At 68.3% G+C, this 41,571-nt stretch carries 55 protein-coding genes (1 of these 55 only partly in view); 40 read left to right on the forward strand and 15 right to left on the reverse strand.

Annotation, left to right across the window (positions count from 1 at the left end):
• From ACFWHU_RS34690 to ACFWHU_RS34700, 3 genes are all read right to left on the reverse strand, one after another.
• Nucleotides 1-257: the start of a hypothetical protein gene (locus tag ACFWHU_RS34690; RefSeq protein ID WP_387229953.1), read on the reverse strand. The gene continues 409 nt to the left of window position 1, outside the view; 257 of the gene's 666 nt are visible here — the first part of the coding sequence; the start codon lies at nucleotides 255-257; its stop codon lies off the left edge, out of view.
• A 197-nt stretch (nucleotides 258-454) separates the two neighbouring features.
• Complete coding sequence (locus ACFWHU_RS34695) at nucleotides 455-733, reverse strand: hypothetical protein (protein WP_387229955.1); 279 nt, start codon at nucleotides 731-733, stop codon at nucleotides 455-457.
• Between the two features lie 228 nt (nucleotides 734-961).
• On the reverse strand, nucleotides 962-1,357 hold the full coding sequence (locus tag ACFWHU_RS34700; protein ID WP_387229957.1) for a hypothetical protein: 396 nt from the start codon (nucleotides 1,355-1,357) through the stop codon (nucleotides 962-964).
• A gap of 118 nt (nucleotides 1,358-1,475) precedes the next feature.
• Here ACFWHU_RS34700 and ACFWHU_RS34705 point away from each other — a divergent pair, with 118 nt between their 5' ends.
• Entirely contained in the window at nucleotides 1,476-2,009 is a 534-nt protein-coding gene (locus ACFWHU_RS34705) for a hypothetical protein (protein ID WP_387229959.1), read from the forward strand.
• A gap of 60 nt (nucleotides 2,010-2,069) precedes the next feature.
• On the opposite strand, the gene ACFWHU_RS34710 is transcribed toward ACFWHU_RS34705, so the two are convergent.
• Together ACFWHU_RS34710 and ACFWHU_RS34715 are read right to left on the reverse strand one after the other, a co-directional pair.
• On the reverse strand, nucleotides 2,070-2,699 hold the full coding sequence (locus tag ACFWHU_RS34710; protein WP_387229961.1) for a hypothetical protein: 630 nt from the start codon (nucleotides 2,697-2,699) through the stop codon (nucleotides 2,070-2,072).
• Nucleotides 2,700-2,768: 69 nt separating this feature from the next.
• A complete protein-coding gene (locus ACFWHU_RS34715) occupies nucleotides 2,769-3,314 on the reverse strand; it encodes a hypothetical protein (protein WP_387229963.1) in 546 nt (181 codons plus the stop codon).
• 415 nt (nucleotides 3,315-3,729) lie between these two features.
• On the opposite strand from ACFWHU_RS34715, the gene ACFWHU_RS34720 reads away from it, so the two are divergent.
• On the forward strand, nucleotides 3,730-3,990 hold the full coding sequence (locus ACFWHU_RS34720) for a hypothetical protein (protein ID WP_387229965.1): 261 nt from the start codon (nucleotides 3,730-3,732) through the stop codon (nucleotides 3,988-3,990).
• Nucleotides 3,991-4,007: 17 nt separating this feature from the next.
• On the opposite strand, the gene ACFWHU_RS34725 is transcribed toward ACFWHU_RS34720, so the two are convergent.
• Nucleotides 4,008-4,241, reverse strand: coding sequence for a hypothetical protein (locus ACFWHU_RS34725; RefSeq protein ID WP_387229967.1), 234 nt, complete (start codon nucleotides 4,239-4,241; stop codon nucleotides 4,008-4,010).
• 195 nt (nucleotides 4,242-4,436) lie between these two features.
• On the opposite strand from ACFWHU_RS34725, the gene ACFWHU_RS34730 reads away from it, so the two are divergent.
• Complete coding sequence (locus ACFWHU_RS34730; protein WP_387229969.1) at nucleotides 4,437-4,658, forward strand: hypothetical protein; 222 nt, start codon at nucleotides 4,437-4,439, stop codon at nucleotides 4,656-4,658.
• A gap of 39 nt (nucleotides 4,659-4,697) precedes the next feature.
• On the opposite strand, the gene ACFWHU_RS34735 is transcribed toward ACFWHU_RS34730, so the two are convergent.
• The 3 genes from ACFWHU_RS34735 to ACFWHU_RS34745 form a co-directional block, all read right to left on the reverse strand.
• A complete protein-coding gene (locus ACFWHU_RS34735) occupies nucleotides 4,698-5,153 on the reverse strand; it encodes a GntR family transcriptional regulator (RefSeq protein ID WP_387229971.1) in 456 nt (151 codons plus the stop codon).
• A 70-nt stretch (nucleotides 5,154-5,223) separates the two neighbouring features.
• Complete coding sequence (locus ACFWHU_RS34740; protein WP_387229973.1) at nucleotides 5,224-5,370, reverse strand: hypothetical protein; 147 nt, start codon at nucleotides 5,368-5,370, stop codon at nucleotides 5,224-5,226.
• Nucleotides 5,371-5,505: 135 nt separating this feature from the next.
• Complete coding sequence (locus tag ACFWHU_RS34745) at nucleotides 5,506-5,709, reverse strand: hypothetical protein (RefSeq protein WP_387229975.1); 204 nt, start codon at nucleotides 5,707-5,709, stop codon at nucleotides 5,506-5,508.
• 174 nt (nucleotides 5,710-5,883) lie between these two features.
• Here ACFWHU_RS34745 and ACFWHU_RS34750 point away from each other — a divergent pair, with 174 nt between their 5' ends.
• Both ACFWHU_RS34750 and ACFWHU_RS34755 read left to right on the forward strand, forming a co-directional pair.
• On the forward strand, nucleotides 5,884-6,084 hold the full coding sequence (locus ACFWHU_RS34750; protein ID WP_387229977.1) for a hypothetical protein: 201 nt from the start codon (nucleotides 5,884-5,886) through the stop codon (nucleotides 6,082-6,084).
• A 142-nt stretch (nucleotides 6,085-6,226) separates the two neighbouring features.
• Complete coding sequence (locus ACFWHU_RS34755; protein WP_387229979.1) at nucleotides 6,227-6,631, forward strand: hypothetical protein; 405 nt, start codon at nucleotides 6,227-6,229, stop codon at nucleotides 6,629-6,631.
• Between the two features lie 141 nt (nucleotides 6,632-6,772).
• On the opposite strand, the gene ACFWHU_RS34760 is transcribed toward ACFWHU_RS34755, so the two are convergent.
• The 6 genes from ACFWHU_RS34760 to ACFWHU_RS34785 form a co-directional block, all read right to left on the reverse strand.
• Nucleotides 6,773-7,150 carry a hypothetical protein gene (locus tag ACFWHU_RS34760; protein ID WP_387229981.1) on the reverse strand — a complete coding sequence of 126 codons (378 nt, stop codon included), beginning with the start codon at nucleotides 7,148-7,150 and terminating at the stop codon, nucleotides 6,773-6,775.
• A 41-nt stretch (nucleotides 7,151-7,191) separates the two neighbouring features.
• Entirely contained in the window at nucleotides 7,192-7,377 is a 186-nt protein-coding gene (locus ACFWHU_RS34765) for a hypothetical protein (protein WP_387229983.1), read from the reverse strand.
• Between the two features lie 18 nt (nucleotides 7,378-7,395).
• Nucleotides 7,396-7,563, reverse strand: coding sequence for a hypothetical protein (locus ACFWHU_RS34770; protein WP_387229985.1), 168 nt, complete (start codon nucleotides 7,561-7,563; stop codon nucleotides 7,396-7,398).
• Between the two features lie 563 nt (nucleotides 7,564-8,126).
• A complete protein-coding gene (locus tag ACFWHU_RS34775; protein ID WP_387229987.1) occupies nucleotides 8,127-9,647 on the reverse strand; it encodes a hypothetical protein in 1,521 nt (506 codons plus the stop codon).
• 239 nt (nucleotides 9,648-9,886) lie between these two features.
• A complete protein-coding gene (locus tag ACFWHU_RS34780; RefSeq protein WP_387229989.1) occupies nucleotides 9,887-10,105 on the reverse strand; it encodes a hypothetical protein in 219 nt (72 codons plus the stop codon).
• A 277-nt stretch (nucleotides 10,106-10,382) separates the two neighbouring features.
• On the reverse strand, nucleotides 10,383-11,135 hold the full coding sequence (locus ACFWHU_RS34785) for a GntR family transcriptional regulator (protein ID WP_387229991.1): 753 nt from the start codon (nucleotides 11,133-11,135) through the stop codon (nucleotides 10,383-10,385).
• Between the two features lie 260 nt (nucleotides 11,136-11,395).
• Here ACFWHU_RS34785 and ACFWHU_RS34790 point away from each other — a divergent pair, with 260 nt between their 5' ends.
• From ACFWHU_RS34790 to ACFWHU_RS34960, 35 genes are all read left to right on the forward strand, one after another.
• Entirely contained in the window at nucleotides 11,396-11,899 is a 504-nt protein-coding gene (locus ACFWHU_RS34790; RefSeq protein WP_387229993.1) for a hypothetical protein, read from the forward strand.
• Nucleotides 11,900-11,901: 2 nt separating this feature from the next.
• Nucleotides 11,902-12,117 (forward strand): hypothetical protein, encoded by a 216-nt coding sequence (locus ACFWHU_RS34795; protein WP_387229995.1) that lies wholly within the window; start codon nucleotides 11,902-11,904, stop codon nucleotides 12,115-12,117.
• Nucleotides 12,118-12,122: 5 nt separating this feature from the next.
• Entirely contained in the window at nucleotides 12,123-12,698 is a 576-nt protein-coding gene (locus ACFWHU_RS34800; RefSeq protein ID WP_387229997.1) for a hypothetical protein, read from the forward strand.
• Nucleotides 12,698-13,309 carry a hypothetical protein gene (locus ACFWHU_RS34805; RefSeq protein WP_387229999.1) on the forward strand — a complete coding sequence of 204 codons (612 nt, stop codon included), beginning with the start codon at nucleotides 12,698-12,700 and terminating at the stop codon, nucleotides 13,307-13,309. The genes ACFWHU_RS34800 and ACFWHU_RS34805 overlap by 1 nt, the downstream gene beginning before the upstream one ends.
• Before the next feature lie 77 nt (nucleotides 13,310-13,386).
• Nucleotides 13,387-13,566, forward strand: a complete 180-nt coding sequence (locus ACFWHU_RS34810; protein ID WP_387230001.1) for a hypothetical protein — start codon at nucleotides 13,387-13,389, stop codon at nucleotides 13,564-13,566.
• 17 nt (nucleotides 13,567-13,583) lie between these two features.
• Nucleotides 13,584-13,799 carry a hypothetical protein gene (locus ACFWHU_RS34815; RefSeq protein WP_387230002.1) on the forward strand — a complete coding sequence of 72 codons (216 nt, stop codon included), beginning with the start codon at nucleotides 13,584-13,586 and terminating at the stop codon, nucleotides 13,797-13,799.
• A gap of 37 nt (nucleotides 13,800-13,836) precedes the next feature.
• On the forward strand, nucleotides 13,837-15,030 hold the full coding sequence (locus ACFWHU_RS34820; protein WP_387230004.1) for a hypothetical protein: 1,194 nt from the start codon (nucleotides 13,837-13,839) through the stop codon (nucleotides 15,028-15,030).
• Nucleotides 15,030-15,548: a hypothetical protein gene (locus ACFWHU_RS34825; RefSeq protein WP_387230006.1), complete on the forward strand. Its 519-nt coding sequence runs from the start codon at nucleotides 15,030-15,032 to the stop codon at nucleotides 15,546-15,548. The genes ACFWHU_RS34820 and ACFWHU_RS34825 overlap by 1 nt, the downstream gene beginning before the upstream one ends.
• A 2-nt stretch (nucleotides 15,549-15,550) precedes the next feature.
• On the forward strand, nucleotides 15,551-16,159 hold the full coding sequence (locus tag ACFWHU_RS34830) for a hypothetical protein (protein ID WP_387230008.1): 609 nt from the start codon (nucleotides 15,551-15,553) through the stop codon (nucleotides 16,157-16,159).
• 117 nt (nucleotides 16,160-16,276) lie between these two features.
• Nucleotides 16,277-18,088 carry a hypothetical protein gene (locus ACFWHU_RS34835; protein ID WP_387230010.1) on the forward strand — a complete coding sequence of 604 codons (1,812 nt, stop codon included), beginning with the start codon at nucleotides 16,277-16,279 and terminating at the stop codon, nucleotides 18,086-18,088.
• A 4-nt stretch (nucleotides 18,089-18,092) separates the two neighbouring features.
• Nucleotides 18,093-18,470 (forward strand): hypothetical protein, encoded by a 378-nt coding sequence (locus tag ACFWHU_RS34840; RefSeq protein ID WP_387230012.1) that lies wholly within the window; start codon nucleotides 18,093-18,095, stop codon nucleotides 18,468-18,470.
• Between the two features lie 86 nt (nucleotides 18,471-18,556).
• Entirely contained in the window at nucleotides 18,557-20,827 is a 2,271-nt protein-coding gene (locus ACFWHU_RS34845) for a type IV secretory system conjugative DNA transfer family protein (RefSeq protein WP_387230014.1), read from the forward strand.
• A gap of 136 nt (nucleotides 20,828-20,963) precedes the next feature.
• Complete coding sequence (locus ACFWHU_RS34850; RefSeq protein ID WP_387230015.1) at nucleotides 20,964-21,119, forward strand: hypothetical protein; 156 nt, start codon at nucleotides 20,964-20,966, stop codon at nucleotides 21,117-21,119.
• A gap of 168 nt (nucleotides 21,120-21,287) precedes the next feature.
• Nucleotides 21,288-21,818, forward strand: coding sequence for a hypothetical protein (locus ACFWHU_RS34855; RefSeq protein WP_387230017.1), 531 nt, complete (start codon nucleotides 21,288-21,290; stop codon nucleotides 21,816-21,818).
• Nucleotides 21,799-23,403: a terminase large subunit domain-containing protein gene (locus ACFWHU_RS34860; protein WP_387230019.1), complete on the forward strand. Its 1,605-nt coding sequence runs from the start codon at nucleotides 21,799-21,801 to the stop codon at nucleotides 23,401-23,403. Before ACFWHU_RS34855 ends, ACFWHU_RS34860 begins: the two co-directional genes overlap by 20 nt.
• Before the next feature lie 81 nt (nucleotides 23,404-23,484).
• Nucleotides 23,485-25,377, forward strand: a complete 1,893-nt coding sequence (locus tag ACFWHU_RS34865; protein ID WP_387230021.1) for a hypothetical protein — start codon at nucleotides 23,485-23,487, stop codon at nucleotides 25,375-25,377.
• A 65-nt stretch (nucleotides 25,378-25,442) separates the two neighbouring features.
• Nucleotides 25,443-26,186 (forward strand): hypothetical protein, encoded by a 744-nt coding sequence (locus ACFWHU_RS34870; protein WP_387230023.1) that lies wholly within the window; start codon nucleotides 25,443-25,445, stop codon nucleotides 26,184-26,186.
• Nucleotides 26,187-26,282: 96 nt separating this feature from the next.
• Nucleotides 26,283-27,029, forward strand: coding sequence for a hypothetical protein (locus tag ACFWHU_RS34875; RefSeq protein ID WP_387230025.1), 747 nt, complete (start codon nucleotides 26,283-26,285; stop codon nucleotides 27,027-27,029).
• A gap of 15 nt (nucleotides 27,030-27,044) precedes the next feature.
• Nucleotides 27,045-28,100: a major capsid protein gene (locus ACFWHU_RS34880; protein WP_387230027.1), complete on the forward strand. Its 1,056-nt coding sequence runs from the start codon at nucleotides 27,045-27,047 to the stop codon at nucleotides 28,098-28,100.
• Between the two features lie 5 nt (nucleotides 28,101-28,105).
• Nucleotides 28,106-28,369, forward strand: a complete 264-nt coding sequence (locus ACFWHU_RS34885) for a hypothetical protein (protein ID WP_387230029.1) — start codon at nucleotides 28,106-28,108, stop codon at nucleotides 28,367-28,369.
• A 140-nt stretch (nucleotides 28,370-28,509) separates the two neighbouring features.
• Entirely contained in the window at nucleotides 28,510-28,845 is a 336-nt protein-coding gene (locus ACFWHU_RS34890; RefSeq protein ID WP_387230030.1) for a hypothetical protein, read from the forward strand.
• Complete coding sequence (locus ACFWHU_RS34895) at nucleotides 28,842-29,678, forward strand: hypothetical protein (RefSeq protein WP_387230032.1); 837 nt, start codon at nucleotides 28,842-28,844, stop codon at nucleotides 29,676-29,678. Before ACFWHU_RS34890 ends, ACFWHU_RS34895 begins: the two co-directional genes overlap by 4 nt.
• Nucleotides 29,675-30,217 (forward strand): hypothetical protein, encoded by a 543-nt coding sequence (locus ACFWHU_RS34900; RefSeq protein WP_387230034.1) that lies wholly within the window; start codon nucleotides 29,675-29,677, stop codon nucleotides 30,215-30,217. The genes ACFWHU_RS34895 and ACFWHU_RS34900 overlap by 4 nt, the downstream gene beginning before the upstream one ends.
• Nucleotides 30,214-30,591 (forward strand): hypothetical protein, encoded by a 378-nt coding sequence (locus ACFWHU_RS34905; RefSeq protein ID WP_387230036.1) that lies wholly within the window; start codon nucleotides 30,214-30,216, stop codon nucleotides 30,589-30,591. Before ACFWHU_RS34900 ends, ACFWHU_RS34905 begins: the two co-directional genes overlap by 4 nt.
• Complete coding sequence (locus tag ACFWHU_RS34910) at nucleotides 30,591-31,046, forward strand: DUF6093 family protein (protein ID WP_387230038.1); 456 nt, start codon at nucleotides 30,591-30,593, stop codon at nucleotides 31,044-31,046. Before ACFWHU_RS34905 ends, ACFWHU_RS34910 begins: the two co-directional genes overlap by 1 nt.
• Nucleotides 31,043-31,429, forward strand: a complete 387-nt coding sequence (locus ACFWHU_RS34915; RefSeq protein WP_387230040.1) for an HK97 gp10 family phage protein — start codon at nucleotides 31,043-31,045, stop codon at nucleotides 31,427-31,429. Before ACFWHU_RS34910 ends, ACFWHU_RS34915 begins: the two co-directional genes overlap by 4 nt.
• Nucleotides 31,426-31,875 carry a hypothetical protein gene (locus ACFWHU_RS34920; protein ID WP_387230042.1) on the forward strand — a complete coding sequence of 150 codons (450 nt, stop codon included), beginning with the start codon at nucleotides 31,426-31,428 and terminating at the stop codon, nucleotides 31,873-31,875. The genes ACFWHU_RS34915 and ACFWHU_RS34920 overlap by 4 nt, the downstream gene beginning before the upstream one ends.
• Nucleotides 31,876-31,974: 99 nt before the next feature.
• Nucleotides 31,975-32,448 carry a hypothetical protein gene (locus ACFWHU_RS34925; RefSeq protein WP_387230044.1) on the forward strand — a complete coding sequence of 158 codons (474 nt, stop codon included), beginning with the start codon at nucleotides 31,975-31,977 and terminating at the stop codon, nucleotides 32,446-32,448.
• A gap of 93 nt (nucleotides 32,449-32,541) precedes the next feature.
• Nucleotides 32,542-33,096 (forward strand): hypothetical protein, encoded by a 555-nt coding sequence (locus ACFWHU_RS34930; RefSeq protein WP_387230046.1) that lies wholly within the window; start codon nucleotides 32,542-32,544, stop codon nucleotides 33,094-33,096.
• A 131-nt stretch (nucleotides 33,097-33,227) separates the two neighbouring features.
• Nucleotides 33,228-33,491 carry a hypothetical protein gene (locus tag ACFWHU_RS34935; RefSeq protein ID WP_387230048.1) on the forward strand — a complete coding sequence of 88 codons (264 nt, stop codon included), beginning with the start codon at nucleotides 33,228-33,230 and terminating at the stop codon, nucleotides 33,489-33,491.
• 23 nt (nucleotides 33,492-33,514) lie between these two features.
• Complete coding sequence (locus ACFWHU_RS34940) at nucleotides 33,515-38,365, forward strand: hypothetical protein (protein ID WP_387230050.1); 4,851 nt, start codon at nucleotides 33,515-33,517, stop codon at nucleotides 38,363-38,365.
• Nucleotides 38,358-39,254, forward strand: a complete 897-nt coding sequence (locus ACFWHU_RS34945) for a hypothetical protein (RefSeq protein WP_387230052.1) — start codon at nucleotides 38,358-38,360, stop codon at nucleotides 39,252-39,254. Before ACFWHU_RS34940 ends, ACFWHU_RS34945 begins: the two co-directional genes overlap by 8 nt.
• A 10-nt stretch (nucleotides 39,255-39,264) precedes the next feature.
• Nucleotides 39,265-40,203 (forward strand): hypothetical protein, encoded by a 939-nt coding sequence (locus tag ACFWHU_RS34950; protein WP_387230054.1) that lies wholly within the window; start codon nucleotides 39,265-39,267, stop codon nucleotides 40,201-40,203.
• On the forward strand, nucleotides 40,197-41,294 hold the full coding sequence (locus ACFWHU_RS34955) for a hypothetical protein (protein WP_387230056.1): 1,098 nt from the start codon (nucleotides 40,197-40,199) through the stop codon (nucleotides 41,292-41,294). The genes ACFWHU_RS34950 and ACFWHU_RS34955 overlap by 7 nt, the downstream gene beginning before the upstream one ends.
• 2 nt (nucleotides 41,295-41,296) lie before the next feature.
• Nucleotides 41,297-41,571, forward strand: a 275-nt coding sequence (locus ACFWHU_RS34960) for a hypothetical protein (protein WP_387230058.1), incomplete at its 3' end; no start/stop codon positions are given.

Genomic DNA, 41,571 nt, shown 5'->3' on the forward strand with positions numbered 1-41,571 from the left:
TCGTGCGGTTGCCGAAGGTTGCACCCCAAGGACAGGACGATGGCCGACGGGGTGTCGTTGCTGCCTGCGGTGAGGCGGAGGTTCGTCTCGGTGAACTCGTCCATGAACTCGGTGCTGCCGCAGAGGACGACGATTTCGGGCTCGTCTTGTACGGGGTCGGGGCCGCATTCGGGTGCGGGGCAGTTGTCGCGGGTCCCGGTGTGGGTGGTGGGGGCGCCCATGGGGTCGTTTCCGTAGTGCGTGATCGGGCCGGTCATCGGGTGGCCTTTCGGGTTTGGCGGGCGCGCATGCGTGCGAGGCGTTGCGCGGGGGTCGGGGGTTCCCACTGGTGCAGGCCGCGGGATTGGACCCAGGTGTAGCCGTGGTGGCCGTGGTCGTCTCCGCACCAGCGGCAGCCGTCGGGGTTCGGCGCGGTCCGGTGCCGGATACGGGTACGGATCAGAACGGACACGACTCATCCCGTCAGTTCGTGGGCGACGACAACCGGGTGCGGTTCCAACGCGATCCAGTCGCATCCGCCTTCGAGGTGGAGCGCACCGTCGTCGTCCTGGCGGGCGTCGTCGATACCGAACCGGGCATCAAGGGCTTGCGCTTCCCTGACGAACGCGCCTCGGGCGAGGTCGCGGTCAAGGTAGACGCCGATGATGGTGCCGCCTTCGTGCAGTTCGCCGCTGGAGAGGATCCACACGGTCGGTCCGGCGACTGTCGGCTGCTTGAGGTCGGGGAGGTTCATGGCGGCTCCTGGGAAGGGTGCTGTACCAGCGTGACGCGGATTCGGTCGCGCGTTGCCCCTGGTTTTGCGTGTGGGCCCCGCCGCGCGGGGGTTGTCGCGGCGGGGCCGGTGTGGGGGCTGGTGCGGCTCCCACTTTACTCTTTGGGTATGGCTATAGCAATACGTATCGCGTTGTGGGCATGCAAAAGGCCCGCAGCGCCAGCCACGGGCCCCAAGTAATGCGGTCGGTCAGGCGTCGTCGTCCTCGAACTCCGGCATTCCCGTGGTGTCGAGGCCCATCGGAGAGCTGGCGTTGTGCATCCGCTGGACCGCGTCGGTCAGCGCGGCAGCGGCGGCCACGGCGTCCTCGCGGGCCAATACCAGCTCCATCACCTTCGCGTCGGCGTCGCCGTTGCCGTCGATGCGGACGCGCCCGTGTTCGTGTGTGCGCATCACGGGGCGGGCGGACTGCTCGACGGCCTGCCCGAGCATCTGGACCAGGTAGGAGAGGTTCCCGAGCGCGTCGTAGGCGTGACTCGGGAACTGCCAGTCCTTCACGCTCGCGTTGCGGGAGGCGTGGTTGAAGGCACGAACGGCGTCGCCGGCGTCGGACAGGTGCTGGGCGGGGGTCTTGGGGTCGGTCATGGGGTGAATCCTGCCTTGCGGGACTGACAGCCGACCCGAAAACGGGTCAGGCCGCCCCGTACACGCCTACCGTGAACCTGAGGGCCATCCGGCCCCGCCGCACCACCGGGGAGGCCCCATGCCGTCACAGACCACCGCAGACCACCACCCCGACTACCCGCCGAAGACTCCGCCGCCGCCGAAGAAGCCCATTTCCCCGCCACGCCCCGACACCGGTGGTGGGTCCTCCGGGCCCGGCACGGTCGCGGCGACCGGCCGGCGCGGGGTCGCGATGCGGAACCGGCGCGGAGTCAACTGGCCCATGGACAACGCGCCGTGGACGACGGCGAAGGCGCGGCGCCGGGTTCTGGTGCAGCTCGCCGAATGGGGGCATCGGTTGTCCGACCCGGCGGTCGAAGTCACCTCGCGGGTCGTGCAGCTGGTCGTGACGGCCGCGCTCGCCGACGAGTCGAAACGCATCAGCGTCCACCTGACGGATCAGGACGAGCAGGCGTGCATCCTCGCCCTGTCCCACGGCACCGACCTGACCGCAGGCTACGCCCCTGGCGGGGACCGGGTGCTGACGGAGCTCGGGACGCTGCCGGTCGTGTCGTCATGCGGCACGGACATTGCTCCGGACGGTCGCCGCATCTGGGCCGTCGTCAACCTCTGACCCCGGGCACGCGAAGACCCCGCCGACGGGAGATCGGCGGGGCCAGTCAGCAGGGTGGGCCTAGAAGTTGCCGTTCGCCATCAGCTCGCCGGCCGCGTCGTACACCGTGACGAGCCCGTTCTCCGAGTCCTTCCAGTCCGCGAACGCCGACGCCAGGAGCTTCGCATCGCCCTGGTTCGGGCTCATGATGCCGCCCTTGTAGTCGGTGTAGACGTCCGCCGCGTCAAGGAAGTCGTTCTGCTTGTCGGCGCCCTGGACCTTCGTGACGTGCTTGGCCGCGGCCTTCTCCGGGCCGGTGCCGTTCTTCGCGACGAACGCCTTGAACTCCTCGGCCTGGGACAGTTCCTTCTTCGGCTTGTCCGCGGGCTTCTCCTTCGCGGCGTCGTCTGCGGGCTTGGCGTCGGCCGCCTTGTCCGGTGCGGCGGTCGCGGTGTTGGAGCCGGTGTCCTCACCACCGCCGGAAGCAATGCCGCCGATGATGAAGACGGCGACGACCGCACCGATGACGGTGAGGACCTTGTGGCGGGCGACCCACGACTTCTTCTTCGGCGGCTCGGGCTGGTACGGCGGGACCGGCTGGTACGGGGCTTGCGGGGGGCTGTACTGCTGGCTCTGCGGCTGTGCGCCCCACGAGGACTGCTGCGACGGCTGGTTGGGGTTCTGCGGGTTGTGCGGGTACTGCTGCGACATGGGTTGTCTTCCTGATGGATCGGATGGGTCAGGGCGGTGCCGTGGGGGTGGCGGTGCTTGTGGGGGCGGTCAGCCCAGGGAGCCGGCGAACTCGCCGGCTTCGGCCTCCGCGGCGGAGAGCTGAATCTTCCCGCGGTGGGAGATCTCCACCTGGTAGAAGTCTTCGCCGGTCGGCACGTCGCTGACGGAGATGTCGAACGTGCACGAACCCGCACCGTCCCACTCGGAAAGGACGAGGGAGTCGGTGGCGATGATGGTGCCCGCGGCGTCGTACACGGTCACGGAGGTGCCCATGGCGATGTCGTCGAAGCCGCCGGTGCCTTCGCAGCCTTCCATGCCGTCGCTGACGGCGCCTTCGGTGAGGGTGAACTCGCCGGTCAGGTCGAACGTGGCGGGGTCCGCGGCGGCCGTCTGGTTGCCGGTGAGGGGCCAGGTGTTGCCGTCGGCGGTGGTGATGGCCCAGGCGGCTGCTACGGCTGCGGCGCCGGCGAGGAATCCGATGGCGGCGGTGGTGATGGTGCGCCGGCGGGTGGGCTTGGCCGGGTTGTTCGCGGTGTGCGCGCCTTGCGGGTCGGTGGGGGCCGGTGGTTGGGCCGGCGGGTCGGGAATGGTCACGGGGCCTCGTATCCGGGGACGGGCCGGGTGGTGGGGGCACGGCGGCGTATGTAGGTGAAAGGTGGGACACCTGTGGGGGTGGGATGGTTGCGTTGCTGGGGGTGCTTTGTGTAGCGGGTTTTGCGTGTTCTGGCGGGCCGGGGTGCGGCTGGTTTGTGGTGCGTGTCGAACACTAGCTCATGGGTATGGCTATAGCAATACTGATCATGGGGTGGGTGGATCCGAGCCCGTATGAGCGTCGCGAGACCCGAAGTCCCCTGCCCGGCCGCAGACTTCCCACCGCGGGCACACCGGGTACGCCAGGCACACCGGGCGGGACTGGTGAGGCTGCACGGGCAGTGAGCGGGGACCAAACACCCGTACGCCCCCGCGGACGCGCTCCCCGGCCCCGTGACCCTGACGGACCGTCGGAAGCATGAGCGATACCGGGGATGTGACGTGCGCGTCCGGATGCGACACCACCGGACCCGCAGAGACGATGCTCGAGCTCGAGGGCGGCATGTACCAGTGCGCCGAATGCACGGGGGCGGCCATTGCCCGCGAGGACCCCGACGAGGCGGCACCGTACGAGGTCGACTCGCTGCCGCAGCTGGACGGTGACCCGGATGAAGCCGCGCACCGCGGTTCCAGGCGCCGTGAAGACCCAGGGGAAGGGGCCAGCGCTGCTGCGGCCTGACCCCTGACCGCGGCGGGTCATCCGCCGGGGTTGATGATGCGGTCCTTGTGCTTGATCAGCACGGTTTCCACGGCGTCCCCGTACTCGTCGTGGCTGAGTTCCTTGCACTCGGGCTCTTTCGACACGTCGCTGATGTTGTCGGCGAGGACGTTGCGTTCGAGGAGGTCCCGGCAGTCGGCCGCGGTGTACTCGGGGCCGCTCGAGCAGCCGGCCAGGGTGAGTACGGCCAGGAACGCGGTCACGGCGGCCACAGGCGCCGTTCTGCGGGTGTTTCGGTGCATGAGGGCCCCCAAGGTCGGATGAGCGCATCATCGGGGCTTTGAGGGCCGTACGGGGGCGATGTGACGGAATGGTGACCTGCCGTCAGTCGCCGGTGGAAGGAACGCAGGGCCCTAAGCAGGTGTGGCACCGCCCTCCGTTGATCCGGCCGTGCTGTGCTGGACCTCATGAGCACTTCACGCCCGACCCCGGAGTACGGTCTCCCCGCACTGCCGATCTCGTCTCCGGGATCACCCACGGCCAAGAGCACCGACTACGAGAGCTACCGGGCGCGGCAGGTTGAGTACATGGCGTACATCGCATCGCTGCCCCTTCGGCTGGCGATCGATATCTTGAATGAGCAGTACGAGCTGGACACGCTCCCCGACTACTGGAGGGACGACGAGTGACAGCAGTCGGCCTTGTGGCCGCCGTACGGCGAATCGCCGTCAGTTCGCGTTCGGGTCCGGCAACGCCAGGACGGTACGCGGCTTCCCCTGCCGGGTAGCCGACAGCAGGCCCGCGGCCTCGAGCTTGTCCAGGGCTTTGGACACCGTCGGCCTCGACATCCCGAACCGGTCGGACAACACGGTCGCACTGGGGAACAACGCCCCGACCTCGAGTTCGTCCAGGGTGATGACTTCGGCCAGGCGTTCGTGCAGGGGCCGACGGTCAACGGGATCGGTGTCGCGGATGATCCGCCACCGGCCTCCCGGTACAGGCTCGGCAACCCGCTCGTGTTTCAGGGTCCGGAACACCCGAAGGATCAGCCCGCGGGACACGCCGTACTCGGCCATGAGGTCCGCGACCGGCGGCAGTTCCGTCATGCCAGGGTCGGCTTCGATGCGGGCTTTGACCTGGTCGACGATCTTCAGGTAGGTGCCGCGGGGGCTGGGGTCCGGCACAGTTCTCCTCCGTCGTACGGCTACCGGCCAAGCCTCGCATGATCCGCCTGGGCGCGAGGCGTGGGGCCGGTCAGTCGTCGGGGGTGTAATTGAGCCCGCCGCAGAGGTAGCAGGTCCACTCGTCCGGAACGAGGTAGCGCTCCGTCCAGAAGCCGGTCGGCTTTCCCCAGACGGCGTTCTCGGCACCGCACCACCCGCAGGTGTATTCGAAGTCCACGAGCCCAGCATGGCAGCGGGCCGTGCGCACCGCCAGGACACAACAACACCCCCGAACCAGACCAGTTCGGGGGTGGTAGCCGCTCAGCCATCCGGGGCGTTGACCTGTTCGTACACGACGACCTGACAGGCTCGATCAGCCCAGCGACTTCAGGATTTTCCGGAACTTCAGGACCCGAATGAGTCCGCCACTGATGGACCAGGTGAAAGAGTCGCGGGTGGGGGAAGGCGTGTTCTGCCACAAGCCGATCACGACCTTGCTCTTCTCGGAGAGGTCGTACAGGGCGGCGATCTGCGCGTCCGTGAGCGCTTTGTTCACCGTGTAGATGAGGCGAGGCATGCTTCAGTCCCTCCTTTTGGTCGTAGCAGGGTACGGGGCCCTGTTGAGTGCTGAGGGCGGCGCGGTCTGGGGAGTTGCCGTTCTCGAGCGGCGCCGGCCCCAAGGCGGGCCAGGGGGAGTAGTCAGCGGCGCGGCAGTGCCGGTGCAACCGGCCCCGAATGCCACGATGCGAAAATGAGCGCTGCCCAGGAGTGCAAGCACGGACCTGACTACTACTGCTGGCTCTGTACCGATCCGGCGCAGCTGGACTGGACGGTCACCGTGGTCCGCAAAGTACGGGTGCCGTGGGAGGACGAACCAGAGCTCAAGCATGACTGCTCGGACGACAACGGCGGGGCGTGTGATTGGGACTGCCCCCGCTTCGTCGATTTCTGAGCCGTGCAGGCGTGGGCGCCGCTGCGTTTGGCCAGCAGAACGCCCCCGACCGAAAGTTGGCCGGAGGCGTCGGAGTGTCACCCCTATCGCGCTCTGGGAAACCTCCAGCCTTGGTGTCACTATCGCCAACTGAGGGAACGCTATGGCCACGCTTGAGTACGCCTCCGACATCACCCCAGAGGACGTCAATGCCGCTCTGGCCTGCGTGTCCCGGCACGCCCTTGCCGAGGAGGCCGGCAGCCGTCCCGCAAACCTCGCCCTCAGCGTGTACACAGTCGCCCACTCTCTTGGCGCGCGGATCCACACTCGGCTACGGCTCAACGCCGCCGGGCAAAACCGCGACACGATGTTCCAGCTGCGGGACGAATGGAATGACCTCATGTGCTGCGTCGAGCCTTGGCAGGGCCAGGCCCTTTTCAACGAGCAGCGATTCCGAACGGTTGAGCACATGAATGAGGCTGGTGCCGCCTTCCGTGCCTATGCCATCAGCCAAGCCAGGAGGTTTGCGGAAGGGTCCGCCGCCCCGCCGCCGTCGAGCCAGCCGTAGCGCGCGACCCGGCATGGATGTCCTCAACCTCCGCGGCCTGGACAGGGTGTCAGATCGGATTGGGCGCACTGCTGTTCGCGTACGCGCGCACCGCCCCCGAACCCTGGGGAGGGTCGGGGGCGGTGCGGTCAGAAGCATTCATCAGCAGTTGCGGCAGCGGGGGCCGTGGGCGATGCGGCACAGCTCGGCCGGGGTGAACCCGCCCAGGGTGCCTTGGTGGGTCACTTCGGTTTCCGTCACGCGGCCTCGTCCGCTGCCGTCGGGGACGTCGATTTCCCATCCGGTGGTGACGTAGCCCTGGCGGGTTTTCTTGATTTGGCCGACGGTCTTGATCCTTGCGCGCTTCGCAGCCTTGGCGTCCCGGCGGTTCTGCGCCGACTGGATCGCGGCGCGCTTGGCCTCCTTGAGTTCGGCCTGACGGGCTGCCGCTGCCCGTGTGGTGGCGGCTTGGGCTTGGCGGGCGGCGTAGCGCTCCTCTTCCGTGCTCACTTGGTCGATCTTGCGGCCGAACAGTCTCATCGTGCCTCCGTCGCGTTGGTGGAAAGTCTGGCCCGCCGTCGTCAGCAACTCGGGCAGTTCGGGCAGCTGTCGGTGAGCCGGTAGCCGTGGGGGCAGAAGGATTCGCGGGCGGCTTCGCGGCCGGGGTTGCGGAAGTCCGTGTAGTAGTCGGTGTACTCCTGAATGTCGGCGACGGTGACCTGGCCGGGGCCTTTCGGCTGGGCGGGGGTGGGGACGGTGCGGGCCATGGCGGTTCTCCTTCGGAGTCATGGGCCGGTTCGGGGGCCTTGGGTGAGGCCGGCGATGAAGGCCAGCTCTAACGCGGTCCCGAGGGCGGTCGCGGTTTCGGGGTCGAGTCGGCCGATGACGGCCAGGGCGAGGAGCAGGAGGGTTCGGGGCGGGATTTGGCCGTTGAGGGGCGTGTTCTCGGTCATGAGGGGCCTCGCGGAAGTGGGGTGATGGTCGGTCAGGCAGACTGACCATTCCGCGAGGCCCAGCTGGGTGGTGCGGGCGTGTCGCCGGCCTGCGAGGGGAACTTTCGCAGGGGACCCAACCAGGTCGGCGGCACATCTCCAACCTAGCTGTCACGTATGGCTATAGCAATACGCATGACGGTGTGACCTGAGCAACACATTGCCCCCGACCTAGAGTTGGCCAGGGGCGTGAACCCCAGGAAAATAACCTCGCACGCAAACCTCAGCCAGCGGTAGCAGAACTCTCCATGCAGATCTGGCAGACCCAGCAGAGCCACGGAACCGAAGACCCGACCGGCCGGAGATGGTCGGGTTCGGTCTGGTGCTGTGATCGCCAAACCGGTGCCAGACTCCGGGCCTCACAGTCTCCAATTCCATCGCCGGCGCCAGTTGCACGAAGGCGCACGCCGCAGCTGGCGCACTTTCCATAGGTCGTCGTCACCGTCTCAGCCTCGGACCTTCGGGCGGATGTGCGGCGGCGCGACACGTTTCCGTCACTCCGCCGCACCCGGCCCGGCGATCGGTCAGAACGGTGCAGACGTCGCGTACATGGCCTGCTGCTCCGGAGTGCCGTACATCGCGGCCTGCTCAGCACGGAGCCGGGCGTCCAGGGCGGCCTCCTCCTGGGCGCGCTTCTCCGCAGCAAGGTCCGCGTCCGACGGCCCGGCAGCAGGCTCCTCGTACGACGAGGCGTCAGGGTCCGTCCACGCCACGGCCACCGCAGCCTTCTCCCGGCACCTACGGCAGATACCGTCCGCCGGCGGCTCCCCCTTCGCGGACGCGGGGCACATCTTGCAGTCCCACCACACGGCCTGTGATGCCCTCGGGGAAGGCATCGGCACTGCCGGGGCCTCAGTGGTCGAAGACGCGTCCGTAGCGGCGTCCTGGCGCTCCTTGGTCCGGTCCGCGCGGCGGTCGACCTTCCGCATCTCGCACGCGCGACAGTCTCCCTCGAGGACGAAGTCGCGCCGGTCCTCGCACGTCAGGTTGCTGCACTCGGCAGTGTCCTCAAGCATCTGCGACAACGGCCCGAACGGCTGCTTCAGCCTCCCCGACGGCATCTTCGGCGTCAGCTCCCCGGCGTAGAACCGGGCCGCCCAGTACCGCTCCCAGCGGGGCATCAGCCGGTACCTCACCAGCTGCTCCACCGTCCGCTCGCGGGGTGTACCGGCAGCGAGGGCGGTGATGATGTCGGCCTGGATGTTGCCGGGGGTCTTGTCGCCGAGAGCTTGGTTCAGTTCGGCGGGCAGGAGGTCGCGTACGGCCTGTACTGCTTGTCGCTGCGCTTGGGGGAGTGGGGGGCTGGTTTTGCCGGACGCGGCGGAGCCGCCCCCTTCCTCGCGCGGGCTACTACCTGTGGTTTGCCTACGGCGTTCACCAGGGCTACGCCCTGAAAGGGCATCGCTCTCGTCTTCAGGCATTTCCGTGTCAGGAGAGAAAGTCTTATTCCTTATATGAGCACCCCCCTGACCGGGGGTCGGTCGACCGGGGGCCCCTGAGGGGGGTGTCGGTCGAGACCCTGACCCAGGGGTGCCGACACTCTGCCCGCCCACGTTTCCCCTGGTCGCACCGACACCCCCTCTGGGCGGGGCCGGTCGCCTCGCAGGCTCTCCAGGCGCGTTACGAGGGTCCAGGCGAGTCGGCTCCACACGGTGAGACTTGACGTTCCCCTCCGCGTAGATCTCCGCCACCATCGCCGCGATGTCCTCGCGCGTGAACGGGATGGAGTCCACCGTGAACGTCGTGAACCAGGACCCACCGCGCTTCTCGACCTCCTTGCCGTCCTCGGTGACAGTCTCGGTCGTCGCCCGCTGAATCTTGAACTTCACGACGTACGCACCGTCCACCAGGGACCGCATGGCCTTCGTGAGGGACTTCTCGCCCTCTTCGTACGAGCTGGCCAGGGTTTCCACCGTGACGTCGTCGCCGTCCTTCGCCCGGATCAGCCGCGTGAGCAGGCCGATGCCCAGGATTGATGGCAGACCGTCGATGGCCTTGTTGTCGATGGCGGCGAACTGGCGCGGCCGCGAGATGCGCTTCCTCACGCGATCACCCCCGGCGCGGCAGCGGCCATGAGGCGTGGACTTGTCACGGGACTCGTTACTAGTACTCTGCTCATGAGAACAGACCTGCTTTCAGCGGGCGGAGTGTTCTTCAGGCAGCGGGCCACTAACCCGCTGTGGTGCTTGAACGGCCGGAGTGAGCTGCGAACTCGCCGGCCGTTCGCGCGTTCTGGGTAAAACGCTATCGGGGAATCTGGCAGGTATTGCCCCAGGTATCGGGGTCATGACCCATCTTCTTTGCGGGGCTTCTTGTCCGGTCCGCGGCCAACGATCGGGTGCTTGCGGAAGAACTCCAGGAACGGCTCGGTCTCCATGACGTCCGCCCGTGCGATCTCCCAGTAGGGGTGGGGTCTGTCGAGGCCGAAGGGCCAGTCCGGGTGCTTGTACGCGATGCGCCGTACGCCTTCGCGGGTCATGTGGATGCACAGCCCCAGTCGCATGAGGAGTTCGGCTCCTGTGGCGAAGGTGACGACTGGTGGCTTTTCGGTGACAGTTCGTGGATCGCGGGCCTTCATCGGAGGCCCCGAGCGGATGAAACGGAACCCCGCACAGGCGCGAGAGTCACGCCAACAAGTACGCTCAAGACGACTGCCTTCCTCTGTGGGTGGGTTAGTCACTGCTGCCGACTTCGCAGGTCGGTGGTGCTCAGACAGCCGGGGAAGTTGGTAGCTTCTCCGGCTGTCGCGCGTCCAAGCTGGATGCGCGAACGCGTACGGGTCAGGCGTTACCAGCTCCCTCCTGTGCGTCCGGTCGTAGAGACGTCGTCCAGCGGAGAATCGTCGACCCTTCAGCAACCTTCACGGCCACTTCGACGACACGGCCGTCTTCCAGCGTGACCGTCCGGACAACCTGGGTGACGACCACATCGGACGCAGTCAGCCCCAACGCCTGCTTCTCCGGCGCCGTAGCGAGCCGGCTCGTGACTTCCTCGAGGACCTGATCCTGAGCAACACCCAGCCGTGACGCCGCCAACTCCCTCGACGCCCCGGTCGAAACCGGTTCCTTCAGCTCGGGAGTCACCGCTATCACGTAGGCGGGGTAGTAGCTGCTGCTCAGGTGGACAGGTGTGCCACCCCTGCTGACGATCCGGCGCCGCACCTGAACGGGCGTGCCGGGGTCGACCTCAAGCCGTGGCGCGACCAGCGCGTCAGCTCCTACGGTCCCGACGTCGATGATCCGCGAGGACTCTCCGGCATCGAGGGCGCTACCTGTAGCCGCGTGCATTGCGACGCGGCTGCCGATGCTGGTGCTGGCCGGCGCGGCAACGATGGTTTTGCTGCCCGGCCTGGTGAGGACCAGTCCCTCCATCTTGAGGACCCGGTACGCGCGGTTCACGGTCGTGTGCGCTACGCCGAACTGTTCGGTCGCTTCGCTGTAGCTCGGCATCTCGTTGCCGGGCTGGAGCGTGCCGTCCTGAATCTGCCGGCGGTAGTGCGCGGCGATATCCGCGTATCCAGGCTTTTTGGGCATGCCCTGCCTCCCCTCTCCTGTGTTGTGCACTGCTCACTCCGTTGTGTGCAGCGGTGTGTCTCTGAGATTAGTCCATCGAAACATGTTGCGCTACTACTAGCGCTAGAGGTGTCGGTTGGGCTACGGTGAGGTTGTCGGAAGCGGCGGCGCCCCAGAAACGCCAAAGGGTCCAGGTGTGCAACCACCTGGACCCAACGGGGGGCGACCGAAGAAGCCCCGGCGAACCGTCCCACCTGCCATAACAGGAGGTCCGATCCGCCATGAACAAGGATCGCACGTCAACCACCGGAACCATCCCCCAGCGCCCCGCGCTGGCCCCCGACTTCACCGCCCGTCCTGCCGACCAGATCATCGGCTTCCGCATCATGCGGGAGACCGAGATCGCTCCCAGCTGGTGGGCGCAGGCCAAGGAGATCGGCGAGACCGCCAGTGCCACCGTCGCGGACAAGTTCTGCACCGAGCAGAACAGCGTGACGATGGACCCGAACCGGGTGAAGCGGCACCGCTACTACGCCGACCCGATCTACGCCGACGGCCCCGCGCTGGCCCCCGACTCCGCCCAGTCCAGCGCCCGTGACATCAGCGCCGCGAAGGCCCGCTACCAGGAACTCGTCGAGTCTTCCGCGCCGCTCCGCAACCGGGTCATCGGCGTCCACGACTGGGCTTCGAAGCGCGCCCTGTGGGCTGCGGACGACGAGATGGCCGTGCTGCGTGAACAGATCGCCCGCGCCGGCTCCGACCGCGTCCTCAAGGCGGTGGCGTAGCGATGGCAACTCAGCACTCGCACGGCCCGAACTTCGGCCGCCACGTCGACGGATGCCCGCGCTGCTCCGAACTCGCCGCAGGCGCGGAACCGGTCACGTGGAATCGCTCTCGGGCGCAGCGTGACCAGGACGACGACCTGCGACGCGCCCAGGAGATTCGCGAGCACGACTGCCGCAAGTCCAACTGCTCCATCGTCTGCACGTTCGGGGACTGGTGACCGCCATGGACCGCGCGACGTTCCTCCTGACGGAACTCCTCACCGAGCTTCAGAAGCTGAACCCCGCCCTCACCGGCGACATCGACCTCCCCGTCGCCGGGCGTCTCAACCTGCGGGCCGGGAACGGCCAACTCGTCGGCGGCGACGCCCTCCTGTCCGAGACAGCCCTCGAAGCGCTCCTCGACGCGGTCAAAGCCCTCAACGCGTACGCCGAATCCCAGCCCGAGCCGACCCTGACCGGCAACGACACGCTTCGCATCTTCGACGAGACCGTCACCCAGCTGCACCCCAACGCGGTCACGCAGATCGAAGACGCCCTCACCGCGACCGCCGACCCGAACCAGATCGGCATCAACGAACTCCACACCGCCCTCCACTTCCGCACCCTCGGCAGCGACTTCATCGCCCAGAAGCACCTCATCGCCGACATCGAGGACGCGTTCAACGACCTGGACATCCCGGAGTTGTCCGGGGAGGTCAAGAAGGACGCGCTGGTCGCGGAACCCCTCGTCACCGAGGCCCTGGACTACGTGTTCGGCGAAGTGCACGACCCGTACGCCGACGAGGACGGGGGCCTGTGATGTCCGACCCCATGGGCCCCGTCCACACCGCAGGCAACGCCGTCCCCCCGATCGACCCCGAACTCGCCGGCGTCATCGAGGACACGACCGGCGTCCACGCCGGAATCGACCTCATCACCCAGGGCATTGAGCTCCTCGCTCTGGACCGCCTCACCACCGACCGCACCCAGACCGTCCTCGCGACCCTCGCCGGCTCCGAAGGCGCCGACATCATCACCGCCCTCGCCCTCCTCGTCGCCCGGCTCGCGGACTCCGACTCGAACCCGTCCCTGCGCGGACTCCCGCACCCGACCCAGAGGACCGTCCGGCAACTCGGTGAACAGCACGCCTACCTCACCGCCGCCACCGCACCCCGCGCAGCCGTCGCCGACGCCATCGGCCACATCGACACCCCCAACGACCCCGCCCCGACCGCCACCTGCCAGCACTGCGGCGCCGACAACCCCACCGACTTCACCACCTGCGGCTACTGCCACCACCGCCGCGACTGGTACCCCGCAACCTCCGACCTGGCCGAAGGGGGGTGCCCGGCCATGACCGAAGACGAGAAGAAGGAGCTGTCCAAGAAGCTCGCGAAGAAGAACGACGACACCGCGAAGCGCCCCCGCTGACCACCCCTCCCGCGGTGCCCGGTCGAGCCGACAGACCGGGCACCGCACCCCCACCCGGCCGCCAGGAAGGGAACCCCGTGAAGACCACCACCGCCCCGACCAACACCCCCGACACCGACGTCACCGACAACCCGCACTGGCGGCTCACCACCGCCCAGGGCACCGACCAGTTCGACGCAGCCCACGACGGCAAGCCGATGAAGGTCTGGCCCGCCATCGACTTCGAGACGTGGGACAACCTCCACCGCACCCCCTGACCCAGGAAGGACACGGCATGCGCACCCTCCGCACCCTCACCGCGATCCTCCAACTCAAAGTCACCGACACGGCCCTCACCCTCCACAACCACTGGACCCAGGCTCGCGGCATCACCACCGAAACCCCCACCGGAGCCCGCCTCCACGCCGCCGTCGCCTGGGCCGACAACGACCCCAACCTCCCCGCCCGGTACCGCGACCCCCGCGACGTCGCCGACACCCGCAACGCCTGACCACCCGCAGCCCCACCCGACCCGGAAGGACCCGCCCATGCTTTCCCAAGTACAGAACGCGGTCGAGCAGGTGCCCGTACAGGCATGGGCCGTCCTGCTCGCCCTCACCACCCTCGCCTTCGGCTACCGCATCGCGTCCAAGCAGCGCACCCGCACCAAGACCCGGCAGCCCGCCGGCAAGCGGAAGCGGCGCACCCTCACCGGGTTCCTCGGCATGGGCCTCGTCGTCATCGCCGGCCTCGCCCTCTCCACCAACACCAGCGCACGCTTCGCCCTCACGCGACTCCACATGGAATCGCCCTGGCACATGACCATCGGCCTCGCCCTGGAAGTCATCGTCCTGGGCCTTTCCGTGTACTCCTGGGCCTTCAACGACAAGGGCGTTGCCCGCGTCGTATACGCCCTCGTCTTCGCCCAGGCGATCGGAGCCGTCGAAGTCACCAGGTTCGAAGGCGAGGACCTGGGCACCGCCCTAGTCCGCATCGTCGGCCCCGTCATGCTCGCCTACGGCCTGCACAAGCTCCTCGGCTTGGAGTCCAAGCTCGGCAAGGTCGAGATCAAGTCCGACGGCATCCTCGCCCGCGCCTGGCGCGACCGCCTCAAGCGCCTCGAATCCAAGCTCGGCATCGGATCCCGCGGCGCGGACGCCGAAGCGATCTCCCGCAGTAACGCCGCCGACCGGTTCGTCGACCTGAACTCGGTCGGCAAGCCCAAGCTCATGAGCGACCGGAAGTACCGCCGCGCGCTCGTCCGGGCCGGCCGAGCCGCACTCCACGGACTGGAAGGCTTCGAGCGGCAGATGGCTGAGGCGCACCTCGTCGACCGGATTGCCTTCGAGAAGGGGATGCAACTCGGAGGGGACCACTTTGAAGTCGCTGTCATGCAGGGGGTGCGTTCGAACGTCGGACCGCACAATCTGGACGCGGTTCCTCCGCTTGGTTCTATCCCTCTGACCAGCGCGGCTTCCGGAGCCGCACCCTCCGGCCAAGCCGAAGACGCGGACGAGCCGCACGACGACAAGCCGCAGCCGCGTTCGAACCCCGCGGCGACCGACGCCGAGCGGAAGGCCCGTGCCTTCCGCGTCTACGCCGACCTCGGCCAGCCCTCCCAGCGCGCCTTCATCAAGAGGTGGCGCGAGCTCGGATACGGCGAGACCGACCAGACCGTCCGGGACCTCTACGACGAGATGCACGCCGCCTTCGAGAAGTCCCGCAAGGGGAGCACCGACTGATGCCGACAACGACCGCCCGCACCGTGCCGAGCCCCGCCACCCAGGCCGGGCCGGCGCCGGTGCGCCACCTGAAGCCGACCCGGCAGCTGGTCGACGAGGCCCTCCTCAGCCTGCCCACATCCCCCGAAACCCCGTCATGGGCCCACCGCCTCCTGCCCCCCGCCATCCGCGGCGTCCTCGCCGACCTCGGCATGTGGCACAACCCCGCACCCCAACCCCCGTCCACGCACCTCGACCAGACCCTCGCCCTCCTGCACAAGTACGGGTGGTGTCAGTCCCTTGACACGACCGTCACCGGCCGGCTCTGCATCCGCGGCGCCCAGACCGTCCTCGTGAAGACCGGGCACGCCACCCCCGCCGCCCGCGACAAAGCCATCCACTACATGCACCACACGCTCCGCCGGTCCGGGATCACCATGCAGTACTTCGCGTGGAACGACCTCCCTGACCAGCAGTTTTCCGCCGTCACAACGCTCCTCACGACCGCCGCCAACACCGCCCGAAAGAACGGAGAATAAGAATGAACAGCCCCGACGAATTCGACCGCATGATGAGCAAAGAATTCGCCCCGAATTCCCCCGAGCAGAGCATCGACCACACCCCCTACGGTGCCCCCGCCCAGCCGCACAAGGCCGGCCTCACGAAACGCGGAAAAGCCGCCCTCGGAATCGGCGCCACCCTCCTCGCCGGAGGAACCCTCGTCGGCTACCAGAACTACGCCGCGAACGTCGCGGAGAGTGAAGCCAAGAAGCAGGAACTCACCGTCCAGTCCCAGGCCCTGGAACTCGAGAAGATCCGCGAACTCAACCGCGCCCAGGAATCCACCCGCCAGGTGACGGCCGGTTACGACACGGCCCGTCAGGCGTCGATCGACAAATGCGTTGCGAAGCACTCCGACCAGATCGGCAAGGGCTTCGGATCACCGTCGTACCGGGACATCGTCGACGCCTGCCAGGCCCAGTACGAGCCCACCACCAGCACCGACGCGGGCATGGAGGAAGCCGCGTCCGCGAAGCCGTCCGACGGGGACTCCAGCGGCATGAACGAGGGCGCCCTCATCGGTGTCGGAGTCGTCGCCCTGTTCGCCGCGGCCACCGTCAAGCGAGGCACCCGCAGTAACGCCGAGTAGTTGCTTACTGCTTACTACTCGGCCCCAGAACCCCAGATCCGGAACCCATGATCCACCCGAGCCGGGCTCCTGGAGCCAGTAGTAAGCAGTAAGCAACTACCCACAGTGAGGAGAGTGATGTCGACCAACGCGATCCCCGCCCCCAGCACGGGGCCGGCCAACCCGCCCAACCAGAACCTGCCCGGAGAGCCCGCCACGGGGGTCCTCGCCGGTCTGCTCACCCCCGTCGACCCGGCCAGGGCCACGTTCGACCTGAACCCCACCGCGCCCGCCACAGGCCCGGCAGGAGCCGCTGACCCGGCTGTTGCGCACGGCTCCAGCGACACCTTCCACGGCGACAGCAACAGCACCCAGAACGACGACAAGAAAGGCGCCAAGAGCGCCCAGGAGAAGAGCATCTGGAGAGCGTGGCTTCTCGCCGGGGCGAGCCGCTGGGCCAAGGGTGGAGGCGTAGAGAACAAGCGCCTCGAGCTGAAGAAGGCTCGTGCGTCGGCGCAGCAGGTGAAGGAAACCCGGCAGGTCACGATGAACCGCTCCGGTGGACTTCCTTCCAAGGGTTCAAATTCGCCTTCGGGCGCCGCGTCGGGCGGTAAGAATTCAGGCGGAAAGGGCGGCCAGAAAACCGCCACGAAAGCCCCTCAGAAAACGAGCGGAAGCACCCACCAGGGGCCTTCCGGAAGGTCTCCCGGTAGCGGCGGGAAGGGCCCCGCGGGTGGTCGTGGACCTGGCGGGGGAGGGGTGCCTGGCGGTAAGTCCGGCGTCCGGGACTCGCGTACGTCGAAGCACGACGGGGCGAAGCCCAGCCCGGTCGGAGCTCAGGGGGCCCGGAAGGACGGTGGTGCGGGCCGGACGGGAAGCGGCGGCAAGGGCGGCACCGGCAACGGGCCGGCTGGTTCGCCTTCCAAGGGCGCGGTCTCCGGTGGCAGCAACAAGCAGCCCGCCTCGAAGGACGGCGCCAACGGGAAGCCCGGCAAGCAGCCTGACGGGCAGTCCGGCACGACGTCCGAGCAGCAGAAGGACAGCAAAGCCCCGAAGAAGGTTCTCCTCGACAAGATTCGGCCCGGCAAGAAGGACGCCGCGGGGTCGAACGGATCCGCGGGCAAGGACGGGGCCTCCGCCAAGGAGACCGGCGGGGCGTCAGGCAAGCCCGGCGAGACCGGAAAAGACACCAAGGGCGGGCCGGTCGCGAAGGGCGGCGCCGACAGCAAGACGGGCGACGAGCCGAAGACCGGCAAGCCGTTCTCCACCCAGGCTGCTCGCGAGACCGGCTACCGCGACGGGTCCCGCGCGGCACAAGTTTTCGCCCAGGTGAAGGCGTACAGCGACGGCGCCGCCGACGGCTGGACCGACCAAGCCGAAGCCGCCGCCCGCGAGAAGGAACGCCTAGACAAAGCCCACCAGGACCGCAAGAACACCCGAGACAAGGAGCAGCCGGTGACCACCGCGACGAGCGCCGACTACCACCCGCCCCAGACCGCCCAGCCGATCCAGGTCGCCGGTGTCACCGCCGATCACGTGTTCCTCGGCGACAACGCGGCCCGCGGTTCGCTGAGCCGCGGTGAAGTCCGCACCCTGAAGAGCTTCGAGCGGCGGCTCGAGGACAAGGCCGCCAACATGACCAAGGTCGCGGAAGGCACCAGGGGCCTCAAGGTGCACGCCGAGCAGCAGGCGAAGAACGTCACCCGGCTCCGCGAGGCTGCCACGGCGGTCAAGGGCGGCGACAAGCATGTTGCGGCCCTGGTCAAGCTCGAGGAAGCCGCGAACATTCAGGTCGGCAAGGCCGACGAGATCCACAAGCGGGCCGTGCGTGCCGCCGACGCGGCAACGACCGTCCTCGCCAACGTCCGCACCCGGTACGGCCTCATGTACAAGGCCGTCGTCGACTCCGACCTGACCGAGCCCGCCGAACTCGACTTTTACAGGAAGTGACCCCGTGGCTGATATGACGTACTCCCAGCTCCAGCAGGCCGTCACCGGTCTCAGCAAGGACATCACCAAGGCGTCCGGTGCGATCCGCGGCAGGGCGCAGGTCATGGACGAAGAAGCGCAGGACACCGCCCGTGTTGCGCAGCAGATCGGCGGCATGGGCGTCGACCCCGCCACCACCTCCGAAACCCAGGAACTCGCCCGGATCATGAAGGGCGTCTCCGAGGCGGCGATCGCCTACGCCTCGGCCGGGGACACCACCGCGAAGACAGCCAACGCCGCTTTCGCCCAGGGCGTCGCCTCGCACGGCGGAATCCAGGAAGCGCACAGGCGGTCCACCGTCGACATGAGCAACCTCAAGCCCGAGTGGCTCCGCCAGGAGTAGCCCGCCCGCCTGCGGGGCCGGGAACAACCCCGGCCCCGCCCCGCCCCTCAGTCCTCGACCATCAACTCACCCCAGGAGAAACGCAGATGAGCACGCCCGCCACGACCACGCCCCGCGCGGCCTCTACGGAGCGCGCCATCGCCTGGGCCACCACCTTGGCACCCATCACCACCGGCATCCTTGCCCCGCTCCTCGACGGCGGCGCCGCCTTCACCGCCGTCCTCGCATACGGCGGCGCCGCCGGCTTTATGACCACCAACCACATGAACCGCCTCCCCGCCGCACTCGCCGCGAACCTCCCCGCCGGAGACATCCTCAAGGCCCACGAGTCGCCGCTGTTCATTTCGACGCTCACCACCGGCATGGCCCTCGGCATGGGCACCCTGACGGGCCCGGAAGGCGCCGACACCCTCATGGCCGGGGCCCTCACCCTGCCGTCCATCCCCGGCATCTTTTCCCTCGGCTGGTGGGCCGCAGTCGCCCTCGTGCCCTGGAAGCTCCGCCTCGTTCTCCGGCGCCCCCGCAAAGCGAAGCCCCAGGCCGGAACCCCCGCCCAGGACGGCACGGTCGCACCCCCCGCCACCGCAGCCGACCACATCCTCCAGCGGTGGGGACAGCACATCTCCGACCCCCAGAGCGGCGCCCACCGGAACCAGATCCTCACCCTCCGCACCCTCGGCCCCACCCGCTGGACCGGCACCATCACCGCCCCCACCGGCGCCAGCGTGAACGTCACCGCCGGGACCGTGTCATCCGTCTACCAGATCCCCACCGCCTGGATCACCTTCACCCCAGGCGCCCACGAAGGCGAACGCCACATCACCGTCAACCTCACCGCGCCCGCCGAACTCGACACCAACACCCTCGCCGGAGCCTGGCGCAAGTGGGCCGCCCGCTCCGGAGGCATCATGGCCGGCACTCACCTCGAAGACGTTCAGCCCGACCCCAACACCGGTGGCGAAGTCGCCCGCGTCGTCGCCAACGAAAACGTCGACTCCCTCCCCACTCCCGACATGCGTGACCTTGTCGGTGCCCTCCGCACCAGCCACCTCCTCCTCTCCTACGAGCCCAGCACCAACCCCCGCAAAGCCAAGGTCAGAATCATGAAGGAGAACCCGCTCCAAGCTGGCATCCCCTTCCCTGGCCCTCAGGCCCTGTTGCCCTCCGAAGGCGGCTACTTCCGACTCGGCCGCGCTGTTTCCGGACGACCCATCCGCGCTCAGCTCCTGGACCCGAAACTCGGCGCGCGCCACATCCTGATCTCCGGCATCACCGGTTCCGGCAAAGGAGGCGTCCTCCAGCTCATCGCGCTGGCCGCGCACCTTGCTGGCGCCGTCATCATCTACGCCGACCCCAAGGGTTCCTCCAACCCTGCGATCGAGCAGATGGCCGCCTACACCGGCCTCGGTGAAGACGGGGCCATGGGCGCACTCCTCCTGATGGAAGCCCTCGTCGACCACCGAATCGACCTCACCGGCCAGCTCAAGCTCAAGAACTTCGACCCCACCGTCATGCCCCACGTCGTATTCATCCTCGACGAAGCCTCCACCCTCCTCGGCGAGAAGGCCCAGCACCTCAAGCGCGCCACCCGCGCCGTCGCCCACATCGCCAAGAAGGGCCGCTCCCTCGGCGCGTCCGAAGTCCTCGCCAACCAACTCCTCCAGCTCGCCGAAATCGGCGGCGACTCAGCTATCCGCGACAACATCGTCGGATCCGGCGGATCGATCATGCTGCGCTCCGACTCCTCCCAGCGGCACCTCATCGACCTGCCCCCCGGCATGGAAAGCGTCAACCCCGCCGACATCCCCGCCACGTGGACCGGAGACGACAGCGACACCCTCGTCTACACCGACGACGTCCACATCGAAGACCCCGAGTCCACCTTCGGCCTCGGCTACTTCATGACCACAGACGGCGTCTGCGCCATGGGGCGCACCTACGACCTCGAGGACGCAACCGCCTACATCAACCCCGACCGCATCGCCGAGCCCACCGACTGGCCCGAATGGGACGACCGGCACGCCCTCGTCGCCGCACTTCTCGCCGACGGTGAAGGCGAAGACGGTGACAGCGACGGATCCGACATGTTCTTCAGCGCGCCCACCTCCACGCCGAAGAAGTCGACCAGCACCGAAGACAAGATCCTCCGCGTGCTTGCGGAAGTCACCGACCCGCTCGGCTACGAGGTCATGTACCGAAGCAAGACCGACATCGGCAACCTCACCGGAGCCGAGGGCTCCACCTTCAGCAACGCCCTAAGCCGACTCACCCAGACCGGGAAGATCCACCGGCAGATCAAGGACGGCCGCGAAGTCCCCGGCATGTACGGACTCGGCCCCGCACCGGAAGCCGAGTAGAAAAACCGGGGGATACCTGCCCAGACAAACCCCGCCCCGTACGCCACGCTTGAACCACAGCCCGGTCGGGGAGCCAGCGTCCCCGCGCCCACTCCCCGACCAGGCCGTCACCAACCACACCCAACGAAGGATGAGCATGGGCGACGCCATCGACTTCATCGAGACCGTCCTGGCTGAAGCGCTCACGGACGACGAAGCATTCGAAGACGTCGGGCAGGACACAGGTGGAGGCATCACCTGCACGCTCGCCAAGCGGAACTTCACCATCACGGTGAAGGAAGACGACGACTGAACCACCCGCGCTCACCCCCAACGGCCCCCGCCGTACGGGCACCCCGGCCCCACCGCCACCACCGGCGCGTGGGGCCCACATGCGACCAGGGGCAACCAAACCGGTCGTATCAGGGATCATCAGAACCAGGCGCGGGGCCTGACCACAAGCAGCGGGAGCCCCACCGCCATGGCCCACAGCAAAGCCGAACTCGCCGAAGTCGCCAAACGACGCGCCGAACTCATCCGCCTCCGCCGGCAAGGCATCCGCTTCGAAGACGAACGAATCCAGTCCCTCGGTTACACCAGCCGGCAGTCCGCCAGTAAGGACTTCATCCGAGCTCTCGAAGAACGACGCGACGACCAGGCCGCCGAAGCGTCCATATACCGGCAGGAAGAGAACGAACGCCTCGACGCCCTCCTCGAAGCCATCTGGCCGCGGGCCACCGAACCCACCCCCGTCTACAAAGACGGCGAAGAAGTCGGCGCGGAGATCGACCTCAAAGCGGTCGACACCGTTCTCAAGCTCATGGACCGCCGCGCCAAACTCATGGGCCTCGACATGCCGCAGCGCACCGAACTCTCCGGGCCCGACGGCGGGGCGGTCCCCTTCGGTACCGGCTCCCTGGACGAACTGAACGCCCTCATCGGCTACGCCGGCCAAAGCTCCCTCACAAGAGCCACCAACGAGGAGGACGCCGGTGGCAACACTGACGGATGAACGCCTCGAGGGCGCCCTGCTCCACGAATACCGAGAACTGCCCGTGGCAGAACGGCGCCGCATCGCCACGGCGGCCAGCCCCGACGTCCGGCTACGTCTCGCCTGGGTGGAGCGGAACATGGCCATGGACCGTTCCCCCGGATCCCTCGCTGCGGTCCTCACAGAAGGGCGAGAGAAGCAAGCCCGCCACCTCGACATGATCGACGACGTGTTCATGCGGATTGCCGCGGGTGAGCGAATGCAGGTGATGATTACGTGCCCTCCCCGGCACGGAAAGTCCCAACGCGCTTCACGGTGGGGTCCCCTCTGGTACCTGCGCCGCCACCCCACGCACCGCGTGATGCTCGCCTCGTACGGCGCCGAGCTGGCAGATGACCACGGCCGATGGGTTCGAGACCAGCTTCGCGAATACACCCACACGCTCGGAGTGCGCCTCGACGACGGGTCCCGCGCTGCCAACCGATTCGACCTTGAGCAGCCCCGCGGATCTTCAGTACGCGGCGGCATGGTCACCGCTGGAGTCGGGGGCTCGCTGAACGGCAAGGGCTTCAACCTCGGAGTCATCGACGACCCATTCAAAGGCAGCGAGGACGCAAACAGCCCCACCCAGCGCGAACGCAAATGGGAGTGGTACCAGTCCGTCTTCTACACCCGCCGCGCTCCCGGCGCCTCAATCGTTCTGATCAACACACGCTGGCACGAAGACGACCTCTCCGGGCGCATCCTCGCCACCGAGCCCGAGAATTGGACCCTTATCGACCTGCCCGCCACCGCACTGTCCGACGACGACCCGCTCGGTCGAAGCATCGGAGACGCCCTATGGCCGGAGCAATACGATGCCGAGGAACTCGAGCGCACCCGCAAGGCGGTCGGGGAACGCGTGTGGTGGGCCCTCTACCAGCAGCAACCCCGCCCGCTGTCCGGCGGCGTGTGGAAGCAGTCGTGGATCGACGACCATAGGACCAGCACCGCGGCCCTGCGCAGCATCGACCTTGACCGGATCGTCATCGCCGTCGACCCTGCCGGCGGCAAATCCAGCACGAACGACGAGGTCGGCATCACCGCCGCAGGGTCCGCCTACGTAGAGACCGCCGGCGCCCACCACGCCTACCCGGAGCAGCGCGACGAGTTCTATGTCCTCGACGACAAGTCCGCATCTCTCGGAGCCGACGAGTGGGGCATCGTCGCCTGCCAGCTCGCCATCGACTGGCAGGCCGACGCCATCGTCGTGGAGTCGAACTACGGCGGCGACATGACCGCCCAGGTCATCACCCAAGCCTGGCAGGAACTCACCCGCAAGGGCCTGACCGGGCGCATGCTCATGCCTCGCCTCATCCCCGTCAACGCCAAGCAGGGCAAGCGGCTACGCGCCGAACCCATCGCCCAGCTGTACGGGCAAGGCCGTGTCCACCACGTCGGACAGTTCACCAAGCTCGAAGGGCAGATGGTGACCTGGATGCCCGGCATGGACTCCCCGGACCGCATGGACGCCGCTGTGCACGCCCTCACCGAACTCGCAGAGGTCGACGGACTCGAGACGACGATGGACACCTACGAGCGCCGAGATCCGCCCGGCCGCCGCTGACCCGGGGCAGTGCCCCGCCCGTCCGGCCGTACGCTGATCACAGGCGCGGGGCCTGTTCAACGTTCCAGAAGGGGACGCCTGGTGGGCCTGTACCGATTCCTCGTCGACCGGTGGGGTGCGCTGAACTACAAGCGCGCATTCGCCGACCCGGCTTACGGCCGGCCCGACCGTGAAGCGTTCCCCGGGGCGATGCGCACCTGGGTCCCGAGGGAAGACCAGCGCCGGCTTGCCGCGTACACCCTGTTCGCCGCGTACGGGCACAACCAGGCGTGGGAAGTTGCCGCGACCCAGGACCACACCGACTCCTCCGCCCGACGCGAGTTCGGCGACCCCGCCATGCTCGTCGCGGCGATCACCTCGCACATGCTGGGACGCGAGCAGACCATCACCGTCCCCGGGGCGGAAGACGCCGAACAGTCCGACGGGAAGTCCGCGCCGCCCGAGGCCGTTCACGCGGCCACGGTTCAGGACGGGCTGAGGGCTTGGGCCCGGGCCGAACAGTTCGCCATGCGGATGCAGCAGAACGAACGCAAAGCCGTCCTGGCCGGCGACGGGGTGTACACCCTCGCGTGGGACGGGGCGAAGAAACGCCCCCGGCTGTCTGTCGTCGACCCGGGCTTCTACTTCCCCGACCTGCCCGACAACTCCGGCGACTCCTCGGATTTTCCCGACCGGGTGCACTTCGCCTGGGAGATCGAAGCCGACCCCGCGGTGCCCGGGTCGAAGCCGAAACTGCGGCGCCTCACCTACGAACTCGGGCCCATCGGTACGGCCACCGCATCCGACGTGAGCGGCGAGCGCCCGGCACGATCCCCCACGTACGCCGATGACGGGCTCACCCCCCTGCTGATCCCCGGCGACGTGTACGACCCGGACACCGGACAGATCAGCCGCATGTACGCGTGGAACGACGAACCCAGCACGGTCACCTGCTACCTCACCGAAGCCGAATGGGACCTGGACGACATCAAGGCCGACCAGGACGTCCACACCCTCGACTACCGGTACGCCACCTTCCTCACCCGCGGCGACGGCCAAGTCCTCCAGCACCTGGACCTGATGCACGACTTCGTGCCCGTCATCCACATTCCGAACTCCATTCCCGAAGACGGGCACTGGGGTGAGTCGTCTCTCGCGACGCTGCTGCAACTCTTCGACGAACTCCAGGGAACCGACACCGACTCTTCCAAGGCATCAGCGACCACCGGCGCCCCGATGATCGGCGTCATCAACCCGAACGCCAAGGACTCGCGCCGCGGCGAGAAGAAGAAGATGTACATCGAGCCCGGCCTGATGATCGAAATGTCGCAGGGCGGCAACCTCGTCACTGTCGACACCTCACCTCAGCTCCGGGAACTGCGCGAGAAGACCGCAGAGCTACAAGACCGGCTGTCGCTCAACGCCCGCATGCCGGCCGTCGCCCTCGGCACTCTCGACCCCACCAAAGCCCCCTCCGGGTTCTCCATCCAACTGTCGTACGGGCCCATGGACCCCCTCATGGACTCCATGCACCTGCCGCGCGACCACAAGTACGCACTGTTCCTGAAGATGGTCCAGCGCCTCTACAAGGCCGGGCAGCACCCCGACTGGACCGGCCCCGTTGTCGAAGCGCAGCTCATGTGGGGCACGTACAAGCCCACCGACAAGGCCGCCACCCTCGAGATGGTCCGCGGCGCCATCAAGGACGGCGCCATGTCCCTCGAGACCGGTGTGCGTCTCCTGTCCGAAGTTGGCTTCCCGATCGACGACATAGGCGAAGAGATCAACCGCATCCAGTCCCGCCAGTTCGAGCAGGCCAAGTTTTTGGCTGACGCGACCGGCGATTCCGGGGCCGTCGGAGACTTCCTCGGTATCGATATCGACTCCGACCCGGAGCCGCCGACCGTGGTCCTGCCGCCGGCTGTTCCCGGCGGCGAAGACGACTCCGAAGACCCGGCCGCGGACCCGTCCCAGATAACCCGGGGCAACGAATGACGCCAACCGTGCTTTCCTTGGATCAAGGCGCGGGGCCTGGAATCTCCTTGGGAGGACTTGCCCTCATGCGCCGCCCCGCGCTGCACCGCACGAACTTCCTCGCCGCATCGCTGGCGTGGGCCCACCCGTACCCGACGGGTCTGTTCTCCCCCGTGTTCTACGCCGACGGCGACCCCGTAGGCCCTCCGGCCGGTGAACCCACCCAGGTCGACCCTCCCAAGCCTGGTCCGCCCGCTGCCCGCACCTTCACCCAGGACGAACTCACCGCCCTCGCCGCGAAGGAAAAGGCCCAAGGAGAGCGTGCTGGTGCCCGCGCCGCCCTGGAGAAGGTCGCGGCCGATCTCGGCTTCACGAACCTTGATGACGCGAAGGCGTTCATCGAGGAAGGCCGGAAGGTTAAGGAAGCGCAGCTCTCCGAGCAGGAGAAGCGCGAACAGGCCCTCGCCGACCGCGAAGCGAAGGCCGAGGCGCGCGAGAAGGCCGCCGAAGCGCGCGAGCGCGACGCCAACCGCAAGGCCGTACTGGTCGGCCTTGGAGCCACCGGCGACGACCTCGAGGACGCTGCAGCCCTCCTGCGCGTAGCCGAGGACGCCGACGACACCGCGCTCGCCGAAGCCGCCACTGCACTCAAGGCACGCCGGCCCGAACTCTTCGGGAGTACCGCTCCTGCCGACCCGGCCGCCACACCTCCCGCACCCACAGGACTTCCCGCCGGAGGCATGCCCCGCCCCGGCGGAAACCAGCCCAAGCCCGGAGAACGCGGCCTTGCCATGCTGAAGCGCCGCGGAAAGATCCCCTCCACCACCTGATCGCACCACCCGCACGACTCGGGACCACGCCCCTCTCCTCGTGGACGCGCCACCGGCGCCGCCTGATACACGCACACGCACCCTGAGGAGAGGGCAGTGAACGACTTTCAGCCCATCACCGTGAGCGAGGAAGCCACCGCCGACCGGCCGTGGCTCGCCTCCCTTGTGGGCACGAACAACGCCAACACCATCACCCTGGACCTGACGAAGTTCGTCTCCGGAGTCCACTACGAAGCGGGCAATCTGCTTCAGCCGCGGAACGTCCTGAAGTCCGGGCTCCCCCTGGGCAAGGTCACCGCGACCGGCCTGTACGCCCCGTACGCGGGACCGACGGCCGAGGTGCAGACCGTCACCGTCACGGGCACCCCGACCGGCGGCACGTACACGCTGACGTTCAGCGGCCAGACCACCGCCGCCATCCCGTACAACGCCACCGCCGCACAGGTGAAGGCGGCGCTCGAAGCGCTGTCGAACATCAGCGTCGGCGACGTCAGCGTGACCGGCGGACCGCACCCCGGTACGGCCATGTCCGTCACCTTCGCCGGCCAGTACATGGGCGACGACGTCGCGGCCATGACCGCCTCCGGGGCCAGCCTCACCGGCGGCAGCACCCCCGGCGTCACCATCGCCACCGCCACCGCCGGCGGCGCGGCCACCGCAACGGACGGCACCGAAACCCTCGCGGGATTCCTCGCCACCGAATCCATGTTCGCCACCGGGTCCACCAAGACCTCTGGCGCGCTCCTGTGGTTCGGCGAGGTCTTCGCGGCCAAGTGCCCCATCCCCTTCGACCCGACCGACGTCGCGAGCGTCGCGCCCGGCGTCAACATCCACTACCGGTAAGTCAGGAGACCGACCATGAGCACAACCCTCGACCGTCTCCTGCGGAACGTCACGCCGGAAGACCTCAACGTCTACATCAACGGGCTGCCGATCCCGAACTCCTACGCGCTCACCCAGAGCGTCATCCCGGAGCGGAAGATCTACGGCCCCAAGTTCCGGATCGAGTCGAACAAGCGGCGCATCAACGCCGCGAAGTTCCGGGCCTTCGACACCCCGCACGCCCTGGCCAAGCGGCAGGCCGAGCGCGTCGTCAACGAGGGCATGCTGCCCCCGGTCGGCCAGACCCTGGAGATGGGCGAACTCTCCCTCATCCTCCACGCCGCGAAGCGCGGTGCGGACGACCAGGAGTTCATCCAGGCCCTGTACGACGACCTGGAGCGCCACTTCACCTCCATCAAGATCGCCCAGGAGATCGCGGCCGGAAAGCTCCTGTCCACCGGCGTGGTTCCGCTGCCCGGCGTTGGGCTGGACGTCGACTGGAACGTCCCGGCGGCGAACATGCCCGTCGCGGCCGTCAAGTGGGACCAGCCCACCGCCACCCCGCTCACCGACGAGATGGCGTGGATCCGCTACCTCAAGAGCGTTGGCGCACCCAAGCCGGCCCGCGTCATCACCTCCGAGCGCGCCGCATCGGTACTGGCCTCCAACCTGGAGTACCGCACCGCGCACTGGAACTCCTCCAGCCCGGAGACCACCCCCTCCACCACCCTGGCACCGCCGGACGTCAACTCCGTCCGGGCCCGCTGGAACCTGCCGCCCATCGAGATCTACGACGAGCAGGTCTGGGACGACGACACGTACGTCCGCACCACGCCCGAGGGCATGTGGGCGATGATCCCGCCGAACCCGAACCAGTGGGCGGAAACCCAGTACGGCGTCACCGCCGAGCAGGACAACCTCGACCAGGGCGAGAACCCCGGACTTGAGGCATCGCAGGAGCCGGGCATCTACATCTCCTACGAGAAGAAGTCGAACCCGGTCCAGTTCTCCACCACGGCGAACGCCATCGCGATGCCGGTCCTGTACGTCAACAACTTCCACATCAGCGCCACCGTGCTGGATGAGGACTGATTGGCATGGCCAAGCTCGTACGGGCCGTGTTCGTACGCGACCCCGACCGGCACCGCACCGTTCTTCTCAGGCCGGGACAGGAGCCGGAGCCGCGCCTTGCGGCTCTGATCACCAACCCCGACTGCTGGGAAGACGGTGTGCTGCCGGGCACCGAAGAGTCCAAGTCCACCGACGTTGAACCCGACAAGGGCTCGGCCGACACGGACTCCAAGCCGGCCGCGAAGCCCGCGGCCAAGAAGACGGCCGCACGCAAGACCGCGGCCAACTGACCGGCTCGGGGCCGGTAGGCCGCCGCTGAGGGCACCGGCGGCCGTAGACGGTGTGCGGGCCCGGAGTCCCCTGGTGGGGGCGCCAGGCCGGTCCCGCACCCGTCCGCCCCAACCCCCGCACCACAACCTGGAGGAGCCCCGTGAACGACGCGGTACGCGCCTGGCTCATCTCCCAGCTGGGCACCGGAACGGACCTGGCTGACCTCACCGCGCGCTACACGCGCCTCAGGAGCGCCCGCGCGGTCGCGATCGAGGTCGTTCGTGAGCGGCTTGCCGCACTGCTCGCCTCACCGGGGTCCGTATCGGTGTCCGGTGTCGTGTCGGTGAACTTCTCCGCGAACATCGCCGCCTACGAGCGACAGCTCACCGCCCTGGAGTCCGGCGAACCCCCGGCACCGGACGACCCTGCCGACGAGGACGACACCGACGGCGGCGGGCTCGGTGTCATCCAGCTGATCGCCCGGCCACGCCGATGACCACACCCACCCGCCCCCGCACCCTCCGAGCCCGACTCCTCGCGTACGTCAGCGACGCGACGGGGCGCCTCACCGCAGCGTGGAAAATCCTCACCCGCGCCCGCGACACACTTATCGGCACCCTCGCCGGAATCCGCCCCGGCCGCGCAGCATCCGCGCGCATCCGGGCCGCAGGCATGGCCTTCCAGCAGCAGCTCGCCGACTTCGACCGCAACATGCTCGCCTGGATCGAACGCTGGGCCGCGACGGACCTGCCCCTCCTGTACCGGGAGGGTGCTCTGGCGATGCTTGACCGCGCGGACCGGCCGCACAACGCATGGTCCTGGACCGCGCTCCACCAGGCCGCCATCACCGCCCTGTCCGCCCAGTACTACGCGGACCTGATGGGCCGTCTCCGCGAGGCCCTACGCCGCGCTCGCGCGTTCCTCCGCGCCGCCCTGGACGCCGCCCGTGTTCGGCACAGCAGGTTCGAGACCGCCGTCTTCGACCGTGACGCCCTGCGCCGCGACCACCCGCTCGACACGGTCATCTACGCCAATTCGGCCCGGCATCCCGTCGATTCGTGGGCGCGGTCCGCTGTGTCCTGGCAGGCGGTCACATCCGCCAACGCTGGGGCCGCCCGTACGGCGTGGGAGCAGCTCGGTGTGACGCAGGTGAAGGTCGTGGACGGCTCCGGCTGCGGCTGGCGGAACCACTCCGATCCAGACCGCGCGGACGGCAGCCTGCGCGACATCGAAGACGCCCTCACCCACCCCGTAGCCCACGCGAACTGCGTACGGGAGTTTTTGCCGCACTTCCCCCGCCCCGCCACCTTCCCAGGAGCCCTCGCATGACCACACTTGACCTGCCCCTCTGGGCCTGGAACCTCATCATCGCCATCCAGTCCCACGAGGAACAGCACAGCAGCACCCACACCTGCCTCCAACGGGTCCTGACCGCCGTTCCCGAGGACGTCCGCCACCAGGCCGAAGGCATCAGCAGCTACATACGAAAGGCCAACGGAGACGCCCTCGCAGAGAAGACCAAGAAGTCATGGGACGACCTGGTGAACGCCTTCTCCGGGAGCTCCAATCAGGGCCGGGCGCCAGAAAGTCCCACCGCCGAGGACGCGTGGGACGGACATCGGTTCGGTGAACCCGGTTACCTCGACCCCGAGCGCTGCGCGCAATGCGGTCTTGACCGGGCGTCGTGGGAGCTCCGCCAGGACACCCGATCCTGCGGCACGGCGCAAACCGATGCCAAATCGGGGCACGACTTCCGTCCGACCTACCCGGACGGCCTGGCCTGTCGACGGTGCAACATGCCTCGTGTGGAGTGGGTAGCCCGTCAGAATGCCCCGAGGTGTGACGCGGCGAAGGATGCCGCGTCATGAGCGAGCAGCCGGGCATGGACTGGAAGCCGCGCCATATCAGCGTCACCGGCGACGGCCTCGCCGCCCGCGTCGTCCTGGACGACCAGGACATCAGCCGCCACGTTCAAGGCGTCACCATCGAGCACCGCGTCGGGCAGGCCCCCGTCGTCGTCCTCTACGCCCACCCCACGGCCGGGGCCACCTTCGACGGCCTGGCGCGCGTCGCGGTCGCCGAACAAGCCGACCCAGGCGAAGCCATGGCCGCGTTCCTCGCCAGCATCGACCCCGACGCTCTCGCCAAAGCCGCCCTCCAGCGCGACCTCGACGGCAGCCCCAACGAACTCACGAAAGCCATGCTGGAGCAGCTGGTCGACTGGGCGCAGGGCAGGGCGTGATGGCCGGACTGGATCAGGCACTCGCAGGCGTCGTCACCTGGCTCGGCGCGAACATATTGATCGACACCGTCCGTGTTACCGCCCCCGGCGACACCGAACCCACCGTCGACCCGGCCACCGGGCAGATCACCTACCCCGACGGGGACGTGCTGTACGAAGGGCCAGGGGCGGTCGTGCCCGGCAGTGCCACCATGGAACGCTCCGCTGTCCCCGACGACGGGCAACCGTGGGCGCAGCAGACCCGGTCCAGCTATGTCCTCCTCACCCCGCTCACTGTCGACGCACCGCCCGAGCACGCCATCGTGTCCGTCGTCCAGGTCCACAACCCCGAGCGGACCGCGCTCATCGGCCGCACATGGATCTGCGCCGACCCCGGACAAGCCGGAACCGTCGAAGTCGTGCGCCGTACCGCCCTAGACCAGAACCAGGCCCCGACCGTCGGGGAGGGGCCGTGACGCCGGATCAGCTCGCGGACCGGCTCGAGCAGGCCGCCGACCAGCTCGGGCCCGCGATCCGCCGCAAGGTGGAGCACGCGGGCGAACTCGGGCGCGCCCTGATCCGGGGAAACGCATCGGGCCGGCCCGGTCCGAACATCATCACCGGCCAGTACTGGTCGTCGTGGCAGACCGTCACCCGGCCACTGCCGTACGGGGCGCAGTGCACCATCGGCACCGACCGGCCGCAGGGCCGGCGCCTGGAGTTCGGCTTCACCGGGGTTGATTCCATCGGGCGCTTCTACGACCAGCCTCCGTTTCCGCACGTCGGACCGGCCATCCCGGCAATCGGCGCGGCTCTGCGGAATGGTGTCGGCGAAGCCGTGGAAGAGGTGCTCCGGTGATCGCGCGCAACCCATTCACGATCGCCGTGTCGACGCTCCTGGCGCAAGCGTCCGGGTTCCCGGTCGGACGCGGACGGAGGCCCACAGGAGTTAACCCGCCGTACTACCTGCTGTACTCCATCACCACGGACCTCGCAGGCCCTGAACTCGCGGACCTCAACGAAGACCTCACCGTCATCTACCAGGTCACCGCCGTGTCCGGGCCCGACCCCAGCCGCCCCAACTCGTACGGTGTCGCCGACCAGGCCGAGATCATGGCCGACAAGGCGCGCACCGCGTTCCTCGGGCGCGACCCAGTGACCGGCCTGTGGCTCCACACGCTCACCGTGCCCGGCATCAAGGTCTACGGGAGGTCCCTCGACACAGAACCCGGGGGAACGAATGATCCAGCCGATGCCATCATGAATTACGTGCAGCGCTTCGAGTTCAACTTGACGCCCGCCTGACCCTGTCAGGCAGTAGGACCGCACCGCGGCGGGACCCCACGCGGACGCCACCACGCAGGTGGCCGCCACTCCGCCACCGCGCTCCAAGGGGTCCATCTCATGCCCAGGTTCAACCGCAAAGGTGTCACGAAGATCCTCTTCGCTGAGACCATCGCCTCGCCCGCCTACCTGCCGACCCGTGTCGAGATCACCGGGGCCACGTCCCTGACGAAGGCGATCGCCGCGGTCGACGGGTTCACGCTCGAGAACCAGACCATCGAAACGCCCGACCTCGAGAGCAAGTTCACCTCGAAGATCGAGGGCGACGACCAGGCCGCCGACTCGAGCCTCACGTTCTACGAGGACGACACCGACGACGAACTCGAGGCGTCCCTGGCCAAGGGAACGTCCGGGTTCATCATCATCCTCCGCAAGGGTGACGTCCCCTCCTCCAACTCGATGGACGTGTACCCCGTCACCGTTGCCTCCAAGTCGTCCACGATCACCGTCGACAACGAGGCCGCGAAGTGGACCGCGATGTTCGCGATCACCGACACGCCGGCACTCGACGCCGCCGTCCCGGCCGCCACCTGATCCACCACCCCCTCAGCACCCGGCCGGGCGCCAGCCTTCGGGAAGGGGCACTGCGCCCGGCCGGGTCCCTTCCCGTGACGGAGGACCCACCTCATGACCGCACGCAAAACCACGGCCGCGCCGCCGCCTGCCGCTGTCGCGCAGGACGCCCACTGGGCCGCCACCAGAGAACGGCTGAAGAACCGCATCCGGCCCATCCTCACGATGACGATCTGCGACGACCACGAGGCGAAGGCCGCTCTCGCGGAGGCATTGGCGGAGGAGCAGCGGGCGACGAACGTCCTCGCGGCCGCGCCCGACGAGGAAAACGCGAAGGAGGCTGCCGCGGCTGCCACCGAAGCACTGAACCGGGCGCAGGCGGCGTACGACAAGGTGGCGATCACGCTGCGGTTCCAGGCGCTGGACGCCAAGACGTACAAGGAACTCAAGGCCGCCCACCCGCCCACCACCGAGCAGGCCGAGCAGGGCTACGAGTTCAACGCCGACACCCTCGGGCCGATCGTCATCGCCGCCTCCAGCCTGGACGGCATCACCGAAGAAGACGCGGTCACTTACCGCGAGGAGTGGTCCGAGCAGGAGTCCGACCTCCTCCTCAACACTGCGTTCGCGGTGCAGCGCCAGGAGCGCATGGACCTGGGAAAAGGCTGATCGAAGATGAGCGGTTCCGTGGCGACCTCGAACTGTGCGACCGGTGGGGCATCCCGCACTCGCAGTTCCTCGGTGGCGACGGCACATGGACCGCTCTCGACCGGGCCAAGGCCCACGCCTACCGCGACTACATGCGGACCGTGTGCGCCCAGTGCGGCACCCGGCATGAGGACTGGGACCACGGCGGCCCCGCCGAGGAAGACGCGTACGGGGTGTCCGTGCAGCTGTGCATCGGGTGCCAGGTCATCGCGGAGAAGCAGGCCGAGTTGGCGAAGGACGGCGACACCCACGGCAAGAAGATCGGCCTCATCCCGGTGGCTGTACAGGCCGCCATGGAGGTCGAACGAGACGAGAAGAAGAAGCAGCGACTGAAGCGCGACCGCGACAACGACTGACGGACTGAGGGGAGGGGCGGACGGTGGCCAACTGGAACCTGAGCGTGGACCTGCGCGCGCAGGGCAACAGCCTCGGCGCGACGCTGCGACGTGACGCCGGATACGCCCGCGACCTCGCCGATGCGGCCCGTGACGCCAAGTCGGAAGTAGCCGCCCTCGGAGTCGCGTCCCGTACGGCCGCAGGGCACGTCAAAGCCCTCGGGCGCGATGCCGAGAGGGCCGAGCGGAACATCACCTCTCTCGGCAACGCTGCCGACAGCGCCAGCCGCAACATCAACCGCCTCGGCAACACGTCGCTGGCCGCCACGAACAAACTCCGCCGCATGGCGAACCAGGCCCGCGACGCTGCGAAAGACCTTCGCGACCTTGCCGCCGCCGCGGCAGCCGCGGACGCCGCCGTACGGGCCGGACTCAACGACATTCGCCTTCGCGCCGAGCTGGACGACCAGACCGGAACCGGCGTCGCGGCCGTACGTGCCGGCCTCGCGTCGCTTCAGGCGGCCAGCCCCGTCCGCCTCAACGCGAGGTTCGACGCCGACCTGACCGGCATCACCACCACCGCCGCGGCAGTACAGGGGCTGCGGACCAGTGGGGACATCAACCTGACGGCGCGTCTCGACAACCAGACCGCCAGCGGAATCGCCCAGGTCCAGTCAGCCGTCGCAGCGCTGAGGGCGCTGAGCCCCGTCGACATCGAAGCGCACCTCGACGACCGTACCGGGCCCGGTATTGCCGCGGCCCGCACCGCCCTGGCGAGCCTTCAGGCATCGAGCCCGGTCCGTCTCGACATCAACGTCACCGGCGACACAGCGCAGATCGTCGCCGCGGCAACCGCCATGCGGGACCTCGACGGAGACGCCACACGCACGAGCACCTCACTGTCCGGCATCGCCCCGAGCGCGACCGCCGCGGCCACCGCCCTCGGGCGGGTAGAAGCCGCCGCGCAGGACGTGTCCCGGGCCCTGCGCATCGTCCACGCCGGCGCAAACGCCGCCGCTGACGCCCTCGACGAACTCCGCAACCGGGCCATCCTCGCCGGAGGCGGACTCACCCTCCTCGCCGGGGCCGCAAGCAGCGCCAACGGGCACCTCCTGACCCTCGGCAGCTCCACCCGCACCCTGCGCTCCGACATGGACGACCTGGACGCCACCCTCGCACGTCTCGCCGCACGACTGCCCGGCCTGACCGGGTCCCTCGGCACCCTCGGCAGCTCCACCTCATCGTCCGGTGCCGGGATGCGGACGCTGATGCTCGCCGCGATCGGCCTCGCGACTGCTCTGGTTCCGATCGCCGCGTCCCTCGCCCCGATCGCCGCCGGGCTTGTCGGTGTCGCTGCCGGAGTCGGTGTGTTCGGTGCCGCGATCGCGGGCCAGATCAAGACGCTGATGGACGCGTCGGAGGCGCAGAAGGAGTACGACGAGGCGGTCCGTGAGCACGGCAAGGCGTCCCCGGAGGCGGCGAAGGCCAACGCTGAGATGGCCCGGCAGTTCAAGGAGATGCCGCAGGCGACCCGTGAGGCCGCGGCCGGACTGGCGGTGCTGAAGGACAACTACACGGACTGGTCGGACAGTCTGGCGGGCGACACGATGCCGGTCGCTACGAAGTCCTTCGCGATCTTCTCGGCGATGTTCCCGAAGATGACACCCCTGGTGGAGGGCTCGTCGAAGGAACTCAGCCGGTTCATGACGATCGCCGCTGGTGGGGTCGCGTCGAACGGGTTCAGCAACTTCATGGGCGACTTCTCGAAGTTCGCCGAGGAGACGATGGCGAAAGCCAACCTGGGGCTGGTGAAGTTCGCCGAAGGCCTGGACACCGGGGAGATCGGCGGGAACCTCAAGGAGTTCATGGCGTACGCCCGCGAGCACGGGCCGTTGGTCGCCGAAACGCTGGGCAACCTGACGAAGGCCCTGTCGAACATCCTCGTCGCCGCATCCGACGTCGGCGTCGGCGCGCTGACGATCGTCAACGCCATCGCGAGCATCGTCGCCGCGGTCCCCCCGGAAGCCCTCACCGCTTTCATTCAGCTGTACACCGGCATCAAGCTGCTCACGATGGGCGCCGCCGCACTGGGGGCCGCCACAGGCAGTGCGGCAGTTGCCCGCCTGGGTGCGTACTTCGCCATCATGCGCGCTGCCGGCGTGGCCCCCACGCTCCGCGCCACCGCAGCATCCATGTCGATGGTCGCGAAGGCCGGAGTGGTGCTGGGAGTCCTTGCCGTCGCCGCGGTCGGTATCGACAAGCTTGCCGAGTCGGCGAAGGGCGCCCCGCCGGACATCGACAAGCTCACCACGAGCCTGGAGAAACTGTCACTGACCGGCCAGTTCACGGGTGAGCTGAAGAAGACGTTCGGCGACATGGACGGCTTCGTCGCCAAGGCGAAAGAGATGGACTCCCAGACGGACCAGCTCGAAAAGGCGAAGCCGTACCTGGCGCTCACCGGGCTCGGGTCGTTCGCGGAGGGGGCGACGAAGAAGCTCGACGCCCTCGTGCACGGAACGAAGTCCCTGTCCGCGACCGAGGAAGACTTCCAAGCGTTCGACCAGACGTTCGCCGACATGGCGTCGGGCGGCCACGCCGACATGGCCGCAGAGGAGTTCCAGCGGTTCGCCGCCGCGCTCCGCGCGTCGGGCAAGTCCACGGCCGAGATCAACGCCCTGTTCCCTGAGTACAAGGCCGCAGTCGCGGGTCTGGCGGCTGAGGAGGAGATCGCTGCCCGCTCCATGGGCGTCTTCGGTCAGCAGGCGATCGACACTCAGGGGAAGCTCGAAGCTCAGAGAGCGTCCGCGGACGGGTTGAGACAGAGCGTCGTCGCGCTCAATGAGGCGCACCGCGCCGGGCTCGGCGGCATGATCGGATTCGAGGCGTCGATCGATGCCGCGGCGAAGGCGGCGAAAGAGAACGCCGGCTCCCTGAAGATGATCAATGGTGAGCTGGACCTCAACTCCCCCAAGGCCCAGGCAGCGGCCACGGCCCTTCAGGACCTGGGGGCGAAGACCGACGAAGCCGCCACTGCGGCACGCGCGGCAGACAAGTCGTGGGAACACGTCAACGGCATCTACGAGCGAGGCGAGGCTTCGCTCATCAAGTACGCCATGTCAATGGGCCTCACGAAGGGACAGGCGCAGGCCCTCGCCTCGGAGATCCTGCAAATCCCGGACAAGCACGAGACGACGATCGAGATGCGGCGCGAGGACGCGATCGCGGGACTGAACTCGGTCATCGCGAAGATTGAGGCCACGCCGGGGTCGAAGTCGGTGACGGTCAAGGCGCTGACGACGTCCGCGATGGGTCTCCTCGAAACCCTCGGCTACAAGACGAAGACGCTGCCCGACGGGCGGGTGCAGGTGACCGCGCGCACCGGGGCTGCCCTTGGCGGGCTGGCCGCGGTGAAGCGTGCGCGGGACGCACTGTCCGACCGGACCATCACCATCACCACGCACTACGTCGTCACGGGGAACACGGCCCGGCGTCCCGGCTCGCACGGGTCGCAGCTGAAGAACGCCGACGGCAGTGTCACGGACTACTACGCGCAGGGCGGCATTCAGCAGCGCGGTGTCAGGTACTTCGCGAACGGCGGCTCCGAGAGTCACGTGGCGCAGATCGCGCCGGCGGGGTCGTGGCGGGTGTGGGCGGAGCCGGAGACTGGTGGCGAGGCGTACGTTCCCCTGGCCCCGTCCAAGCGCACCCGGTCCCGTGCCATCACAGAGGAGACGGTGCGGCGCCTCGGAGGCGACCCGAAGGACATCCAGTGGAACGCGCAGGGCAGCGTCACGGACTGGCGGTACGACCCCAACACCGGCTCCCTCTACTCGCCGTCGGATGCCGGGTCGGCCGGTCAGAAGACGAAGAAGGTCAAGGGCAAAGAGGTCAGCTATTTCGACCTCGGTGCGGTCGAGAAGAAGCTGAAGTCGACCTCGAAGGCCACCACCGCGTGGAACAAAGACCTTCAGAAGATCGCCGACCTGGCCGGTGGTGACGTCGCCAACGCGCTCGCCTCGATGGGCAAGGACGGGGTCGCTCTCACACACAAGATGGCGACCGGATCCACGAAATACCTGAACGAGATGGCCGCCGCCCTGCGGAACCTCGGCACCACAGCGAAGGCGTCCCTGACGGACTACACCCGGCAGCTCACCAAGGCGACCGCCACGGACAGCAAGTTCGCCGCGAACCTCGCCGCGCTCGCCGGCCACGGGTACGGGGACCTGGCCGCGCAGCTGGCCGCGCAGGGCGACACCGCGGCGATGGAGCTCGCTGCGGCTGCGGTCGGGGACCGGAAGAAGGCATCGGAAGCAAACACCGCCGCCGGGAAAGCCGGCCAGGCCCTCACGAGCGAGCAGGTACAGCAACTCGTTGCGATCATCGCAGCCGTACGGACCAACACCACCGGGCTGCACGACGTGGCCGACGCGACCGGGCTTGGTGAGGACGCCATCGTCGCGACCGCCACCAAGGCCACCGCTCAGATCAAGTCGTCCCTCGGATCCCGCGCAACAAAGTTCCTCGCGGACCTGGCGCGCGCCCAGAAGGGCATGTCGTACGCGAACGGCGGCATCCGGGCCGGCATGTACGCCACGCAGGGCGGCATCGTGCGTTTCGCGGAGCCGCAGACTCACGGCGAGGCGTACATCCCCCTCGGGGCGAACAAACGCCCTGCCGCGACGAGGGTTCTGAGGGATGTGGCGGCCCGGTTCGGTGTCGGCCTCACTGACGTCGGCGCCTCTACCCGCCCGGTGATCGTCGTGAAGCAGAGCGGCGACACGCACGTCACCGTGCCCGCCGTCCGTACCGGCGCCACCGCATCGGACATCGGAGCGCAGGTCGGCCGTTCGGTACGGCGTGTGAACCGCGGAGGGGTGAACGCGCGTGCCTGACGCCGAGCTGATTGACGGGCAGATCGACCTGGGCGGCATCCTCCTGGGGCCTGAGACCCCGGTGAACATCATCGACCTGGGCGGCCTGGGTCGGCCGCCGGTGCGTGACGGGGATGTTGACCAGCCGTCGATGGACGGGGCGTTCGCCGGGCTCGACTACTACGCCAGTCGTCAGGTGCAGATCGATGCGGCGATCAAGATTCCGGGCGACCCGGAGGCATGCGAGGCGTTCCTCGCGACGATGATCGACGCGTATGACGACCAGGCGGTGCGCCTGTCTGGTGGTGTCGGGATCCCGCTGCGGATCAAACGGCGGGGTCGCCCGGTGAAGCGCCTGACGGGCCGTGTGCGGCGCCTGGACCCGGAGTACGGGCAGGTCAAGCACGGGTACATGCCGATCGACTTGGAGTTCGTCGCCCAGGACCCCGTGTTCTACGCGGACACGGAGATGGTGACGGAGATCCCGCTGGGGTGGCTGACCGGAGGGGGGTTCGCCGCCCCAGTGACCGCCCCGATCTTCGTGCAGGACGGCGCGATTGCCGCTGACCGTCCGGGCTGGGTGCACAACTCCGGCACAGGCAACGCGTGGCCCGTCATCCGGGTAACCGGACCGTGCGCCACGGTCACCATCACCAACGTCGAAACGGGGCGTTCCCTGTCTCTGCCGACGCTGGACCTGGACGCCGCCCAGTGGATCGAGATCGACACCCGGCCCGGCTACCGCACCGTCCTCGACCAGAACGGCGGCAACGTCGCCATGTCGCCCGGCTCCCGGATCGACCTGTTCTCCCTGCCGCCCGGCCAGTCCGAGATGCGCTGGACCGCGTACGACAACACCAACACCGCCCGTCTGCGCCTGACGTGGCGCGACGCCTACATCGCCCTCTGAGGAGGCAGCCATGACCCTGTTTCAAGTGCCGATCCTCGTGAACGGCGCCACCCACAGCGCGCAGCAGTTCCGCATGCTGGTGCGTGACCTCGCCCGTGGCGCGGAGGGCATCACCGAGGGCGACGACCTGCGCGTCACGCAGCTCAGCACCCCAGGATCCGGGGTTCAGATCGGCGACGGCTCCGGGGTAGTACGCGGCCGGGTCAGCACGTTCCAGGGCACGTACGCGGTGTGCAACACCGGGGCGGACACGGTCGACGTCTCCGCGAATGGCGGTGGCGGCACCAGGTACGACCTGGTCGTGCTGCGGGTAGAGGACCCGGAGTACGAGGGTGACCTCGACCCCGTCACCGATGAGATCAACTACTTCCAGGTCATCCCGAACGTCACCTCCACCACGACCACGGCGCCGGACGGCCGGACGTGCATCCCTCTCGCCCGCCTGGCGATACCCGCGTCCACGTCGACCATCACCAACGCCATGATCACCGACGTGCGGAAGGTCGCGAACCCCCGTCGCGAATCCAAGCTGCTGCCTCAGACTCCGGCGACCGCCTCAGCGAACATCACCGGCAGCTCCCTCGTCTACTCCTACTTCTCCACCGCTGCCGGGTGGAACATTGCCGTGCCCCCCTGGGCGGGAATCGCCCGCATCAAGATCGAGGCTTACGGTCTGCGTCTCACCGTGAACCCGTTCTACGGCCTGTTCTCCGCCACGTTCGGCGCTTCGCTGGGCGTGCAGAACGTCACCATCGACGACAACCAGTCCGGCACCCGCCGGATCACGCACGGCTGCGCCGACACTCTCACCATCCCCGACGCGTACCGGGGCACCACGCAGCTTCTGCGTATCCGGGGCGCCGGCGCGTCCGGCAACACCGGCACGATGAACGTTGACGGAAATTCAACGTTCATCGCCACGGTGGAGTTCGAGGAAGCCCCGTGGTGATCCCGGACCGGGTCCTGACGCAGCACGCCCTCACGGGGGAGTGGCTGACGCTGGCGCTGCCGCTCACGGACCTGGAGTACGGCGACGAACTCAACGGCCCCGGCAGCTTGTCGGGGAGTCTGGCCCCGCGTCTCCTGTCGCAGAACCCGACGCTCCTGGATCCGGGTACGACGCTCATCTACGTGGAGGCGGCCGGGCAGCTTCGGTGGGGCGGTGTGGTGTGGGATGTGCGCGCGCAGGGCGACACCCTGGCGGTGGAGGCTGCGGGCTGGTCGTCGTACCTTGAGCGCCGGTTCGATGTCGACGGGCAGTTCGGGGGGCGTGGCCCGTATTCGTATACGGACCGGTGCCAGGTGATCCGGGACGTCTGGACGTACGCGCAGTCCATCACCGACGGCAACCTGGACGTGCAGGTCGACCCGACGACGTCCACGTCGCTCGTGGGCACGACGGCGGAAAGGTACGAGTCGAACTGGTGGGACAGCAAGTCGTTGGGCTCACAGGTCGATGACCTGGTCTCTGCGGAGGCGTCACCCGACTACACGTGCACCGTCGCCTGGAACACGGACAAGACCGCGCCCGTACGCAGGGTCCGCCTCGGGTGGCCGCGCCTCGGCCGCCGCCGCACCGACATCAGCTTCGCGTCCGGCGCGAACATCATCGACTCCCCGCCCGTGATCCTGGCCGGGGATGAGTACGCGCAGGTCGTCATCGGCATGGGCGAGGGCGACGGGTCCGCGAAACGGCGCCAGATATCCGCCGTACGCAACGGGCGCCTCCGGCTGGAGCACGCTGCAAGCTTTCCAGGGATCAAGGCCAACGACACGCTGGCGGCCCTTGCCGCAGCGGAACGCACCCGGCGTCAGAACCTCGGCTCCGTCGACCAGATCACCATCCGCGACACGCCATCCGCCCCCTTCGGGTCGTGGGAGGTCGGGGACGACGTGCCCACCCGCGTCCACAACCCCTGGGTCGACTACGTCGGCTGGCGGCGCATCACCGGATGGACCATGCAACCCGGCGCCGACGGCGGGCCCCGCGCGGTCATCAACCTCAAGCCCGCCGACTCCTACCAGTACGGAGGCGTCTGACCGTGGACATCGGAGCCGAGATCGCACGCCTGAAGCAGGGCCTCGCCGCCGTGGAGCGCCAGTCCCGCCTCCACTCCGCGTCCCTGGACGACACCACGCTCGTGGTGCGCGACGACACGGGCGGCCTTCGGGCGGAGATCGGGAAGCAGGGGGATGGCACTACGGCGGTGAACATCGTCAACGGCGGCCCCCCGCCCTCACCGGCGACGCCGACTGTCGCCCCCGCGCTCGGAGGGATTGCCGCAGGGTGGGACGGCACGTTCGCCGACGGGGCGAT

It is taken from the genome of Streptomyces sp. NPDC060366, assembly GCF_042725135.1.
Taxonomy (GTDB): Bacteria; Actinomycetota; Actinomycetes; order Streptomycetales; family Streptomycetaceae; genus Streptomyces.

What these genes read in the sequence shown, in the direction of transcription:
- ACFWHU_RS34935 (WP_387230048.1), top strand. Translation starts at nt 33,228, where the DNA reads ATGCGGACCGTGTGCGCCCAGTGCGGCACCCGGCATGAGGACTGGGAC.
- ACFWHU_RS34700 (WP_387229957.1), bottom strand. Translation starts at nt 1,357, where the DNA reads ATGACCGACCCCAAGACCCCCGCCCAGCACCTGTCCGACGCCGGCGAC.
- ACFWHU_RS34750 (WP_387229977.1), top strand. Translation starts at nt 5,884, where the DNA reads ATGAGCGCTGCCCAGGAGTGCAAGCACGGACCTGACTACTACTGCTGG.
- ACFWHU_RS34910 (WP_387230038.1), top strand. Translation starts at nt 30,591, where the DNA reads ATGGCCGGACTGGATCAGGCACTCGCAGGCGTCGTCACCTGGCTCGGC.
- ACFWHU_RS34780 (WP_387229989.1), bottom strand. Translation starts at nt 10,105, where the DNA reads ATGCGACTGGGGCTGTGCATCCACATGACCCGCGAAGGCGTACGGCGC.
- ACFWHU_RS34705 (WP_387229959.1), top strand. Translation starts at nt 1,476, where the DNA reads ATGCCGTCACAGACCACCGCAGACCACCACCCCGACTACCCGCCGAAG.
- ACFWHU_RS34720 (WP_387229965.1), top strand. Translation starts at nt 3,730, where the DNA reads ATGAGCGATACCGGGGATGTGACGTGCGCGTCCGGATGCGACACCACC.
- ACFWHU_RS34800 (WP_387229997.1), top strand. Translation starts at nt 12,123, where the DNA reads ATGGACCGCGCGACGTTCCTCCTGACGGAACTCCTCACCGAGCTTCAG.
- ACFWHU_RS34930 (WP_387230046.1), top strand. Translation starts at nt 32,542, where the DNA reads ATGACCGCACGCAAAACCACGGCCGCGCCGCCGCCTGCCGCTGTCGCG.
- ACFWHU_RS34805 (WP_387229999.1), top strand. Translation starts at nt 12,698, where the DNA reads ATGTCCGACCCCATGGGCCCCGTCCACACCGCAGGCAACGCCGTCCCC.
- ACFWHU_RS34905 (WP_387230036.1), top strand. Translation starts at nt 30,214, where the DNA reads ATGAGCGAGCAGCCGGGCATGGACTGGAAGCCGCGCCATATCAGCGTC.
- ACFWHU_RS34820 (WP_387230004.1), top strand. Translation starts at nt 13,837, where the DNA reads ATGCTTTCCCAAGTACAGAACGCGGTCGAGCAGGTGCCCGTACAGGCA.
- ACFWHU_RS34760 (WP_387229981.1), bottom strand. Translation starts at nt 7,150, where the DNA reads ATGAGACTGTTCGGCCGCAAGATCGACCAAGTGAGCACGGAAGAGGAG.
- ACFWHU_RS34790 (WP_387229993.1), top strand. Translation starts at nt 11,396, where the DNA reads ATGAACAAGGATCGCACGTCAACCACCGGAACCATCCCCCAGCGCCCC.
- ACFWHU_RS34850 (WP_387230015.1), top strand. Translation starts at nt 20,964, where the DNA reads ATGGGCGACGCCATCGACTTCATCGAGACCGTCCTGGCTGAAGCGCTC.
- ACFWHU_RS34785 (WP_387229991.1), bottom strand. Translation starts at nt 11,135, where the DNA reads ATGCCCAAAAAGCCTGGATACGCGGATATCGCCGCGCACTACCGCCGG.
- ACFWHU_RS34825 (WP_387230006.1), top strand. Translation starts at nt 15,030, where the DNA reads ATGCCGACAACGACCGCCCGCACCGTGCCGAGCCCCGCCACCCAGGCC.
- ACFWHU_RS34855 (WP_387230017.1), top strand. Translation starts at nt 21,288, where the DNA reads ATGGCCCACAGCAAAGCCGAACTCGCCGAAGTCGCCAAACGACGCGCC.
- ACFWHU_RS34695 (WP_387229955.1), bottom strand. Translation starts at nt 733, where the DNA reads ATGAACCTCCCCGACCTCAAGCAGCCGACAGTCGCCGGACCGACCGTG.
- ACFWHU_RS34830 (WP_387230008.1), top strand. Translation starts at nt 15,551, where the DNA reads ATGAACAGCCCCGACGAATTCGACCGCATGATGAGCAAAGAATTCGCC.
- ACFWHU_RS34730 (WP_387229969.1), top strand. Translation starts at nt 4,437, where the DNA reads ATGAGCACTTCACGCCCGACCCCGGAGTACGGTCTCCCCGCACTGCCG.
- ACFWHU_RS34870 (WP_387230023.1), top strand. Translation starts at nt 25,443, where the DNA reads ATGCGCCGCCCCGCGCTGCACCGCACGAACTTCCTCGCCGCATCGCTG.
- ACFWHU_RS34895 (WP_387230032.1), top strand. Translation starts at nt 28,842, where the DNA reads ATGACCACACCCACCCGCCCCCGCACCCTCCGAGCCCGACTCCTCGCG.
- ACFWHU_RS34900 (WP_387230034.1), top strand. Translation starts at nt 29,675, where the DNA reads ATGACCACACTTGACCTGCCCCTCTGGGCCTGGAACCTCATCATCGCC.
- ACFWHU_RS34880 (WP_387230027.1), top strand. Translation starts at nt 27,045, where the DNA reads ATGAGCACAACCCTCGACCGTCTCCTGCGGAACGTCACGCCGGAAGAC.
- ACFWHU_RS34950 (WP_387230054.1), top strand. Translation starts at nt 39,265, where the DNA reads ATGACCCTGTTTCAAGTGCCGATCCTCGTGAACGGCGCCACCCACAGC.
- ACFWHU_RS34835 (WP_387230010.1), top strand. Translation starts at nt 16,277, where the DNA reads ATGTCGACCAACGCGATCCCCGCCCCCAGCACGGGGCCGGCCAACCCG.
- ACFWHU_RS34845 (WP_387230014.1), top strand. Translation starts at nt 18,557, where the DNA reads ATGAGCACGCCCGCCACGACCACGCCCCGCGCGGCCTCTACGGAGCGC.
- ACFWHU_RS34925 (WP_387230044.1), top strand. Translation starts at nt 31,975, where the DNA reads ATGCCCAGGTTCAACCGCAAAGGTGTCACGAAGATCCTCTTCGCTGAG.
- ACFWHU_RS34770 (WP_387229985.1), bottom strand. Translation starts at nt 7,563, where the DNA reads ATGACCGAGAACACGCCCCTCAACGGCCAAATCCCGCCCCGAACCCTC.
- ACFWHU_RS34745 (WP_387229975.1), bottom strand. Translation starts at nt 5,709, where the DNA reads ATGCCTCGCCTCATCTACACGGTGAACAAAGCGCTCACGGACGCGCAG.
- ACFWHU_RS34755 (WP_387229979.1), top strand. Translation starts at nt 6,227, where the DNA reads ATGGCCACGCTTGAGTACGCCTCCGACATCACCCCAGAGGACGTCAAT.
- ACFWHU_RS34765 (WP_387229983.1), bottom strand. Translation starts at nt 7,377, where the DNA reads ATGGCCCGCACCGTCCCCACCCCCGCCCAGCCGAAAGGCCCCGGCCAG.
- ACFWHU_RS34795 (WP_387229995.1), top strand. Translation starts at nt 11,902, where the DNA reads ATGGCAACTCAGCACTCGCACGGCCCGAACTTCGGCCGCCACGTCGAC.
- ACFWHU_RS34815 (WP_387230002.1), top strand. Translation starts at nt 13,584, where the DNA reads ATGCGCACCCTCCGCACCCTCACCGCGATCCTCCAACTCAAAGTCACC.
- ACFWHU_RS34710 (WP_387229961.1), bottom strand. Translation starts at nt 2,699, where the DNA reads ATGTCGCAGCAGTACCCGCACAACCCGCAGAACCCCAACCAGCCGTCG.
- ACFWHU_RS34885 (WP_387230029.1), top strand. Translation starts at nt 28,106, where the DNA reads ATGGCCAAGCTCGTACGGGCCGTGTTCGTACGCGACCCCGACCGGCAC.